The 54,580-nt window shown below is 69.5% G+C and carries 57 protein-coding genes and 1 tRNA gene (2 of these 58 cut by a window edge); 28 read left to right on the top strand and 30 right to left on the bottom strand.

Translation table 11 applies throughout. The features are described 5' to 3' along the window. Positions 1–897: the 3' portion of a hypothetical protein gene (locus AB0M93_RS30310; RefSeq protein ID WP_364279306.1), read on the top strand. It extends 558 nt beyond the left edge of the window; the window shows 897 of its 1,455 coding nt (coding positions 559–1,455); the start codon falls outside the window, past its left edge; its stop codon occupies positions 895–897. A gap of 3 nt (positions 898–900) precedes the next feature. Here AB0M93_RS30310 and AB0M93_RS30305 read toward each other — a convergent pair whose 3' ends face one another. Then, the gene (locus tag AB0M93_RS30305) at positions 901–1,833 is read right to left on the bottom strand and encodes a hypothetical protein (RefSeq protein WP_364279303.1); all 933 of its coding nucleotides are present in this window, start codon (positions 1,831–1,833) and stop codon (positions 901–903) included. A 364-nt stretch (positions 1,834–2,197) separates the two neighbouring features. On the opposite strand from AB0M93_RS30305, the gene AB0M93_RS30300 reads away from it, so the two are divergent. The 4 genes from AB0M93_RS30300 to AB0M93_RS30285 are packed head-to-tail and all read left to right on the top strand — an operon-like array spanning position 2,198 to position 4,608. Further along, positions 2,198–2,650 carry a hypothetical protein gene (locus AB0M93_RS30300; RefSeq protein ID WP_364279300.1) on the top strand — a complete coding sequence of 151 codons (453 nt, stop codon included), beginning with the start codon at positions 2,198–2,200 and terminating at the stop codon, positions 2,648–2,650. Further along, positions 2,647–2,970 (top strand): hypothetical protein, encoded by a 324-nt coding sequence (locus tag AB0M93_RS30295; RefSeq protein ID WP_364279297.1) that lies wholly within the window; start codon positions 2,647–2,649, stop codon positions 2,968–2,970. The genes AB0M93_RS30300 and AB0M93_RS30295 overlap by 4 nt, the downstream gene beginning before the upstream one ends. Next, positions 2,970–4,187: a putative T7SS-secreted protein gene (locus AB0M93_RS30290; protein WP_364279294.1), complete on the top strand. Its 1,218-nt coding sequence runs from the start codon at positions 2,970–2,972 to the stop codon at positions 4,185–4,187. The genes AB0M93_RS30295 and AB0M93_RS30290 overlap by 1 nt, the downstream gene beginning before the upstream one ends. A gap of 4 nt (positions 4,188–4,191) precedes the next feature. Continuing rightward, a complete protein-coding gene (locus AB0M93_RS30285; protein ID WP_364279291.1) occupies positions 4,192–4,608 on the top strand; it encodes a hypothetical protein in 417 nt (138 codons plus the stop codon). Between the two features lie 365 nt (positions 4,609–4,973). On the opposite strand, the gene AB0M93_RS30280 is transcribed toward AB0M93_RS30285, so the two are convergent. Genes AB0M93_RS30280 through AB0M93_RS30270 form a run of 3 tightly spaced genes read right to left on the bottom strand, consistent with a single transcriptional unit; the run spans position 4,974 to position 11,496 of the window. Continuing rightward, on the bottom strand, positions 4,974–6,512 hold the full coding sequence (locus AB0M93_RS30280) for a class I SAM-dependent DNA methyltransferase (protein WP_364279289.1): 1,539 nt from the start codon (positions 6,510–6,512) through the stop codon (positions 4,974–4,976). Further along, positions 6,509–7,990 (bottom strand): restriction endonuclease subunit S, encoded by a 1,482-nt coding sequence (locus AB0M93_RS30275; RefSeq protein WP_364279286.1) that lies wholly within the window; start codon positions 7,988–7,990, stop codon positions 6,509–6,511. The genes AB0M93_RS30280 and AB0M93_RS30275 overlap by 4 nt, the downstream gene beginning before the upstream one ends. Continuing rightward, complete coding sequence (locus AB0M93_RS30270) at positions 7,987–11,496, bottom strand: DEAD/DEAH box helicase family protein (RefSeq protein WP_364279283.1); 3,510 nt, start codon at positions 11,494–11,496, stop codon at positions 7,987–7,989. Before AB0M93_RS30270 ends, AB0M93_RS30275 begins: the two co-directional genes overlap by 4 nt. Positions 11,497–12,262: 766 nt before the next feature. On the opposite strand from AB0M93_RS30270, the gene AB0M93_RS30265 reads away from it, so the two are divergent. Further along, the gene (locus AB0M93_RS30265; RefSeq protein WP_364279280.1) at positions 12,263–13,489 is read left to right on the top strand and encodes a tyrosine-type recombinase/integrase; all 1,227 of its coding nucleotides are present in this window, start codon (positions 12,263–12,265) and stop codon (positions 13,487–13,489) included. A gap of 932 nt (positions 13,490–14,421) precedes the next feature. Here the strand turns inward: AB0M93_RS30265 and AB0M93_RS30260 are convergent. Together AB0M93_RS30260 and AB0M93_RS30255 are read right to left on the bottom strand one after the other, a co-directional pair. Then, positions 14,422–14,494: transfer RNA gene (locus tag AB0M93_RS30260), tRNA-Lys, on the bottom strand. Positions 14,495–14,724: 230 nt separating this feature from the next. Next, the gene (locus AB0M93_RS30255) at positions 14,725–15,573 is read right to left on the bottom strand and encodes a hypothetical protein (protein ID WP_364279278.1); all 849 of its coding nucleotides are present in this window, start codon (positions 15,571–15,573) and stop codon (positions 14,725–14,727) included. A gap of 213 nt (positions 15,574–15,786) precedes the next feature. Between AB0M93_RS30255 and AB0M93_RS30250 the strand changes: the two genes are divergently transcribed. Then, positions 15,787–16,329, top strand: a complete 543-nt coding sequence (locus tag AB0M93_RS30250) for a DinB family protein (RefSeq protein WP_364279276.1) — start codon at positions 15,787–15,789, stop codon at positions 16,327–16,329. Between the two features lie 4 nt (positions 16,330–16,333). Here the strand turns inward: AB0M93_RS30250 and AB0M93_RS30245 are convergent, their stop codons facing one another. After that, the gene (locus AB0M93_RS30245; protein WP_364279273.1) at positions 16,334–16,975 is read right to left on the bottom strand and encodes a TMEM175 family protein; all 642 of its coding nucleotides are present in this window, start codon (positions 16,973–16,975) and stop codon (positions 16,334–16,336) included. A 68-nt stretch (positions 16,976–17,043) separates the two neighbouring features. On the opposite strand from AB0M93_RS30245, the gene pcaB reads away from it, so the two are divergent. After that, complete coding sequence (pcaB, locus tag AB0M93_RS30240; protein ID WP_364279270.1) at positions 17,044–18,453, top strand: 3-carboxy-cis,cis-muconate cycloisomerase; 1,410 nt, start codon at positions 17,044–17,046, stop codon at positions 18,451–18,453. A 286-nt stretch (positions 18,454–18,739) separates the two neighbouring features. After that, the gene (locus AB0M93_RS30235) at positions 18,740–19,747 is read left to right on the top strand and encodes an SCO0930 family lipoprotein (protein ID WP_364279267.1); all 1,008 of its coding nucleotides are present in this window, start codon (positions 18,740–18,742) and stop codon (positions 19,745–19,747) included. Positions 19,748–19,753: 6 nt separating this feature from the next. On the opposite strand, the gene AB0M93_RS30230 is transcribed toward AB0M93_RS30235, so the two are convergent. Then, on the bottom strand, positions 19,754–20,458 hold the full coding sequence (locus AB0M93_RS30230; RefSeq protein ID WP_364279264.1) for a DUF4383 domain-containing protein: 705 nt from the start codon (positions 20,456–20,458) through the stop codon (positions 19,754–19,756). A gap of 190 nt (positions 20,459–20,648) precedes the next feature. Between AB0M93_RS30230 and AB0M93_RS30225 the strand changes: the two genes are divergently transcribed. Then, entirely contained in the window at positions 20,649–21,557 is a 909-nt protein-coding gene (locus AB0M93_RS30225) for a hypothetical protein (protein ID WP_364279261.1), read from the top strand. 4 nt (positions 21,558–21,561) lie between these two features. Here AB0M93_RS30225 and AB0M93_RS30220 read toward each other — a convergent pair whose 3' ends face one another. Then, complete coding sequence (locus AB0M93_RS30220) at positions 21,562–22,770, bottom strand: alpha/beta hydrolase-fold protein (RefSeq protein ID WP_364279258.1); 1,209 nt, start codon at positions 22,768–22,770, stop codon at positions 21,562–21,564. A 144-nt stretch (positions 22,771–22,914) separates the two neighbouring features. After that, positions 22,915–23,877, bottom strand: a complete 963-nt coding sequence (locus AB0M93_RS30215; protein WP_364279256.1) for an alpha/beta hydrolase — start codon at positions 23,875–23,877, stop codon at positions 22,915–22,917. 154 nt (positions 23,878–24,031) lie between these two features. On the opposite strand from AB0M93_RS30215, the gene AB0M93_RS30210 reads away from it, so the two are divergent. Next, complete coding sequence (locus tag AB0M93_RS30210; protein ID WP_364279253.1) at positions 24,032–24,481, top strand: MarR family transcriptional regulator; 450 nt, start codon at positions 24,032–24,034, stop codon at positions 24,479–24,481. Further along, positions 24,478–25,320 (top strand): SAM-dependent methyltransferase, encoded by an 843-nt coding sequence (locus AB0M93_RS30205; RefSeq protein WP_364279250.1) that lies wholly within the window; start codon positions 24,478–24,480, stop codon positions 25,318–25,320. The genes AB0M93_RS30210 and AB0M93_RS30205 overlap by 4 nt, the downstream gene beginning before the upstream one ends. On the opposite strand, the gene AB0M93_RS30200 is transcribed toward AB0M93_RS30205, so the two are convergent. Then, the gene (locus AB0M93_RS30200; RefSeq protein ID WP_364279247.1) at positions 25,317–26,255 is read right to left on the bottom strand and encodes a patatin family protein; all 939 of its coding nucleotides are present in this window, start codon (positions 26,253–26,255) and stop codon (positions 25,317–25,319) included. The two genes, AB0M93_RS30205 and AB0M93_RS30200, sit on opposite strands and share 4 nt — an antisense overlap. 105 nt (positions 26,256–26,360) lie before the next feature. Here AB0M93_RS30200 and AB0M93_RS30195 point away from each other — a divergent pair, with 105 nt between their 5' ends. From AB0M93_RS30195 to AB0M93_RS30185, 3 genes are all read left to right on the top strand, one after another. Next, on the top strand, positions 26,361–26,903 hold the full coding sequence (locus AB0M93_RS30195; RefSeq protein WP_364279245.1) for a PadR family transcriptional regulator: 543 nt from the start codon (positions 26,361–26,363) through the stop codon (positions 26,901–26,903). Continuing rightward, positions 26,900–28,912, top strand: coding sequence for an NADPH-dependent 2,4-dienoyl-CoA reductase (locus tag AB0M93_RS30190; RefSeq protein WP_364279242.1), 2,013 nt, complete (start codon positions 26,900–26,902; stop codon positions 28,910–28,912). Before AB0M93_RS30195 ends, AB0M93_RS30190 begins: the two co-directional genes overlap by 4 nt. 114 nt (positions 28,913–29,026) lie before the next feature. Continuing rightward, complete coding sequence (locus AB0M93_RS30185; RefSeq protein WP_364279567.1) at positions 29,027–29,980, top strand: prephenate dehydrogenase; 954 nt, start codon at positions 29,027–29,029, stop codon at positions 29,978–29,980. Here AB0M93_RS30185 and AB0M93_RS30180 read toward each other — a convergent pair whose 3' ends face one another. Further along, positions 29,981–30,184: an antitoxin gene (locus AB0M93_RS30180; protein WP_191312519.1), complete on the bottom strand. Its 204-nt coding sequence runs from the start codon at positions 30,182–30,184 to the stop codon at positions 29,981–29,983. Positions 30,185–30,207: 23 nt separating this feature from the next. Then, complete coding sequence (locus AB0M93_RS30175; protein ID WP_364279239.1) at positions 30,208–32,175, bottom strand: FUSC family protein; 1,968 nt, start codon at positions 32,173–32,175, stop codon at positions 30,208–30,210. Between the two features lie 68 nt (positions 32,176–32,243). Here AB0M93_RS30175 and AB0M93_RS30170 point away from each other — a divergent pair, with 68 nt between their 5' ends. Together AB0M93_RS30170 and AB0M93_RS30165 are read left to right on the top strand one after the other, a co-directional pair. Then, positions 32,244–32,693: an SRPBCC family protein gene (locus AB0M93_RS30170; protein ID WP_364279236.1), complete on the top strand. Its 450-nt coding sequence runs from the start codon at positions 32,244–32,246 to the stop codon at positions 32,691–32,693. A 114-nt stretch (positions 32,694–32,807) separates the two neighbouring features. After that, the gene (locus tag AB0M93_RS30165; RefSeq protein ID WP_364279564.1) at positions 32,808–33,557 is read left to right on the top strand and encodes a polysaccharide deacetylase family protein; all 750 of its coding nucleotides are present in this window, start codon (positions 32,808–32,810) and stop codon (positions 33,555–33,557) included. A 300-nt stretch (positions 33,558–33,857) separates the two neighbouring features. Here the strand turns inward: AB0M93_RS30165 and AB0M93_RS30160 are convergent, their stop codons facing one another. From AB0M93_RS30160 to AB0M93_RS30145, 4 genes are all read right to left on the bottom strand, one after another. Next, positions 33,858–34,337: a hypothetical protein gene (locus tag AB0M93_RS30160; protein WP_086843812.1), complete on the bottom strand. Its 480-nt coding sequence runs from the start codon at positions 34,335–34,337 to the stop codon at positions 33,858–33,860. Further along, complete coding sequence (locus AB0M93_RS30155; RefSeq protein ID WP_364279233.1) at positions 34,334–34,939, bottom strand: sigma-70 family RNA polymerase sigma factor; 606 nt, start codon at positions 34,937–34,939, stop codon at positions 34,334–34,336. Before AB0M93_RS30155 ends, AB0M93_RS30160 begins: the two co-directional genes overlap by 4 nt. 514 nt (positions 34,940–35,453) lie before the next feature. Then, the gene (locus tag AB0M93_RS30150) at positions 35,454–36,125 is read right to left on the bottom strand and encodes an SGNH/GDSL hydrolase family protein (protein WP_364279230.1); all 672 of its coding nucleotides are present in this window, start codon (positions 36,123–36,125) and stop codon (positions 35,454–35,456) included. 9 nt (positions 36,126–36,134) lie between these two features. Then, the gene (locus AB0M93_RS30145; RefSeq protein WP_364279227.1) at positions 36,135–36,743 is read right to left on the bottom strand and encodes an NAD(P)-binding oxidoreductase; all 609 of its coding nucleotides are present in this window, start codon (positions 36,741–36,743) and stop codon (positions 36,135–36,137) included. Positions 36,744–36,826: 83 nt separating this feature from the next. On the opposite strand from AB0M93_RS30145, the gene AB0M93_RS30140 reads away from it, so the two are divergent. Beyond that, entirely contained in the window at positions 36,827–37,390 is a 564-nt protein-coding gene (locus AB0M93_RS30140) for a TetR/AcrR family transcriptional regulator (RefSeq protein WP_364279224.1), read from the top strand. Here the strand turns inward: AB0M93_RS30140 and AB0M93_RS30135 are convergent. Then, the gene (locus tag AB0M93_RS30135) at positions 37,387–37,875 is read right to left on the bottom strand and encodes a MarR family transcriptional regulator (RefSeq protein ID WP_364279223.1); all 489 of its coding nucleotides are present in this window, start codon (positions 37,873–37,875) and stop codon (positions 37,387–37,389) included. The genes AB0M93_RS30140 and AB0M93_RS30135 overlap by 4 nt on opposite strands. A 93-nt stretch (positions 37,876–37,968) precedes the next feature. Here AB0M93_RS30135 and AB0M93_RS30130 point away from each other — a divergent pair, with 93 nt between their 5' ends. Next, positions 37,969–38,865 carry an ABC transporter ATP-binding protein gene (locus AB0M93_RS30130; RefSeq protein WP_364279220.1) on the top strand — a complete coding sequence of 299 codons (897 nt, stop codon included), beginning with the start codon at positions 37,969–37,971 and terminating at the stop codon, positions 38,863–38,865. Beyond that, positions 38,862–40,499 carry an ABC transporter permease gene (locus tag AB0M93_RS30125; RefSeq protein ID WP_364279217.1) on the top strand — a complete coding sequence of 546 codons (1,638 nt, stop codon included), beginning with the start codon at positions 38,862–38,864 and terminating at the stop codon, positions 40,497–40,499. Before AB0M93_RS30130 ends, AB0M93_RS30125 begins: the two co-directional genes overlap by 4 nt. On the opposite strand, the gene AB0M93_RS30120 is transcribed toward AB0M93_RS30125, so the two are convergent. Both AB0M93_RS30120 and AB0M93_RS30115 read right to left on the bottom strand, forming a co-directional pair. Next, complete coding sequence (locus AB0M93_RS30120) at positions 40,496–40,963, bottom strand: hypothetical protein (RefSeq protein WP_364279215.1); 468 nt, start codon at positions 40,961–40,963, stop codon at positions 40,496–40,498. The two genes, AB0M93_RS30125 and AB0M93_RS30120, sit on opposite strands and share 4 nt — an antisense overlap. 38 nt (positions 40,964–41,001) lie before the next feature. After that, on the bottom strand, positions 41,002–41,334 hold the full coding sequence (locus AB0M93_RS30115) for a hypothetical protein (protein ID WP_364279212.1): 333 nt from the start codon (positions 41,332–41,334) through the stop codon (positions 41,002–41,004). A 140-nt stretch (positions 41,335–41,474) separates the two neighbouring features. Here AB0M93_RS30115 and AB0M93_RS30110 point away from each other — a divergent pair, with 140 nt between their 5' ends. Continuing rightward, positions 41,475–42,746, top strand: a complete 1,272-nt coding sequence (locus AB0M93_RS30110; protein ID WP_364279210.1) for an MFS transporter — start codon at positions 41,475–41,477, stop codon at positions 42,744–42,746. Here the strand turns inward: AB0M93_RS30110 and AB0M93_RS30105 are convergent. The 4 genes from AB0M93_RS30105 to AB0M93_RS30090 form a co-directional block, all read right to left on the bottom strand. Next, a complete protein-coding gene (locus AB0M93_RS30105) occupies positions 42,643–43,197 on the bottom strand; it encodes a TetR/AcrR family transcriptional regulator (protein WP_364279207.1) in 555 nt (184 codons plus the stop codon). The two genes, AB0M93_RS30110 and AB0M93_RS30105, sit on opposite strands and share 104 nt — an antisense overlap. A 107-nt stretch (positions 43,198–43,304) precedes the next feature. Continuing rightward, a complete protein-coding gene (locus AB0M93_RS30100; RefSeq protein ID WP_364279561.1) occupies positions 43,305–44,093 on the bottom strand; it encodes a metal-dependent hydrolase in 789 nt (262 codons plus the stop codon). Positions 44,094–44,152: 59 nt separating this feature from the next. Then, positions 44,153–44,506 carry an STAS domain-containing protein gene (locus tag AB0M93_RS30095; protein WP_003078104.1) on the bottom strand — a complete coding sequence of 118 codons (354 nt, stop codon included), beginning with the start codon at positions 44,504–44,506 and terminating at the stop codon, positions 44,153–44,155. A 230-nt stretch (positions 44,507–44,736) separates the two neighbouring features. Next, positions 44,737–45,045: a WhiB family transcriptional regulator gene (locus AB0M93_RS30090; protein WP_364279204.1), complete on the bottom strand. Its 309-nt coding sequence runs from the start codon at positions 45,043–45,045 to the stop codon at positions 44,737–44,739. A 163-nt stretch (positions 45,046–45,208) separates the two neighbouring features. Between AB0M93_RS30090 and AB0M93_RS30085 the strand changes: the two genes are divergently transcribed. From AB0M93_RS30085 to AB0M93_RS30075, 3 genes are all read left to right on the top strand, one after another. Beyond that, on the top strand, positions 45,209–45,625 hold the full coding sequence (locus tag AB0M93_RS30085) for an anti-sigma factor (protein ID WP_364279201.1): 417 nt from the start codon (positions 45,209–45,211) through the stop codon (positions 45,623–45,625). Then, positions 45,622–46,401: a SigB/SigF/SigG family RNA polymerase sigma factor gene (locus AB0M93_RS30080; protein WP_364279198.1), complete on the top strand. Its 780-nt coding sequence runs from the start codon at positions 45,622–45,624 to the stop codon at positions 46,399–46,401. The genes AB0M93_RS30085 and AB0M93_RS30080 overlap by 4 nt, the downstream gene beginning before the upstream one ends. Positions 46,402–46,463: 62 nt before the next feature. Then, positions 46,464–46,883 carry an ATP-binding protein gene (locus AB0M93_RS30075; RefSeq protein WP_364279195.1) on the top strand — a complete coding sequence of 140 codons (420 nt, stop codon included), beginning with the start codon at positions 46,464–46,466 and terminating at the stop codon, positions 46,881–46,883. Here the strand turns inward: AB0M93_RS30075 and AB0M93_RS30070 are convergent, their stop codons facing one another. After that, positions 46,884–47,369 carry a helix-turn-helix domain-containing protein gene (locus AB0M93_RS30070; protein WP_364279193.1) on the bottom strand — a complete coding sequence of 162 codons (486 nt, stop codon included), beginning with the start codon at positions 47,367–47,369 and terminating at the stop codon, positions 46,884–46,886. Between the two features lie 41 nt (positions 47,370–47,410). Between AB0M93_RS30070 and AB0M93_RS30065 the strand changes: the two genes are divergently transcribed. Continuing rightward, positions 47,411–48,388 carry an aldo/keto reductase gene (locus tag AB0M93_RS30065; RefSeq protein WP_364279190.1) on the top strand — a complete coding sequence of 326 codons (978 nt, stop codon included), beginning with the start codon at positions 47,411–47,413 and terminating at the stop codon, positions 48,386–48,388. 18 nt (positions 48,389–48,406) lie between these two features. Then, positions 48,407–49,045 (top strand): nitroreductase family protein, encoded by a 639-nt coding sequence (locus AB0M93_RS30060; protein WP_364279187.1) that lies wholly within the window; start codon positions 48,407–48,409, stop codon positions 49,043–49,045. An 81-nt stretch (positions 49,046–49,126) separates the two neighbouring features. Here AB0M93_RS30060 and AB0M93_RS30055 read toward each other — a convergent pair whose 3' ends face one another. The 3 genes from AB0M93_RS30055 to AB0M93_RS30045 all read right to left on the bottom strand — a co-directional run bounded on the left by AB0M93_RS30055 (position 49,127) and on the right by AB0M93_RS30045 (position 51,313). Continuing rightward, positions 49,127–49,864: a 3D domain-containing protein gene (locus AB0M93_RS30055; protein ID WP_364279184.1), complete on the bottom strand. Its 738-nt coding sequence runs from the start codon at positions 49,862–49,864 to the stop codon at positions 49,127–49,129. A 128-nt stretch (positions 49,865–49,992) separates the two neighbouring features. Then, complete coding sequence (locus AB0M93_RS30050; RefSeq protein WP_364279181.1) at positions 49,993–50,631, bottom strand: alpha/beta hydrolase; 639 nt, start codon at positions 50,629–50,631, stop codon at positions 49,993–49,995. A 10-nt stretch (positions 50,632–50,641) separates the two neighbouring features. Beyond that, complete coding sequence (locus AB0M93_RS30045; RefSeq protein ID WP_364279179.1) at positions 50,642–51,313, bottom strand: HNH endonuclease family protein; 672 nt, start codon at positions 51,311–51,313, stop codon at positions 50,642–50,644. A 178-nt stretch (positions 51,314–51,491) separates the two neighbouring features. Between AB0M93_RS30045 and AB0M93_RS30040 the strand changes: the two genes are divergently transcribed. Next, the gene (locus AB0M93_RS30040) at positions 51,492–52,535 is read left to right on the top strand and encodes a tetratricopeptide repeat protein (protein WP_364279176.1); all 1,044 of its coding nucleotides are present in this window, start codon (positions 51,492–51,494) and stop codon (positions 52,533–52,535) included. 58 nt (positions 52,536–52,593) lie between these two features. Then, positions 52,594–53,061, top strand: coding sequence for a hydrogenase maturation protease (locus tag AB0M93_RS30035; protein ID WP_364279173.1), 468 nt, complete (start codon positions 52,594–52,596; stop codon positions 53,059–53,061). A gap of 12 nt (positions 53,062–53,073) precedes the next feature. On the opposite strand, the gene AB0M93_RS30030 is transcribed toward AB0M93_RS30035, so the two are convergent. Both AB0M93_RS30030 and AB0M93_RS30025 read right to left on the bottom strand, forming a co-directional pair. Next, positions 53,074–54,291, bottom strand: a complete 1,218-nt coding sequence (locus AB0M93_RS30030) for a hypothetical protein (RefSeq protein ID WP_364279170.1) — start codon at positions 54,289–54,291, stop codon at positions 53,074–53,076. Further along, positions 54,288–54,580 carry the final stretch of an AAA family ATPase gene (locus AB0M93_RS30025; RefSeq protein WP_364279167.1) on the bottom strand. Its footprint extends 1,174 nt past the window's final position, so only the last 293 of its 1,467 coding nucleotides appear in the window; the start codon falls outside the window, past its right edge; its stop codon occupies positions 54,288–54,290. The genes AB0M93_RS30030 and AB0M93_RS30025 overlap by 4 nt, the downstream gene beginning before the upstream one ends.

Below are 54,580 nucleotides of genomic sequence, written 5' to 3'. Positions count from 1 at the left end.
ACACTGGAATCGCCGCCCGAGTGGCAGACCAGGCTGTTGGCTCAAGCCGTGTCTACGACAGCGCCGGACCCGACTGATGTCGTGCAGGCGTGCATGGAGCTGGACGCATTCCCCGTCCAGGGATCACAGCGCGATCGGGCCTTTCGCCTGCTCGAGGCCCTGGTAAGGGGCGCACGCGAGATCGGGATGACCGTGTCGCTCCAGCCGGAGCGACAGACACGTGGATACGCGACGCGGGGTGACCATCAGAACGAGATCCGGTTCGCCCTCGACCGGGATGAGGTCTGGCTCCGGTTCACCCAGGCCACGCTGCAGCGTCCCCACGAGCCCACGGAACGGGAGCTCAAGCGAGCGCGACAGGGCTACATGTTCCCGGACTTCGATGAGGTCCCGGATGAGCACCTGGGGATCGTCGTGGCCGGTGCCGGACGTTTCTGGGCCGACAGCTGGAAGGACACGGACGAGCATCGCCTGGAAGATGATCTCGTTGAGGTTCTGGAGGAGGTCCGGCTCCGGCTCGGACACCTGGCGGTGCAGCGCGCAGCGGCCGAGGAGCGGCAGCGCCAAGCGGAGCTGGAGAGAGCCGAACGGGCGAAGCATCAGGCCGCGGCTGCAGAACGCGCCGCGATCGCACAGCGGGAGCACCTGATCGATGAGGAGGCACGAGACCAGGCGAGACGGTGGTCCGAAGCAGGCCAGCTCCGTGCCTATGCGGCGGAGGTGCACCGGCACGCGTCATCGCTGACTGACGAGCAATGCGCGGATGCACTGTCCTGGGCGGACCGGATCACGAAGGTCGCTGACGCCTTGGATCCGTTCCCCGACCGCGCGGTCCGCCCTCACCTTCTCCCCGGCATGCCGACCGCGAGCGAGTTGCAGGCCTTCAGGAATCGGTGACGCTCACCAGTGACGGTATCCCCAGCGTCGTGGTGCGCGCTCGTACCGGACAGGGATCTCCGAGGGCTTCAACGGACGGTCGACGACCGGGCGGTAGTTGGCGGCAGTGATCCGCTCCTCCTCATGTACTCGTTCCATCACCTCGGCGAAATGGCCGTGCTCGTGCTCCTTCATCTGGTCGATGAGCCTGGTGATGAGCACATCCAGGCGCTGCACCTCCGCCTCGGCCGCGGCCAGCCGCTCCTGCATGGTGACTGCCCGATGACCGCACCAGCCACGCAGGAGCTCGTGCCGGGGCCGGTAGTGCTCGAGGTACGACCGGTATTCCCAGTCTGGATCCGTCGTCCACTTACGTCCGCCGCTGCTCGTGTGGGTCACGCCGCGCTTGGTCTTCTCCCGGCACTGTCGTTCCTCGTCGATCACGCCGTCCAGGATCGGCATCGGGTTCACCCGGCAGGCGTACTCGGCGATCATGAGGGTGCCTTCGGGGGAAACCACTGTGCTCTCACCGATCGCGAACGAATCGACCTGGTCGGTAAGTTCACTGATCGAGATCCCAATGAGCGGCTCGAGCGCTACCGGATCGTGGATCGTGGTGACCCATCGCACCAGGGCCGACCACTCCCAGGTCGCGACCTCGTCCGGGATCAACTCCAAGAACACGGTCTCGACGGCTGCTTCCTCCGGATCCGTCAGCTCGAACGCAGCAAGCCGTTCCCAGTTCGCCATCAGCTCGTCGTACTCACGTACTCCCGACCACGCTCCGCGGAGCCGCTTCCCGGGAACTTTCTCCCGCTTGCCGGCGCTGTCTCCCTCCAGGAACTCGATCTCGTACTTCGCGCTCTTCTTTCCCATCTCGGTGGCGACGACACGAACACGTTGCGAGGAGTCGAAGTCCCGCACGCGATAGATCTGCTCGTCACCGACCTGGATCATCCGTATTCCTCCCCGAGGACATCGGCAGCATCACCACATTAGCCGGTCAATCGAGCCCCGCCAGCGGATCGTTGCGGCAGCACATTGGGTCGGCCCAGTACCCCGCGGATGGACCAGTGGAGTACTCCCGGGGTGCCGAAGTATTGCCCGCATTGGATGATTCTGAACAGTAAGTACTCGAAGACGAACCTCTCGTTTCCGCCTGCACAATCGGCATTAGGCGACGCCACGCATGTTCTCGGGAAGCGCGTGCCCCGAGGGGGCAGACGGCACAGGACAGGCTCGTGCAGATCGCGGTCGCGGCGGCGCCGACTCACCGCTCACCACGATGTCACTGTTTGCAGCAGGCAGTACACTCATAGCCATGAAAGGGGGAGGTGCGGAAGCAGAAAGTGAACCTGTTGTGGCCCGATGCGCACAGGACGTGGTGGCTGGTCGGCGCGGTCTTCACGAGTTCGATCCGGTGTTCGCCCGGGCGACGGTCTACGGGCGACGACCTGCTCGCCCCGGGGTCGAGACAGTCGACGTCGCCGGCCGTGGCCGGTGGACGTTCGTGTTCTCCACACCGCAGCGGCTCGCCACGCACTTCGGAGATTGCGACGTCTATGCGACCACTGGCGCCGATCTTCTCGGACAACTGCCGATCGGTATCGGCGTGATGCTCGATCCGGACGACGAGCATCGGCTCCCGATCCTGAACCGGCTGGTGCCACCGCAGGCACTCACCGCGATACGCCGACGAGCCGAGCAGAAACGCACCGGGCAGGCCATGCCCACCACCGAGGTCAACGTCAAGCGCGAGGAGGGCGTCGAGTGAGTGTGGACGGGCCAGGGTTCCACGTCGACGTCGACGTACTGGACAACGCGGGCAAGGGAATCACCCAGAGCATCCATGACCAGGAGACATTCGAGCTGCGCGGCCTCTGCGGCGACGCCAAACTCTACGGCCATGCCGGGGTCCACAACGCGCTGGCGGACTACTGCGCGCGGTGGAGCGCGGGACTGGACACACTGACCGAGGATGCCGGCGTGATCGGCGACTGCCTCGCCCACGCCGCTGACGCCTACCGCGGAATCGACGAGGCCGCTGCCCGGCAGCTGCCCGCGGATCCCGGCACTGCGGCGATCGGCGACTGATGGCCGAACTCGGTGAGACCGCCGACCCACGCGCCCTCGTTCCCGGTGACCCGGCCGCGATCGAGGAGAACGCCCGGGTACTGCACGCCCGGTCCCGGGGAACCGGGCAGGCCGGGGACAGCCTCCGCCGGATCGACACCGGTTCATGGGCAGGTCCGGCCGCGGCCAAGTTCCACGACAAGTTCAGCTACGAACCCGCCAAGTGGCTGGCTGCCTCCGACTCGTTCGACGCGGTCGCTGAAGCACTCGACGGATACGCGCAAACGCTCCGCTGGGCACAAGGCCAGGCCGGCGACGCCATCCAGCTGTGGAACCGCGGCCAGGCCGCAAAAGCGGACGCGAAGGCCCGCTATGACCGCGACGTCACCAACGCCGACACCCAGAACCAGCAGCACGCCGCCAACGGTGACCCCACCAGGGTGACAGTCGCGCCGTTTACCGATCCCGGCGAGGCCGACCGGCAAGCGGCGCGGGACACACTCAACCGCGCCCGCCAGCAACTCACCGAGGCCGGGGACCGGACCACCGAAACCATCTCCGACGAGGCCGGCGGCGCACCCACAGCCTCAGACTGGCTCGACGACGTCGGCGGATTCTTCGCCGACGTCGGTGAAGGCGCGTGGAACGCGTTCAAGGGGTTCGGCGAAGGCGTGTGGAACCTCGTCTACGCCATCGGCGACCCAGGCAACCCCGACCACGAGGGACTGACCGACATCGCCTCCGCGGCGTGGAACAACGTCACCCACCCCGTGGACTTCGGCAAACAGCTCATCGCCTGGGACGACTGGGCAGATCACCCGGGCCGAGCCACCGGCCAAATCGTGGGCGGCCTGCTCATCGCCGGCGCAGCGGGCAAGCTGCTCAAAGGCACCCGCGCAGGAGAGAAACCCGACCCGGCCGCGCCGAAACTACCGCCCGTGAAGACCGCCCTGCACGAGTACTTCGACCAGGGCACACCACCAAAGGCATCCGATCTGGCCCGCTACGCCGAGTCCAAGGGATGGACGAAACAGCAGACACCGAACGGCCCGCCGAAGTACGTCGACGACAACGGCATCATCCGCATGACCCTCAAGGAAGGCAGCGGCCGCGCCCCGGGCAGCGAAAACCCGCATGTCGAACTACGCAACGAAGACGGGGTCCGCATCGACCCGCAAGGCAACCCGGTCACCAGGAAGAGCCTGGGAAACCACACACCAATCACCTGGGACCACTGAGCACATGACGAACTACACCGACTTCCCCGACCTCGCCCAGATCTACCTCGAAGACAGCTTCGTCCTCGCCATCGACGAGACACCCACCTCGCTGACCTTCCGGCTCGAGGTCGTACTGACCTCGTCACACCCGCGCTATCACCAGCCGCGGCCGGACGAAGCACACTGCTACGCCGACGCCGTGCTCACCATCACCGACGCCACCAAGATCGAATGGGTCACCCGGTTATCCCAAACCTACCGCGACGCCACCGGCGAAGAAGACCTCGGCAACATCGACAGCCTCCAGCGTCACGACAACCACTACGAAATCGCCGGCGACTGGGGCCACGTCCGGATCTACTCGAGCGCAGCGCCGCGCCTCACCCTTACCTCCGAAGCCACGAACCCATCGAACCCGCACGGCAACACGACCGCTTGATCGAGCCACCAGCTCTTCAGCTGGGGGTCTTCCACACCGCATACGGTTGGCAATTAAGTTTGATCGCTATTCCCCATAACTGTGCACTCCCGCATCGAAGCCGATGACAGAGTCATCCAGGCCAGCTATTTCAGGCTGGCTTGCGATCCGGGCGCAAGCCGCGTCGTCCCGTCGCCACGCCACCTACCCGGTCGCCGTTCACGCGGGCCCGGCGGGACAGATGATCGACTCACGTCGTGGCCATAGCAATCTTGGCACGCATAGCAAAGAAGATGCACAGATATCACAATTCAGGGCAAACGAAAAACCATCATAACCTACCAGGTACTGATTACCGACAACGGAATCAATCTACTCCCGCCGACCTATTCGTCGGTGATACGGCCTTCCCGTTCGGCTTTGGCCAGTTGCAGTGCTTCCGCGACAGCTGCGAACTCGTCGAGGGCGGCTTGGAGGTCTTCGACGATCTCCTGCGCTATGACTTCCGGCGCCTGTAGCTCGTCCCCGTCCTCGAGATCCGGGTCACGCATCCAGGTGATGTCGAGATTCACCTTGTCCCGAGCGAGCAATTCTTCGTAGGTGAAGCACTTGAACCGTTCCGACTCGGTGCGCGCGTGCCGATCTTCCGGGTTATAGGCGTCGATGAACTCATCGAGGTGCTGCGCCTCCAATTTATTCTGGCGCAGCGTGAAGTGCTGGCCAGTACGGAAGTCATACACCCAGAGCTTCGAGGTCCACGCCTGCTCGGGACGAGCCCGCTTGCGATCGAAGAACAGGACGTTCGCCTTCACGCCGCCTGCGTAGAAGATCCCGGTTGGCAGCCGAAGCAGCGTGTGGACGTCGCAGTCCTTGAGCAGCCGGCGCCGCAGCGTTTCACCTGCGCCGCCTTCGAACAGCACGTTGTCCGGGACGACAACGGCCGCCCTGCCGTCGATCTTCAGCAGGTTGGCGATGTGCTGGACGAAGTTGAGCTGCTTGTTGCTGGTAGTCACCCAGAAGTCGGAGCGGTCGTAGCTGACGTCCTCGCGGCTCACCTTGCCGAACTCGTCGACTGTGGTGAATCCGGACTTCCGGCCGAAGGGCGGATTCGCTAGGATTAGGGTTGCGCGCTCGTCAGCAGCGGGCGGCTTGGCCAGCGCGTCGCGGACGTCGACCAGGGCCTTGCCACCGGGCTCGCCGATGCCGTGCAGGAGCAGGTTCATCTGGGCCAGCCGAGCGGTATCGTGAACTAGCTCGATACCGGAGATCCCACCGTTACGGAGATGCTGGGCATCCTCTTTGGACAGCTGGTCTCCATGGTGGTGCTGAATATAGTCGTGTGCGGCAAGCAAAAACCCGCCTGTGCCGCAAGCCGGGTCGATGATCGTGTCGTCCGGCCTCGGACGCATGCAGCGAACCATCGCATCGATGAGCGCGCGGGGAGTGAAGTACTGACCGGCGCCGGACTTGATGTCCTCGGCGCCCTTTTCCAGCAGCGCCTCGTAAGCATCGCCCTTGATGTCCACGCCGGTTCCGGACCAGTTAACCTTGTCGATGAGATCGACGATCAGTCTCTTCAGAGTGGCGGCGTTGCGGATCTTATTCTCAGCGCCGTGGTAGATCAGCCCGAGCGCGGTGTCCGGCTTCTTGCCGAGCTGACCAAGGATATTCTCATAGCGCAGCTTGAGATCGTCGGCATCCGCGTCCAACAACGTCTGCCAGCCGAGATGGCTCGGCACGACCTCCTTCTTGCCGCCGAATGATTTCCGCTCCGCGCGCTCCTGAGCCATCTTGAGGAACAGCAGCAGGGTCAGCTGGTCAACATAGTCGATGGTCGAGACACCGTCGTGCCGGAGCACGTGGCAGTAGCTCCACAGCTTGTCAACGAGCTGCTTCGCCTCGGCTGCGGTTTTGGGCACCGTCACAGCAGGGTCTCCTGGTTGGTGTTCTTAGCGCGGCGGGTGCGCCCGCGCTTGGGTTGCGCGGCCCGCAATGCTCGGATGCGTTCTAGCAGGACGGAGGCGGGCTCATCGTTGGGGTCCTGCGGCACGAGGCGCCCGGAGAAGGCATCGACTAGAAGAGAGCGGCGGAGTCGGTTGCCTCGAGTCACGACAGCGTCAGCCACCGAAGCTCCTCTTTCCAAGCTTTCGAGCAACTCGCCAACGGCGGCCACAATCCGCTCTTGTTCGCCTGGTGGAGGTAACGGGATCGGCATGGCAGCAAGCTTTGTGCCATTGACGTTCGCCTGACCCACTTGCTGGCTGGCAACTGACTTCACGTATTTTCTGCCGATCGGACTATTGATAACAAGCGCAATCCAGTCAGGGTTTACCTGAGGCAGTAATCGACAACGGATTAGATAGGATGCGAAGGTGGCAGGGCCGAACGAGCGGCGATAGGCCGCCGTTTTTCCCACGAGCTCCAAACTGTTTGTTCGATTGAAAAGAACATCACCGTCAACGAGGCGAAGCCCAGCCACATCAGGATGGTCAACCGAAAGGTACTTTAGAGAATTCTTGACGAGTCCCCCATCCTGAATGTTACCCATGCGTATTACGGGGATAACGTCGCCGCTCTCATCCGCGGTCGCCTTAGCGGATGTACCATATTGAATGTCCCAACAGAGTGAGTCAAGCGACGTCACCGCCCACCTGTTCGGCATACCCAAATCGGGAGACTGGGACATCGGTATTGGGATACGCCTGCGGCGGCTCACCTTCTCTTGCCGGACGGCGGATAGTAAAGCCATGAAATCGCGGATTGACATCTCACCCGTGGACGCCTCGACAAGTTCTCCGCGCAGTGCGGCCATAGTCGCCGCATCGCGAGACCGCGCGTACCTTTCTCGCGCCATGAGGACATAGTCATTCCCGGCGTTGAGACGAGATAGTTGAGCTTCAAGGACGGCGACGACGCGCTTCTGCTCCTGCCGAGGCGCCATTGGCACTCGCAGCCTCATCAGACTTGGAACGTCAATCGAGGCCACGGTTGTACCCCGCTTTGAGCACTCTTTCAAAATCTGCGCCTCAGCGCTTCGCAGGAAGTAAGCAAGCCACGAATGATCGACTCCGTCATACGGGACGACGGCACGCATATCTTGATTGAGTGTCGTTTCGAATGGCACCACAGCTATAGGTAGTCGACGTTCGAGAATTCCCGAACGGACAACAATCGCCACCGAGTTCTCCGGCACGAGACGGGCAGAGGAACCAGTCAACGCGGCCTCGGAGATCTTGTCCCGGGTTCGAGCGAGCTTGTCCCACCCCATGTCCTTGGGTGAGAGCCAAGGAATGATGCCGTCGGTCCAGTATTCTGGATTCCGCTTCGATGGTGTCCCACCACCGTACCACTCACCGAGCTCACCCAAAGTTGCCCATTCCCAGCCTGGTGGTAGATCGCTCATGCAGGCAACGTCCTGTTCAGCTCGTCCAGCAATTCCTCCGCGCGATCGTCGCCGAACTCCCGGATGAAGCCGTCGGCGCCGCCACGCTCGGTGAACGGTACGCCATCCAGGTCATCGTGCGTCACGCACAGGCGGTTCGCGAGGGTCACCGCGATCTTGTCGATCCACCAGACCTGGTCGCCGATGAACCGCGTACCTTGCTGCTCTTGTCGCGCCAGCCAGTTCCGCAGGTTCTCCTCCACGGCGATCCGGTACGGCCGCAACTCGGAGTCCAGTCCGAGCTCGTAGCGCAGAATGGCCATCAGCTCCGGCACGCCCTTCCGGCCACCGTTGCCCTTGGCGACGCCCAGCCGCTGGTACGCCCGCCAGAGGAGCTCTGGCGTCCACCGATACGGCGGTGACTCGATCTTAGCGGCCAACCGCGTCAACGACTTGTACACGGCGGCGGGATCACGCGCGGGGTCGCTGAAGGCTACCCGCAGCGCGGCGATATCGTCGGCGTTGTCGGCCATGTACTGACGCCAATCCTCAACAGTCTGCTGTGGCGCATACTCGCCGACCAGCCGCGCCTCCACCGAAATCACCCGATCGGGCGAGTACTCGTCGTACGGCATGTCGTACTTGCGCCGGATGGCGAGGATGCGTTCCCGCAGCTCAGGACGCTCAGCCAAGGTACGAACGGCATCAAGCACCAGCTGTCGCTGCGCGTACTCGCCCCCGGATTGGAACGCTCGCTCCTGCGCTTCCTCGTCGGTCGCCCGCTCCAGGCCCTGCGTGATCTCCGTGACCGTCTCGCCTCTCGCCAGCTCGGCAAGTTCGGTCCGCTCCTCGGGCGTGATCTGCCGGTTCAGCTTCGCCAGCCGCGATCCGAGCGCGGCAGCCTCCTCCACGGTGATGCCCTGGCTTGCCACCTTGTTCAGCAGTTTCTCCAGGCTGACCTGCCGCTGACTCGCCGGCTGCAAGGGCCGGGAGTCAACCAGTGGGTGGTCGGTAACACCGACCGGGTCGACCAGCAGAAACTTCTCCTTCGCCCGCGCGTCCGGTGTCACCCGCTGGAATTCGTCGATGTCGATCGTGCGCGCGCCACGGCCCTTCATCTGCTCGAAGTAGGTCGCGCTCGAGACCCCGCGCAGGAACAGCACGCACTCGAGGGGCTTGACATCGGTTCCGGTGGCGATCATGTCTACAGTCACCGCGATCCTGAACGCCGCGTCGTTGCGAAAGTCCGAAATCAGCTGCTCAGGATTCTCGGCGCGGTAGGTGATCTTCGCGCAGAACGTGTTGTCGCCGCCGAAAATCTCCCGCACGATGTCGACGATGTCGTCGGCGTGCTGATCGGTCTTGGCGAAGATCAGCGTCTTGGGCACATGGTGGCGGTACGGGAAGTACTGACGCCAGTCGTCGTGGAACCGCTGGATCACCGTCCGGATCTGACTCGGGTTCATGACCGTACGCCCGATCGCGTCCGCGCTGTAGTCCAAGTTCGTGTCGAGCTGTTCGTATCGTTCACGGCGGGTGTGCAGGTCGACGATCCGAACGGGCACGTTCGCCGGGATGCTGCCGCCTTGCTCGCCGACCACGGTCTTGATCCGCATGATGTCGAAGTCGACGTTCACGCTGTCCGCGACCGCCTGCCGGTAGGTGTACTGGCTGACCAGGTTCTCGTGGAAGAACCCGAATGTCTGCGCCACCGGCGTGGCGGTGAGGCCGACCATGTGCGCGTCGAAGTACTCCAGCACGGCACGCCACCTGCCGTAGATCGACCGGTGGCACTCGTCGACGATCACCAAGTCGAAGAATTCCGGTGGGACCGCCGCGTTGTAGTTCACCTCGACGGCGTCGTCCACCTCGTAATCGTCGGCCGCGTCGTTGTCCGGCACGTCCTCGCCGCGCAGCATCGAGTAGAGCCGTTGCACTGTGCTGATCACCACGTGCGTCGAGTCCAGCACGACGTCACTGCGCAGTCGCTGCACGTTGTACATGTCTCCGAACGGAGTCCCGTCTTCCGGGGTTCGGAAGTTGTCGAACTCGCTCTGCGCCTGGCGGCCGAGGTTGTTGCGGTCGACCAGGAAAAGTACGCGCTTCGCGCCGGCATGGCGAAGCAACCGGTAAGTCTCGGTGACCATGGTGAACGTCTTGCCGGCGCCGGTCGCCATCTGGATCAACGCTCGCGGACGATCGTCAGCGAGAGACTGCTCAAGCCCGGTGATCGCCTCGATCTGGGCGTCCCGAAGACCCTCGGTGATCAGGTCGGGCATGCGCCGCAGCCGGTGCCGGAACGTGGGCACCTCCACATCGGACTCGGCTTCGCGCATCCAACGAGAGACGGTGCCCGGCTGGTGGAACGAGAAAACCCTGCGCGCCCGCCCGATCGGGTCGAGATCGTTCGTAAACCGCGTCTCCACCGCGGTGGACTCGTAGACAAACGGCAACGGACTTCGCCAGGCGGCGAGCCGCTGGCCTGCGTCCAGTCCGGACGCGTAGCGCCGGGACTGCCTGTCAACCCCGCCCAGACTCTCGCCTTCCCGCTTTGCCTCGATGACGCCGACCAGCTTGCTGTCGACGTAGAGCAGATAGTCCGCACGCCCAGTCGCCGTCGGCACTTCGCGGACCGCGACACCCTGCGCGGCGAACACGTTGGTGGCGGCCCGGTCCTGCACGACCCAGCCCGCGTCGGCAAGCATCCGATCGATGATGCGCCGGACCTGCGCCTCGGTAAGTCGAGGGCGGCTCGCAATGGTCGCCCGCTCGACGTACTCCTCGCGCAGCGCCGACTCGATGGGTGCGGCCGCGGCGGCCTCCGCACCGAGCTGCCGTTGCAGATCATCCACCTTCGTGGACAGCTGCTTGATCAGCTCCGGCACCCCGGCCTGAGCCTGAACCGCACGCAGGATCTCCTGGTTCGCCGCAGCCTGTGCCGCGGCTTCGGCCGTCGCCTTGGAAGTCTGCTCGTCGATCGTCGTCTTCATCTCGACGAGCTCGGCGTGGTACTTGCTCAGCAGCTGGCGTAATTCCTGCAACGCCTGCGGCTCTTCCGGACTCGCTGGCTCGGCCGGCCCTCCTGGTTGAGGTGGCACGAAAGCCGGAGCGGCGTCGCGGTCACCACTGACGGTACGGCTGAACCAGGCGCCGAGTTCATAGCAGGCACGGACAAGCTGCAGCGCGTCACGCTGGGCCGCGTATCCTTCGTGTACGGCCTGGTTTCCGATCTTGCGGACGTCATCGAACCAGCGGCGGACGCGCGTGGTGACAAAACCCTGGTCGCTTAGCACCTTCAGGCGCTGAAACTGCTTGTCCGGCATGTTCGGAATGCCGAACTCGATGAACGCCCGCGCTGTCAGCGCCTCACCGAACAAACGGCACTTGAACATGGCCGTATTCGGGTCGGTGAACAGCGCGGCCTCCGCTGCAGCACCATGAACAACCAGTACCGGCTCGTACGTCAGCAGGTAGCCGAAGTTCGCAGTGCGTTCGGCCAGCTCCCGAACCTGCTGGTCCGCCCCCAAATCATCGCTCCTCGCTGTCTGACCGCATGCTGCTCCGCTGTATCTGGCGTAGCTCAGTGAGATCGCGCAGTGCGAGAGTCATGTTACAACCTAACCAGTCAGACAGCTTGACTTCGCCACACGCACAGCAACCGCGGCGAAACGATGGCCGTCGGAGTCCTCACCCGGCACGCCATGACCGAGCACTGCGCCGAACTTCGCCAGGCTCGACTCACGTCTCGCACCCGAAGACCGCACCGCGGCCGAGCCGCCCCAGCCGACCAATCAATTGCGCACGTTAGTCGACATACGGAACGGGCCCGCCTGGCTCTTCTCGTGCCCAGGTGCTCGATCATTTCCTCGTTGAGCGCGGTCTCCAGAACGTTGTCCTGAACAGGACAGCAACCCGTCCGGACCAGGTCAAAGCAAACCCACGCGCCTTTGCCTCCGCCACCATCATCGCAGCGGCGGCGACAGCTGCCGTGCCGCTTGGACCCGCTCTGGTGTGACTACGAGGTCCAACGTCATCACTCAAAGTGCCCATGCCACCGATTCCAGCCCGGCGCCTCAGGCCGACAACATCGATCCTGGAAGTGCCCTGTCTTGCTTATGAATGAGGTGCGTGACCATGACATCGGATGGTGGAGTGTTCAAGCGGTGTGGGTGCCGGTGCCCGGTGACGGGAAGGCAGCTGGGTGCGCGCTGTCGCCGGTTGAGCGAACCAGGGCATGGCTCGTGGTGGTTCGCGGTCGAAGGGTTACGCGCTCCGGACCGGTCTCGCTCGCGGGTGCGCCGCGGTGGCTACGCCTCGGAAGAGGCCGCCAGGGCCGCCCGGAACCAGGTCGCGGCGACGGCCAAGGGCATCGGGCTGACGACCGGTCACTGGCTGGAGTACTGGATCACCAACTGCAAGCTTCGTCCCAGGACGCGCCGATCCTACCGGCAGCATGTCCTCACGTACCTGATCCCGCAGCTCGGTGATCTGCCGTTGGTGACACTCGACGTGACCGACGTGCAGAAGGCGTTCACCGCGATCGCGGCCGGCAGCGGATCCCGGCATGGGCGCCTGGCCCCATCGACAGTGACGCGGGTCCGCGCGACGCTGAGCTCCGCCCTGACCACCGCGGTCGGTCACGGACTGCTGGCACACAACCCGGCACGAGGCCGCGAGATCGACCTCCCGGAAGCGGTGAAGCCGCGGCCGTACGTGTGGACCGAAGAGCGGGTAGCACGCTGGCGGGCAACCGGATGGCGCCCCGGACCGGTATGCGTGTGGACACGAGAACAGACGATCGAGTTCCTCAACGCCATCACCGACCACAAGCGCTACCTGTACTACCACCTCGTCGCCGTCACCGGCCTACGCCGTGGCGAAGCCGCCGCCCTGCGCGAGGTCGACGTGGACCTGCGACACAACGAGCTATTCGTCATCACCAGACCCGCCCCCAAAGAGCAGGAAGACGACGACGGGAAGCTGAAGAGCTCCCACAGCACACGGACCATCGCTCTCGACCACGTCACCGCCGGCCTGCTAGGACGCCACCTCACGGCTCAAGCCGGGCTGCCTGCCGGACCAGACGGAGAGCGGTACCTATTCACCACCCCTACGGGGATGCCATGTCGACGTGACCGGTTCACCCACGAGTTCGAGGACCTGCTGGTCGAGCGCACGAACCTGCCGCCGATCCGGCTGCATGATCTCCGCCATGGCGCGGCCTCTCTGTCGCTGGCCGCCGGCAACGACCTCAAAAGCGTCCAGGAGATGCTCGGACACGCCTCGATGTCCTTCACTGCCGACTACTACGTCTCGCTCTACCCCGGCACCCGCCACCAGGCCGCCGAGAAGATCAGCGCGTCCCTGTTCGCCGCACCGTCCGGCTGTACGCACCGGGCCCGGCTTCCGCTCCACTGCCGACGCGTGGCGGGCCTGCCCGCCCAGTGCCCGCACAGGTCGGCAACCGTCTTGAAACTTGACCCGCGGACGATAAATCCGCAGGTTCGCCGCCTTCGCTAGCATCAAATGTTGGCCTTGAGCTGGGGAAACACAGTCCACGCGGGCTACGGCCCAGCACCACGGGACTCCGATGCGTCTCCGTTCGTCATGCCGTGCCGAACCGCGCCGGCACCGTCAGCAGCCTCCGGGCCACTCCCGCGGACACCACGCCCGGCAAACACAGGCGCGACACAGCGCCGACCGTCCATCACCGCAACGGCGATTCCCCACCAGCAAAACGACCGCTACACCGGCTCGAACGCCCACTGCCAGCGTGCGCTCGCAGGCCGACCCAAGCACCATGACCGGCGACCTCGGCTGACGACTACTACGTCTCGCTCTGCCCCTGCAACCGCCACCAGGCCGCCAAGAAGATCGGTACGTCCCTCTGTTCACGGCGCCTTCCGGCAGTATGCACCGGACCCGGCTCCCACTCCACTGCCGACGCGTAGCGGGCAGTGCCACCCAGTGCCGACTCATGCCAGCAACTGCCGCAGAACCGGACCCTCGGTCGGAAAATCTGCAGGTTTGACGCCTTCACCAAAGCGCCAAGCATCAGGCTTGAGCTGGGGAAACACGGGGCTACGCGGGCTACCCGCCGAGTACTACGGGGCTCCGATGCGTCTCCCTTCGTCATGCCGTGCCGAACCGCTCCGGCACCGCCAGCAGCCTCCAGGCCACACCCACGGACACACCATGCCGAGCGAACACAGGATCAGAAACTACGACAAGAAGGCACCGACGGCGCACCGCCGCAACGACGATTTCCCCGCAACAGCAACAAAATCGACCGCTACCGCCAGATCGAACATCCGCCGCCAGCACGAACGCGGCAGACCTACCCGACCACCGAAGCCTGTTGCCTCGGACACACATCAGGCCTCACAGATCGACCTGACCTGCGGAAAGATCGCCAAACCGAACGTTTCCGCAGGTCAGACGCATGATCGTAGTGGGCCGCCTGGGGCTCGAACCCAGAACCTACGGATTAAAAGTCCGCAGCTCTACCAATTGAGCTAACGGCCCGCGCCTTCAGTTTAGCCAGGCCCTCGTCAGCCGGTTGCACTCCGGGTCCGGCTCAGGCTTCGCCGGAGGTCAAGACCTCAAGGCGGGACGGTCTGGACTTCTTCTACGTCGTGCTCCGGCCGAGCCTCGAAGTCACCTTGCGCGCGGGACCGCTCGCGGCGGGGCGCGCGCTTTGGTGCTCCTGTGTGGACGAACGCGCGGGGCCCGGCCGGGCCCCGCGCGTCAGGCCGTCAGCACTGCACGAAGAGACCCGTGTAGGCGCTGCACTTCTTCGACGCGCTGTCGTTGGCGACGTTCGGGTCGGCCGGTGCGCTTGACGCACGCTGCGCCGTGGCCGTGAACGCGCCCCACGCGAAGACGCCGCCTTCCGATGTGAACTTCGCCGTCGCCGAAGCGCCCGGGGCCAGGGTGCCGATTGCGCAGGTCAGGGTTGTGCCCGAGGTGGTGCAGCCCGTCGCCGAGGCGATTGTGCGGGCGGCGCCCGGGTTGGCCGTCACGCGGACGCCGGTCGCGGAGGCGGGGCCGGTGTTCGACACCGTGATCACGTAGTCGACCCGGGCGACCAGGCCGATTCGCGGCGTCGCGGTCAGCGCGACCTTCACGTCGGCCTTGGCCGGCGTGGCGATCGTGATGGCCGGGCCGTCTTCGACGGCGAACGCGTAGTTGTCGCCGGCGAACTGGTGCTGGAGCGTGAACTGGCCCGGCTCGACGTCGTCCTTGATGCGCAGGGTGAACGTCACCGTCCGGCTCTCGCCCGCGTTCAGGTCGCCGACGCCGCCGCGGAAGCTGCTGAGGTAGGGCGCGCACGGCGCGATCGCGCCGGTGCAGGACACCAGGTCCACCACGTCGGCGATCGGGGCTTCCTTGACGTAGAGCGCGGCCTTCGCGCCGGTGACCGTGAAGTCCGTCGGGTTGGTCAGCTGCTCGGTGACCGTGAGCGTGTCGCCCGCGCGCACGGTGGTCGCGCTGACGTCGATCGTGCTCGGGGCCGGCGCCGCGGCTGCGACCGCCGGTGCTGCGCACAGGACCGCCGTGGTCAGCGCGGCCAGCACGGCGGTTCTTCGTCCGGTTCGCTGCATGTGGTGATCTCCTGGTTCCGAACCGAGGGGGTGCCGCTCCGACCGGTGAGAACGGGCGTGCGCAGCAGGGTGACGAAGATCAGATCGGCGCTCCCGAAGATTCGTTACCGAGTTCGTGAAACCGTGCTTGAACTGGGGTTTTGCCCACGTTGCCCAGTCACCGATCAGCCCGGCGATCCGAAAATTGTCAGACCCCCGTGGCACGCTCCGCACATGACCGAACACACCACCCCGGTGGTCGCTCCGCCTCGCTTGAGCGGCCCCAGACACGACCCGGCACCGGTCGCGGACGAACGCCAGGCGCTCACCGAGAGCCTGGAGTACTACCGGCGCACCTTCGAGCTGAAATGCGCCGGTCTGGACCCCGCACAGCTGTCCGAACGCTCGGTGCCACCGTCCACGCTGACCCTGCACGGCCTGCTGCGGCACCTCACGGGCTGCGAGCGCTGGTGGTTCCGGATCCAGTTCACGGGCGAGGACATCCCGAACCTCTACTACTCCGACGACGACCCGGAGCAGGACTTCACCTCACTGGACGGCGACGTCGACGAGGCGTTTTCCCTGTGGCACGCCGAATGTGCGCGCTCGCGGGAGATCGTCGCGGCCGGCTCGCTGGAGCAGACCGGCACCCGCCGCAGCACCGGCGAACCGTTCACCCTGCGCTGGCTGATGCTGCGCATGATCGGCGAGTACGCGCGCCACATCGGCCAGGCCGACCTGATCCGCGAACGGATCGACGGCGCGACCGGCGAATGACGGCTCAGGCGGCGGCCGTCCGGCGGCGGACGCGGAAGAGGAGGTTGGCGGCGAGCGGAACGACGATCCAGCACGCGTAGGCCCAGTGCGTGAAGAAGGCGAACGGTATCGAGACAGCGAAGGCAGTGATCATCGCGCCGATCCCGCGGTACACCTTGCCGAAGAGCTCCGGCGGGGTGTCCGCGCGGTAGAGGTGGTTGCGCTGGATCTGCCAGGCCATGAGGAGGAACAGCGACAGCGCGACGACCTGGACGACGGCGTAGAAGACGAAGCGGAACTCGAACCCGCCGTCTTCGGCGAGCACCTTCGTGGCGAACGGCATGATCACCTGCGTCAGGAGCCAGCCGAAGGTGAGCCGGGCCAGCCCGCCGCCGAGCGTGGTGACGTAGTTGAACAGGCGGTGGTGGGCACGCCAGTGGCCGCCGATGACGACGAAACTGATCAGGAAGGAGACGTATTCGGACTGGTGATGACCGAGTGACCGCAGCAGTTCGGCGCTGGTGGCGCCCTCCGGCAGCGGCAGCTCGAGCGCGAGCAGCGTGATCGCGATGGCGACTACGGCGTCCGAGAAGAAGGTCAGCCGCTCGGCGGCGATTCCCCGGGGTTCGTTGCCGACGGTGTCCTCCGCGGACGGGGCGCTGGTCATGGCCGATGAGCGTGCCAGACGCGGCTGCGCGGCCGTCGCCGAGGTCGCGCGCGTGCGATGCTGACGCCATGACCGTCGACCCCGATTCCGGGCTCCTGTCCCCCGTGCGGGCCGGTACGCCGGCCGAAGCGTCGACCGGAGACGAGGCGTGGTTGCGCGCGATGCTCGACGCCGAGGCGGCGCTCGCGCGAGCGCAGGCGCGGCTCGGGACGGTGCCGCCGGAGGCCGCGGACGCGATCACGAAGGCCGCGGGCAGTGCGCGGATCGACGTCGTCGAGCTGGCGCGCGGGTCGCGGGCGACCGCGAACCCGGTCGTCGGCCTGGTCAAGGCGCTGACGTCGGCGGTCGGCGAGCTCGCGCCCGGTGCAGCCGAATACGTGCACCGCGGCTCGACCAGCCAGGACATCTTCGACACGGCGATGATGCTGGTCGCCGACCGGACGCTGCGGCCGCTCGCCGCCGACCTCGACACGACGGCCGAGGCGCTGGCCGGGCTGGCCCGCGAGCACCGGGACACGACGATGGCCGGCCGGACGCTGACGGCGCACGCCGTGCCGACGACGTTCGGGCTCAAGGCCGCGGGCTGGCGTCAGCTCGTGCTGGACGCGGCCGTCCGCATCCGGCGCGTGCTCGACGGCGGGCTGCCGGTCTCGCTGGGCGGCGCGGCCGGAACGCTGGCGGCGTACGTCGAGTACGCACGCCTCGCCAACGGCGACGTGGACGCCGGCGACTATGCCCAACGGCTGACGGCCGCGTTCGCCGAGGAGACCGGGCTGGCCGCGCCCGTGCTGCCGTGGCATGCGCTGCGGACGCCGGTCGCGGACCTGGCGAGCGCGCTCGCCTTCACCGCGGGGGCGCTCGGGAAGCTGGCGGTCGACGTCGAGACGCTGACCCGGACCGAGCTGGGCGAGGTCGCCGAACCGGCCGCCGATGGGCGGGGCGGTTCCTCGGCGATGCCGCACAAGCGGAACCCGGTGCTCGCGACGCTGATCCGGTCGGCCGCGCTGCAGGTGCCTGTGCTGGCCGCGGGTGTCACGCAGTCGATGCCGGCCGAAGACGAGCGGTCGGCCGGCGTCTGGCACGCCGAGTGGCAGCTGGTCCGCGAATGCCTGCGGCTGACCGGCGGCGCCGCGCACACGGCCGCCGAGCTGGCGCGCGGGCTCTCCGCGGCGCCCGGGCGGATGCGGGAGAACCTGGCGTCGACGCACGGGCTGATCGTCTCCGAGCGGCTTTCCGCCGTGCTCGCGCCGCTGCTCGGCAAGGCGAGGGCCAAGGAACTGCTGGGCGAGGCGTCCCGGCGGGCGGTGCACGAGGACCGGCCGCTGCGGGAGGTGCTCGACGAGCTGCCCGCCATCACCGACGTGCTGACGCCGGCGGCGCTCGACGAGCTCCTCGAGCCGGCCGGTTACACGGGCGCGGCGGCGGCGCTGGTCGACCGTGCCCTCGGCGACGCGCAGACGGCGGCCGCACCGGAGTAGCGGCGGTTCACGCCCCGGGGAAGCGGGAAAGGGAAGGGACGGTCGCGGGCAGATTGCGCGGCCAGCGACCGATGGCTGCGGGCCGATCCCCCAAGAGACACCGAGCCGTCACCCCGGCCCCCACCACTGCCGTCCCACAGCTCGACCGGGCCCCGACCACTCCACTCCCAGCCCCGGCTCACCTCGTCGAAAATTCTTTGAACCGCCTCCGCCGGGGGTCCGTGTAGTGGGTATCAAGCAGCCGCACCGAGCGGCGGGAATCCCAACGGACACAAGGAGAACTTCCATGCTTCGCACGCGCATCGCCGTCTCCGTCGCCGCGGCGGCAGCCGGGCTGGCAGTGCTCACCGCTTGCTCGGGTGCCGAGACCGCTCAGCCGGTTGTCGCTCCGGCCGCCGCTGGTGGCAACGGGGGCGGCCAGGCCGCCAACGGGCAGGTCGGGAACGCTGCTCCGGCGTCGAACGAAAGCAAACTGGTCGTCGCGGACGTCGCCGACGTCGGGCAGGTGCTCACCGACCAGAACGGCATGACCCTCTACCGCTTCGACAAGGACACCGCGAAGCCGCCGAAGTCCAACTGCAACGACGACTGCGCCAAGGCTTGGCCGCCGATGCCGGCCACCGGGGACGTGCAGGTCCAAGGGGTCGACAAGAGCCTCGTCGGGAAGGTGACGCGGGCCGACGGGACCGAGCAGATCACCGTCGGCGGGTGGGCGCTCTACCGCTACGCCAAGGACACCAAGCCCGGCGACGCGACCGGTCAGGGCGTCGGTGGCGCCTGGTACGCCGCGAACGCCAAGGGCGGTAAGGCCGGGCAGGCCGCGGCCTCCGGCTCCCAGTCCGGGGCCGTCAAGCTCAGCGCCAGCAAGATCGACGGGCTCGGCGACGCCATCGTCGACCAGAACGGGATGACCCTCTACCTGTTCACGAAGGACACCAAGAAGGCCAAGACCTCCGCCTGCAACGGTGACTGCGCCAAGACCTGGCCGCCCGTCCTGGCCGGCAACGGCAAGGTCGAGCTGCAGGGCATCGACTCGAAGCTGCTCGGCAGCATCAAGCGCCAGGACGGCACCGAGCAGGTCACCATCGGCGGCTGGCCCGTCTACAACTTCTCGAAGGACCTGAAGCCGGGCGACGCGAACGGCATGGGCGTCAACGGCACCTGGTTCGTCATCGAGCCCAACGGCTGCAAGGTCGGCACCACCCCCAGCTCCACCGCCAACCAGGCCCCGGCGGCCAACAGCGGAACTGGGAGCAGCAACGACACCTCCGGTGGTACCGGCACCACCTACTGATCGAACCTAGTGGGCGAGGCCCGGCGGACGCTCTTCGCGAGCGACCTCCGGGCCTCGCCCCTTGTGGTCACGACGCAGGAACGACCGGCGGCGCGGCTCCTCGGCCACCCCGTCGGTGCGGTCGACGACGTCCGTGCGGCGCCCGCGGTCGACGACGTCCGTGTCACGGCCGCGGTCGACGACGTCCGTGTCACGGCCGCGGTCGATCACCTCGGTGCGCTGCTCGGCCACGACCGGCTCGTCGGCCGTCTCGTCTTCGGGCAGCAGGATGGTGCGGCGGGCCGGCAGGACCGCGATCAGCAGACCGAGCGCGGCGACGCCGAGGTGCAGCCACGTGTCGGCGCGGCCGAGGTCCATCGGGTTGCCGGCGTTGGCGAAGGGGTTGGTGGAAATGAGGCCGTCGATCATGAGGCCCCACACGAACAGCAGGCCGTAGCCGATGAACAGCAGCCAGCCGAAGACTCGCGCGCGGCCCGAGCCGAACGCCAGCAGCAGGCCGACGACGCCGGTCACGACGCGGACCAGGCTCATGAGCGGGTTGCCGGAGAACCGCCAGAACCCCGCGTCGTGGTGCCCGGCGAAGTCGCCGAAGCCGGTCCTTGAAAATCCGATGATGCCGACGACGAGGAACGCGATGCCGGCCAGTCCGGCCAGCACCTGCGCCGGCTGCAGGCCTCGGACCCGGATGCGTGCGCCTTTCGCGTGAACCATGACTCCAGTCCTTCCCAGCGGGTGGTGACGACCGTCACCGCGCTGGGGTACCCCGCGACCACGGTGAGCGAAACGATCCTGCTTGCCCGCAGGCCACCTGCGCGTTCCCGGATCGGGGCCGGTTCGAGAGCAATCCCACAGATACCCCCGTTCGAGCGAACAGCGCGGGTCCTTCCCGGCAATCCGGGTCATGCGCAAGCTGAGCGGCATCTTCCTGGTGGGGCTGTGTCTGGGGGCGGTCGGCGCGGTGGCGGTGACGGCAAGCCACGGCTCCTCCGCGACGCCGAAGCCGATCGCGGTCGCCGAGGCGGCGACCACACCGAGCCGGACACCGTCGGCCAAGGCGGAACCCCAGCCCGAGCCCAAGCCCGAGCCCGAACCGAAGGCCGCACCGAAGACGCAGCCGGCGGCCGAGCAGGAGCCCGAGCCAGGCGCCGACGTGGACGCCGCCACCCTGGACAAGCTGGTCCGCGGCGGCAACGTCAGCGCCGTCGTCTTCGACCGGCAGACCGGCAAAACGAGCGTCTCCGTGCACGCCGACCGCGGATACACCTCCGCGTCGCTGGTCAAGCTCCTGATAGCGCTTTCAGTGCTCGAGCGCGGCGGGCCGGTGGCGGACGTGCAACGCATGCTGTCCCGCAGCGACGACGACCTCGCCAGCCGGTTCTGGGTGGCCTACGGCGGCACGTCGATCGTGACGCGCTGGGTCGCGAAGCTGGGCCTCACCGGCACCCGGCCGCCCGCGGAACCCGGCCGCTGGGGCGACACGCGCATCACCGCGGCGGACGTCGTCAAGATCTACCAGTACCTGCTCGACCACGGGCCCAGCGCGATCCTGGCCGCGTTGCACGCCGCGACCGAACGCGGGTCCGACGGCTTCCGGCAGTACTTCGGGATCCCGGACGCCGCCGCGGGGCGGACGTGGGCGGTCAAGCAGGGCTGGTCGTGCTGCGGTCCGACGCGGATGCTGCACACCACGGGCGTGCTCGGCGACGACAGCCGCTACATCGTGGCGGTGCTGACCGAACACCCCGCCGGCGTCGACTACCCGACCGCGTCGAAGCGCGTGACGGACGTCGTGACGAAGCTGCTCGGCTGACGGCCTACTGGTCGGTGTCGGCCAGTGCGCCGTGCGCGCCGGAGCGCGGCAGCGGCCACGGCAGCACGCCGCCGGTGGTCTCCAGCTGCCGGCCGGCCGGGGACGGGCCCGTCGTGTGGGCCCCGATCCACGCCAGGACGTCGGGGATCTGCGACTTGAACGTGTTCATGTTGTGCCCGGCGTCCCGGATCCGCCACGACGAGAACTGGATCGGCGGCCGGGCCGCCGCGCGGATCTGGTCGATCGAGAAGCTCTCGTAGTTCTCCTTGTCGCCCGAGATCGCCAGGATGTCCACCGGCGACGGGTGCCGGGCCACGTTGAGCCGGACGTTGTTGGCGTCGTTGATGTCCTGGCGGCCGTGGAACAGGTCCTCGGTCTCGGCGTCGACCTGGGCCTTGTCGTAGCCGCTGACGCTGACCGCCTGGCCGTACCACTGCGGGTGGCGCGTCACCAGGTTCATCGCGCAGTACCCGCCGGACGACCAGCCCGCCATCGTCCACGCCCGCCGGCCCGGCGCGACGCCGAGCTTCTGCAGCGCCCAGTCGCGCAGGTCCGCGCTGAGGTAGGTGTCGTTAGCGGTGCCGTTGACCTCGTCGATGCATTCCGTGTCGTGGCCGACCTTCGGGACGCCCGTCGGGTCCGGGACGATCACGACCGTCGGCGGCAGGACGCGCTTGGCGATCGCCGCGTCGAGCTGTTCCGGCAGGTGGTAGCCGCCGGTCACGACCTCGGGGCCGGACGGGTAGTTCGGGATCCACTCGATCGCCGGGAAGCGCAGTTCCTTGAACGCCGCGTCGAAGTACTGCGGCGGCAGGTAGACCGTGACGTCGCGGGTGATCTTGGTGCGCCGCCCGGTCACCTTCATGTGGACGACGGTGCCCTTGCCTTCGCGGGCGTGAGCGACGCCGGTGTCCCGCAGTTTTTCGAGGTCTTCGCCGTTCTGCGCCGCTTCCGCGTCGGTCCCCTGCGCCGCGTAGACGCCGGTGCCGAGCAGCGAGCCGACCGTCGGGAAGAACCCGCCGATCATGTTGCCGCCCATACCCGCGCTGAGCACCACGAGGACGACGGCGAGCAGGATCGTCGCGCTGCGCCAGAGCCGTTTGCGCTTCCAGCGGTCCCAGAACCACGGGACGGCGATGATCGCGAGCAGCGTCAGCACGACCACCACGATCATGTTGACCGGCGAATCGAGCCGGATGCTGCTCAAGTGCATGGGAACGGTCCTTCCAGGCGGGCAGGAATTGCGCGCCCGGATCGCGGGACTCGCGTATATATCACGTTTGACCACCCACGCACGTTGCGGCCTTGTGAGCTCTGTCATAGACCGCAACGTGCGGCGCACTCAGCGATTTCTCAGTTACTGCGCGAGCGCGCGGGACAGCACCGTGACGGCCTGGGTGATCGCGGCCTCGGCGGCGTGGGTCTCGCGAAGGGCGTTGACCATCACGAAGTCGTGGATGATCCCCTGGTAGCGGACGGCAGTGACCGGCACACCGGCCTGACGCAGCTTCGCCGCGTACGCCTCACCTTCGTCGCGGAGCACGTCGGCTTCGCCGGTGATCACCAGGGCCGGCGGCAGCCCGGCGAGCTCGTCGAGCGACGCGCGCAGCGGCGACGCCGTGATCTCCGCACGCTGGGCGGGATCCGTCGTGTACTGGTCCCAGAACCACTTCATGCCTTCGCGGCCGAGGAAGTAGCCCTCGGCGAACTGGTGGTACGACTCGGTGTCGAAGGAAGCGTCGGTGACCGGGTAGAAGAGCACCTGCTGCTTGAAGGTGACGTCGCCGCGCTGCTTGGCCAGCAGCGTCAGCGCCGCGGTCATGTTGCCGCCGACGGAGTCACCGGCGATCGCGATGCGCGAGGTGTCCAGCCCCTTCGAAGCGCCGTTCGCGGCGACCCACTTCGCCACGGCGTAGTTCTCCTCGATGGCGACCGGGTAGCGCGCCTCGGGAGAGCGGCTGTACTCGGGGAACACGACGGCCGCGCCGACGCCGGCGGCCAGTTCGCGGACCAGGCGCTCGTGGGTGTGGAAGTCGCCGAACACCCAGCCGGCGCCGTGGATGTAGACGATCACCGGCAGCGGACCGGCAACCCCCGCGGGGCGGACGATCCGGGTCTCGACGTCGCCGTTCGGGCCGCCGGGGACGGTCAGCACCTCGATCTCGGCGGGAGCCATGGCGACCTCGCCGTCCTGAACGCCGTCGACGGCCTTGCGGCCTTCCTCCGGGGCCAGCTGGAACAGGTACGGCGGCTGGTCGGTGGCCTCCGCGAACGCCTGCGCGGCCGGTTCGAGGGCCAGGTTGTGCGGGTTGGCGGTCATGTCGTCCTCCTCGGGTGGAGCAAGCTGATGCCACGAACGTAGCTCGCAACTCAGTTGTGCACAACTAATTTGAGCCCAATGAGATGCAGGGCACTTAAGTTGCCGTCCGAAGCGATGTCGGGAAGCATGGAGTGTTACGAGAGAGGAGGACGCCATGGCATCGCTGCGGCTGGACGACCAGCTCTGCTTCGGGCTGTACGCGGCGTCTCGCGCGGTGACGTCGCTGTACCGGGTCGTCCTGGAGGACCTCGATCTGACCTATCCCCAGTACCTGGTCATGCTGGCGCTCTGGGAGCGGGACCACCGCTTGGTGAAGGAGCTCGGCGCCGAGCTGAACCTCGACTCGGGCACGCTGTCGCCGCTGCTCAAGCGGCTGCAGACCGCGGGCCTGGTGTTCCGGAACCGGCAGGCCGACGACGAGCGCTCGGTCCGGGTCAGCCTGAGCGACGCCGGGAAAGCGTTGCGCACGAAGGCCGAGGGCATCCCCGACGTGATCGGCACGGCGATGAACCTGGACGACGCCGGGGTGGCCCGGATGCGGGCCGAGCTGGACCGCCTGACAGAGTCGGTGAACGCCTATCGGGAGGCTCTGGCACCGGCATGATCAACCACGACGACGCGCTCAAGGCCGTCGAGAGCAGTCTCGACCGGCCGTCGGCGGCGCGGATCTACGACTACTTCATCGGCGGGAACACGCACTACGCGATCGACCGCGCGTTCGCCGAAAAGGTCCGCGCGCGGCTGCCGCTGATGGGCGACTACTGCCTGACGAGCCGCCAGTTCCTCGGCCGCGCGGTCCGGCAGTGCGTCCGCGAAGGCATCCGGCAGTTCGTCGACGTCGGCTCCGGCCTGCCGACCGCGGGCAACGTGCACGAAGTCGCCGACGAGGCACGCCCCGAGCTGGACACGCGCGTGCTCTACATCGACAACGAGCCCATCGCGCTGGCCCACTCGACGCTGCTGCTCGCGGACACCGCCGACCCGGAGCGCCACCACGCCATCGCCGCGGACTTCCTGCAGCCGGACGACCTCTGGGAGCGCGTGAAGGCCTCGGACATCATCGACGTGCGCGAGCCGGTCGCGCTGGTGATCAATGCGGTCATGCACTTCATCAAGGACGAGCAGAAGCCGGACGAGCTGCTGGCGTTCTACCGCCGACGGCTGGCACCCGGCTCGCTGCTGGTGCTGTCGCAGATGACGAACGAAAACCCGGTCAACGAAGACGAGCGGCAGGCGCTGCTCGACCTCCTCGAGTACTACGAGACCACGACGAACCCCGGTTTCCTGCGGACGATGGCCGAGTTCGAACGCTTCTTCGGCGGCTGGCCGCTGCTGGAGCCCGGGCTCGTCTACGCGCCGGCGTGGCACCCGGACGAGCACACCGTGTTCGCCGGCTCGCCGTCCGAGTCGCGGGTGATCGGCGGGGTCGCGCGCAAGCCCTAAGACGCTTCGCACAGGCTTTCCAGCACGTCCAGGACCGCACTCTTCCCCAGGTCGACGGCCTTGCGCAGCACCTCGGGGTCGCGCTCCAGCACCGCCACGTCCGGCGCGCCGACCGGCGGCCGCACGCACAGGATGCGTGGGTCGGTCGTCAGGACGTCCTCGTCCTCGACGTCCCGCCGGTAGGTGTCCTGCCAGGCCGGGATCGCGCCGGGCGCCTGGCGGCGCAGGAACCGCGGCACGACGACGTCGTGCATCCGCGGCGGCCGCACCGGCAGCTCGTCGGCGCGGCGGGTGCGCAGCACCAGGACGTCGGTCGCGCCCTGGGCGAGCGCAGTGCGGTACGGGATCGGCTCGGCCACGCCGGCGTCGACGAACCGGCGGCCTGCCATCGGGATCGGCGGCCCGGCCAGCACCGGCATGCAGGACGACGCGGCGAGCGCGACCTTGATCGCGTCGACGTCGTCGAGGAACGGGTGCAGGTCGGTCGACTCGCCCGTGTCGGCGTCGGTGGCCAGCGGGTGGAAGGTGACCGGGTTGGCCAGGATCGCCGGGAAGTCCATCGGCTCCAGCACCGAATAGACCTGGTGGACGAGGTATTCGAGGTCGATCACCGCCCGGCCGCGCAGCGTGTGCAGCGGGTTGATGATCCGCCGCATGACGACCGGGTTCCACCACGTCCGGACGCCGGTCGAGGACCGGCCGCAGAGCAGCCAGGCACCGTTCAGCGCACCGGCTGACGAGCCGTAGACGGCGTCGAACGCCGGTGTGACGCCGAGTTCGTCCAGCGCCAGGACCATTCCGCTCGAGTACGTGCCGCGGCTGCTGCCGCCTTCGATGGCGAGCGCGAGGCGCCGGCCGTCGGTGCGCTCTCCCGGGGCACTGCCCGCCGCCATCCGTTCGGAGATCAGTTCGAGTACCGGGTGCACCCCTCCCATCCTGGTCGCTTCGATCGATTAGTCGACCCGATTTATCCCCCTCAGAGGGTGAAGTGATGCGCGCCTCGTTGCACTGCACCTAGTTGCATATGCATGCTGTGGCACATGGCACTGGAGCACGCGATCCTCGTCTCGCTGTCCGAGCGCGCCGGCTCGGGCTACGAGCTGACCCGCCGGTTCGAGAAGTCGATCGGGCTCTTCTGGAGCGCCACCCACCAGCAGATCTACCGCGTGCTGAAGCGGATGGAAGAGGCCGGCTGGGTCGCCGTCGACGTCGTCGCGCAGGCAGGGCGGCCGGACAAGAAGGTCTACACCGTCAGCGACGGCGGCCGCGCCGAACTCGTCCGCTGGCTCGCCGAGCCCGATCCGTCCGCCGGGCCGGTCGAACTGGCCGTGAAGATCCGCGGCGCGACCTTCGGCGACCCCGCGAAGGTCGCCGAGGAGATCGTCCGGCACCGCGCGAGACACGCCGAACGCCTCGACGTCTACCGCCAGATCGAGAAGCGCGACTTTCCCGCGCCGGCGGCCCTGCACGGCCGCCACCTGCACCAGTACCTGGTCCTGCGCGGCGGCATCCGCGTCGAAGAGGGCCAGGTCGACTGGTTCGACGAAGTGCTCGCCGCCCTCAACCCGAAGGACGCCCGATGAGCCCGTACCCGAACCTGCTGAGCCCGCTCGACCTCGGCTTCACGACGCTGCGCAACCGCGTCCTGATGGGATCGATGCACACCGGCCTCGAGGACAAGGCCGCGCACTTCCCCGAACTGGCCGAGTACTACGCCGAACGCGCCCGCGGCGGCGTCGGGCTCATCGTCACCGGCGGGTTCGCGCCGAACCGCACCGGCTGGCTGCTGCCGCTCGCCTCGAAGCTGACGACGTCAGCCGAAGCAAACCAACACCGGCAACTGACCGCTCCGGTGCACGAAGCCGGCGGCAAGATCGCGCTGCAGATCCTGCACGCCGGCCGGTACGCCTACCATCCGCTGAGCGTGTCCGCGTCGAGCATCAAGGCGCCGATCAACCCGTTCCGGCCGCGCGCCCTCACCGGCTACGGCGTGCGCCAGCAGATCCGCGCCTTCGCCGACTGCGCCGCTCTCGCGCGCGAAGCGGGCTACGACGGCGTCGAGATCATGGGTTCCGAGGGCTACCTGATCAACCAGTTCCTGGCCGAGCGCACCAACAAGCGCACCGACGCCTGGGGCGGCACGCCGGCGAAGCGCCGCCGGTTCGCCGTCGAGATCGTCAAGCGCACCAGGGAAAAGGTCGGCGACGACTTCATCATCATCTACCGCCTGTCCATGCTCGACCTCGTGCCGGGCGGCCAGCGCTGGGAAGACGTCGTCGCGCTCGCTCGAGAAGTCGAGGCGGCCGGCGCCACGATCATCAACACCGGCATCGGCTGGCACGAGGCCCGCGTGCCGACCATCGTGACGTCGGTGCCGCGCGCCGCGTTCACCTGGGTGACCGGGAAACTCAAGCCGCACGTGGGCATCCCGGTCGTCACGTCGAACCGGATCAACATGCCGCAGGTCGCCGAGGAGGCGCTGAGCAGCGGCGACGCCGATCTCGTGTCGATGGCCCGGCCGTTCCTCGCCGATCCCGAGTGGATCCGCAAGGCCGAGAGCGGCCGCGAGGACGAGATCAACACCTGCATCGCCTGCAACCAGGCCTGTCTCGACCACGCCTTCAAGCGCAAGCTCGTGTCCTGCATGGTCAACCCGCGCGCCGGCCACGAAACCGAGCTGGTCCTCTCCCCGGCGCGGCGGTCGAAGCACGTCGCCGTCGTCGGCGCGGGCCCCGCCGGGTTGTCCGCCGCGACCGCGCTGGCCGAACGCGGGCACAGCGTCGAGCTGTTCGAAGCCGACGACGAGATCGGCGGCCAGTTCGGCATCGCGCGGAAGATCCCCGGCAAGGAGGAGTTCGCCGAGACCATCCGCTACTACCAGCGGCGGCTCGAAGTGACCGGGGTGAAGCTGCACCTCGGGACGCGCGTCGCCGCGAAGGATCTCACCGGCTTCGACGAGGTCGTGCTGGCCACCGGCGTCGCGCCGCGGGTGCCGTCGCTGCCCGGCATCGATCACCCGAAGGTGCTGTCCTACGTCGACGTCGTGAAGCACGGCAAGCCGGTCGGCGAGCGGGTCGCGGTGATCGGGGCCGGCGGCATCGGCGTCGACGTCAGCGAATTCCTGACGCACACGGCGTCCCCGGCGCTGGACCGCGCCGCGTGGATGGCCGAATGGGGTGTCACCGACCCGGAACAGGCGCCCGGCGGGCTCGGCACGCCGAAGCCCGAGCCGTCGCCGCGGCAGGTGTACCTGCTGCAGCGCAAGAAGTCCGGGATCGGTTCCGGGCTGGGCAAGACGTCGGGCTGGGTGCACCGGGCCGCGCTCAAGGCCAAGCGCGTCGAACAGCTGCCCGGCGTCACCTACGAACGGATCGACGACGACGGCCTGCACATCACCGTCGACGGCCGCGCGCGGCTCCTGGAGGTCGACACGATCGTCGTCTGCGCCGGTCAGGAACCCGTGCGGGACCTCGCCGACGAACTGCGGGCCGCGGGGCTGCCGGTGCACCTGATCGGCGGGGCCGACGTCGCCGCCGAACTCGACGCGAAACGCGCCATCGACCAGGGAACGAGGCTCGCCGCCGCGCTGTAGCCCCGAATGCGTCCGGCACACACCTTCTTTCCGGGGGTCCGGGTGGCGGAGCCCCCGGCTCGGGGCGCAGACCCGCTTGTTACTGGCAGGATGGGCCCCGTGCGAGACGTATGCGTGATCGGGCTCGGGCTGATCGGCGGGTCGCTGCTGCGCGCGGCGGCCGCCAGCGGCCGCACGGCGTTCGGCGCCGCGGTTTCCGAAGTGGACGCCGACGCGGCGAGCAGAGCGGGCTTCGACGTCACGACCGACGTCGAAGCGGCCCTGCACCGGGCCGCGGCCGACGACGCGATGGTCGTGCTCGCCGTGCCGCTGCCGGCCGTCGAGGACCTGCTGCGCCTGGTTTCCCAGCACGCGTCGCACTGCCTGCTGACCGACGTGACCAGCGTGAAAGCGCCGGTACTGGACGCGGTCCGCCGCCGCGTGCCGTACACGCGGTACGTCGGCGGGCACCCGATGGCCGGGACGTCGAACTCCGGCTGGCTGGCCGGTGACGCCGCGCTGTTCCAGGGCGCCGCGTGGGTGGTCACCGTCGAGGAGGACACCGACCTCGAAGCGTGGGCCGAGGTGGCGAAGTTCGTGCTGGACGTCGGCGCGCACGTGGTACCGCTGCCCGCGGAGTCGCACGACGAGGCCGTCGCCCGGATTTCGCACCTGCCGCACCTGCTGGCGGCGATCCTGGCCACGATCGGCGCCGAGGGCGGCCCGCTGGCGATGTCGCTGGCGGCCGGGTCCTACCGCGACGGCACGCGCGTCGCGGGCTCGAACCCGCAGCTCGTCCGCGCGATGACCGAAGGCAACCGGGACGCGCTGCTGCCGATCGTCGACGAGGCGCTCGGCCGGCTCGGCGCCGCCCGCGGCTCGCTGGCCTCGACCGGCGGGCTCGCGGCCACGATCAACGCCGGGTACGAAGGCGCGCAAGCGCTTGCCGCCAGCCTGGACGTCGAGCGGGCGGGCGTCCGGATCAGCCTGTCCGCGCCGGACGCCCGGCAGGGCCTGATCGCGCTCGGCGAGCGCGGCGGCCGGATCACCGGGCTGTCCGACGGGATTGCGACCGGCGAGGTCCAGTAGTTACCGCGGAGTGTCGGGTGTGTCGTCGAACTTGTTGAGGAAGTCCTTCGCCTTCTCGACACCGGTGTCGATCTGGCTGTCGTGGCCGGCGAACTTCGACTTCGCGAAGTCGGCGGCCTTGTCGAGGCCTTCCTCGATCTTGTCGTTGTGCTCGCGCAGGGCCTCTTCGGCCTTGCCCTTCAACGCTTCGAAGTCGATTCCCATGGGTGCATTGAACCGCACCCCCGTCACGTGCGCCGGTGGTACGGCAGGAACCGCCGGACGAGCCGCAGCGGCGTGCGTTCGGCCAGGTCGGGGCCGCGGACGGCGTCGAACGCCGACTCCAGCTGATCGACCACCCCGGACAGCTGCGGGGCGTCCGGCAGCGGCACCGACCGCGGCTCCCGCTGCTCCCGCACGGCCGACGCGAGCTCGCCGAGCGCGGCCGTCAGCAGCTCGACGTCGGCCGGGGCCGGCGGCGGCACGCCCCGCCCGATCGTCACGCCGACCTCGGTGACGGCGTCGGCGACGCGTTCCTGCGCGGCGATCACCGGCCACCACGCCACCGCCTGGCGGCCGTTCGCGGACGGTTCGACAACGACCTGCTGGAACGCCGTCCGCAGGTCGGCCAGGGCCCGGTAGGCGCCACGCCGGGCCCGGGACCGCGCCAGCCGCGCCTCTCCGGACGACGCCTCGGCCAACGCATGCGAGACGTACTTGGCGACCGCGTCCAGCCCGTCGGCGAGCCGGCCGCCGACCTGGGGACGCCGGCTGCCCGGCCACAGCAGGTAGCCGAAGACGAGCACGATCACGCAGCCCAGCGCGGTGTCGACCAGCCGCGCCACGACGACGTTCCAGCTCCCGGTGTTCGCCAGGTCCATCTGCAGGATGATCAGCGGTGTCACGAACGCGCTGAGGATGCCGTAGTTGCGCACCTTCCCGATCGCCACGCCGCCGGCGAAGAGCGCGATCAGCGCGACCAGGATCCAGCCGCGGCCGCCCGCGACGAGCACCAGCGCGCCGATCCCGACGCCGGCGAGGGTGCCGATCCCGCGCAGCACCGCGCGGCCGAAGACCGAGCCGAAATCGGGCTTGAGCACGATCCCGACGGTCAGGGTGATCCAGTAGGACCGCTCGAACGGCACCAGCAGCCCGACGACCTCGGCGATCGCGACGCACAGGGTCAGCCGCAGCGCGGCGATCCAGGTCAGCGGACCGGACGCCAGCGAGCCGGCCCACGTCCGCAGGCGCCGGTACCACGGCGTCGGCTCCCGGCGCTTGCGGTCGTCGCCCTTGCCGATCCGGACCAGCCCCGCGTAGAGGGCGGCGAGCAGCGGGTCGCCGTCGTCGGCCGGAGCCGGCGGCGGTTCCGGCAGCGGCTGGCTGGCCAGCACCGACGCGGACAGGGCGACGAAGTGGTCGATGACCAGCTGGGGCGGGCGGCGGCCGGCGTTGACCAGCGCCACCGACGCCTCGACCGCGGGCGTCGTCGCCGAAAGCAGGTTGAGCAGGTGCCGGTAGGCGGCGTCGCGGCCGGACAGCCACGAGCGCGCGGTGAGCAGCTGGTCGTAGGCGGTGTTCATGGCCGTGGTCAGCCGGTGGCGGGCGACCCGCGAGACGGCTTCGTCGGTCGCCGACAGCATCGCGGCCAGCTCGACGTAGACGTGGGCGACGGCGGTGCGTTCGGGGCTGGTCGCCCGGACCGTCCACGTCACGAGCGCGACCAGGAAGCTCCAGGCGGCGCCGAGGCAGAAGAAGCCGAAGAGGACTTCGACGCGCACACCGGTCGCGTGCTGCCCGGTGCCGAGCACGCAGAACACGAACATCTGCAGCCCGGCGACGGAGGCGTTGCTGCCCGCCGCGCTGATCAGCGCCGACACCGCGGCCACCAGGATCACCGCGGGCACGGACAGCGCCGGGGTGCCGCCGGTGAGCAGCCCGACCAGGTAGCCGGCGGTTGCCGCCAGGGTCGCACCGCCCAGCCGCCGGGCGCGGTAGCGGTAGGGACCGGCCGATTCGGACAGCACGGCGGGGAGCGCGCCGGTGGAGACGAGCGCGCCGACGGCGATGTCACCAGCCGCGTACGCCACGGCGAGCGGGACGGCCAGCGCGAAGACCGCGCGGGCGACCATGTTCCACGGCACCGGGACCGGCTTGCTGCGCAGCAGCTGGACGAGCCAGTGCGGCGCGGCGAGGTCGGGGCGCGGCGTGCTCACCCCCTCATCTTGACCTACGCTCCCGGAGACGATTAATTATCAATCTGTCAACAACGCGGGAGGTTCCGGTGGGCCGCAAGTACTCCTACGAGGTCAACCGCACGAGCAGCGCGTCCCCGGAGACGCTGTTCGCGCTCGAGGCGGACGGCCCGCGCTGGGCGGAGTGGGGAAAACCACTCATCGTCCAGGCCCGCTGGGCACGGCAGGGCACCGACGAGCCGGCCGGCGTCGGCGCGGTCCGCGAGGTCGGGCTCTGGCCGGTGCTGATCCGCGAGGAGACCGTCGAGTACGACCCCGGGCGCAAGCACGTCTACACGTTCTTCGGCGCGAACCCGATCAAGGACTACCGCGCCGAGGTGCTCTTCACGCCGACCGCGGCCGGCGGAACGCACCTGCGGTGGACCGGGTCGTTCACCGAACCGGTCCGCGGCAGCGGCCCGGTGCTGGCCGCGACGCTGCGCGCGGTGATCCGGCTGTTCTCCGCCAAGCTCGTCAAGGCGGCCGAAACCGGGCGGTGACCTCGGTGGCTCCGGCCACACAAGATCGCCCGGCGCAACGTTCGGCCCCTCCCCCGCGTCACTCTTTCGGGTAGTACACGAAAGGGGGGCAAAGTGCGGAAGCGCTTGACAGCCGTGGTCGCCGCGGCGGCATTGGCACTGACCGCGTGCTCGGGCCACGACACGGACCAGCGGGAGTTCGGCACCAGCCAGCCGAACCCGGCGCCACAGGGCGTGGGCCCCGGCGCGAAGACGGCCGGCCCGTACCCCTTCGGCACGGTGCAGCAGAAGGCGCCGGCGGTCCAGAACAGCCAGGTCGCCGCGGTCAAGCGGATCACGACCGACAAGCCGTACGTCTTCCTCACGATGGACGACGGCGCGGTGAAGGACCCCGACGCGCTGAAGCTGATGCAGCAGAGCCCGACCCACCCGGTGCTGTTCCTGAACCAGAAGTACGTGCAGGGCCACGAGGCGTACTTCAAGCAGATCCTCGACGCCACCGGCGCCACGCTCGGCGACCACACGGTCGACCACCCGAACCTCAAGGGCAAGCCGCTGGAGTTCCAGCGCAAGGAGATCTGCGACGACGCCGACGACTTCCAGCGCGGCCTCGGCACCCGCCCGACGCTGTTCCGCCCGCCGTTCGGCAACTACGACCAGAACACGCTGAAGGCGGCGGCGGCCTGCGGAATGCGCGTCGCGGTGCTGTGGACGGCCGCGGTCAACGACGGCCACGTCCAGTTCCAGGCCGGCGACAAGCTCAAGCCGGGCGACATCGTGCTGATGCACTTCCGCAAGACCTTCAAAGAGGACTACACGGCGTTCGTCGAGCAGGCCAAGAAGGACGGGCTGACTCCCGTCCCCCTGGCCGATTTCCTGGGCTAGCGGTTCTGTCCCGGTCGACATCGAAAGCCGGGCAACACCCCCGACGGCGGCGGCCACAAAGTGCACGGCCGCCCCTCGGCGGGCACCGCCCACCGTGACCCGGCCAGGCCCCGCAAGGTCGAGGGTCGCGCGAACCTCGGCTACAGCTACCTGCACACCGCCGGGATGTGACCCCTCCCGGCCGGCCTGCACCGAGATCCTGGCCGATGAGACCAAGGAAGCCGCGGCCGCGGCCGGACACACCTCACCCGCCGGTCAACTACCCTCCAGCCGCGTCCCCAAGCTCACGGGGCAATACAGCTAGAGCACGACCGTCGGCGTCACGACGGTCCGGCGGCACGACACGTCGCCGAGGTGCACCAGGATCTGCGTCGTCCCGCGCGGCACGTTGTCGAGCACGAAGCGGCCGCCTTCGTCGGCCGTCGTCGATGACGTGCCGTGCTCGGCCACGCGTACCTCGACGCCGTACTGGCCCGCCGGGACGAGCCAGCCGTCGATGCGGTGCAGCTTGCCCATCTTGGTCAGGTTGATCATCACCGTCAGGTCGCTGACGGTGAACGTGATCGTGCCGGTGCCGCCGCCGCGGACGCCGGCGAGGTTGTCCAGGCGCTCCCAGCGGGCGACCTCGACGTCGAGGTCCTCGAGGGCGAGCGCGAACTGGACCCGCTGCACCAGGTCGCCCGGTGGCGGGTCCAGTTCGTCGAGGAAGCGGCCGATGTCGGCCAGCAGCACGTCGTCGCCGAAGGAGGCTTGGCCCCCCGGCGCACCGAGGTCGTTCATCGGCTTCCCCCTTCACTGGTGAGGAGATCGCGCATCTGGTCGAGGCAGCGACCCCTGGTCGGGCCGACACTGCCGCGCGGCATGCGCAGCGCCTCGGCCACGAGCTGGTACTCCGCGCGGCCCGCGAGGACGGTCAGCCGGAGCAGTTCCTGACAGCGGTGGGGCAGCCGGACGAAGGCGCGCCAGACCCGGCGGTCGCGGTCGGCGCGGACGGCTTCGTCTTCGGGTGCCGGTTGGGTGCTCGGCATGGCTTCGGCGACCTCGTCGCTCAACGGCACCGGCTGCATGCGGCGGCCGAACGGGTGCGTGGCCTCGCGACGGGTGGTGGTGATCAGCCACGCGGCGAGGGCCTTCGGGTCGCGGAGCTTGTCGAGCTGGCTGAACAGCGCCAGCCAGACGGTCTGGACCACGTCCTCGGCGACCGAGCGGTCGAGCCCGTTGGCCCGGGCGACGTGCCAGAGGAGCGGGGTCAGCTCGTCGACGAGGCGGGCCATCGCCCGGCGGTCGCCTTCCTTGGCGGCCTGCATGCACGCGGCGTGCAGCTCGGCGCCGGTCAGGCCTTCCCAGGGCGGATCTACCTCTGTGGTTTGCACGTCGGTCACCGTAGCTGCCCCTCTTCGGAAGAGTCTTCGAGTCGGCAATGGCAGTATCGCGGGTCCTTCGGGGGGAAGGAGCGTGCAGGTGGATCTCGAATACATCAAGTCACTTACTTCGTCAGTGAGGCTTATTCAGCCGTCGCCCGCCGCATGACTCTGCGCCGATCAAGCGGCTCGCGCGCGGGGCGCGGCGGGCTAACCAGAATAAGCCTCAGTCGTGCACTACCGGTCAAATGGCGTTGGGGGAGGTACCGGCCGACGCAGGCGGGCAGGCCCGCGCCGACCGATACTCCCCTCCCTCAAGGGCCCGTTCCCCAACGGGCCCCGCCGGATGTCCCCTCCCCCGAAAGGCCATCCGGCCGACGGTGCCCGGCAGCCCCCTCGGCTCCCGGTCACCGCGTTTTCCCCGAACTCGACACCCCCTGTCGCGTTCTCCGTGCTCGGCTGCTCCACAGGACGCAGTGGGGGCACCCCCAGATACACGAACCGGCAGATTTTTTTGAAGATCGACGCAGGGCGGCTAACTGATCACGGGGAGTGCACCGGCGAGGGTGTTCGCCCACCGTGCGTATCCGGCCGGACCCGGGTGGAAGCGGTCGGACGCGAACGCGGCGGGGTCGAGCAGCGCGGGGTCCATCGGCAGGTGCGTGACGCCGGGGAGCCGCGCGAGGGTGGCGGCCGCGGCGTCGAGCGCTGCCGACCGCGCCGAGAGGACGTCCCGCAGCGGCCTCGGCAGCGCGGGGAAGCGGGCCATCGGCGGCACCCCGGCCAGCAGGACGCCGACCGGGCCCAGCCGCCGACGCAGATCGATCACCAGCCGCAGGAGGTCACGCCGGTAGCCCGCGGCCGTCCGGAGCTCGATGGTGTCGTTGACGCCGAGGGCGATCACGACCACGTCGGCCGGCCGGAGGAGCGGGACCAGCTCGGCGCGGACGGTCCGGGCGTTGGCGCCGGTGCGGCCGACCGCCTGCCAGCGCACCGCCCGGCCGCCGCGGGCCAGCTCGCGGGCGAGGCAGCCGGTGAGCGCTTCCTCGTGGTCCGCCGCGCCGACGCCGTCCACTGTGGACTCGCCGAGCACGGCCAGCCGGAGGGGCTCGCCGTCGCCGGGGACGAGCCCTTCCGTGGGGCCGGCCGCACCCGGTAGGCGGGGGGTCTTTCGCTTGACGTACAGCGCCTGCGCCAGGATCACCATTCTTCGAAGCTAGCCGTGTGCGATCGAAACCTTCGCCCTGATCAGCGTGGGGTCCGCCACGGCGTCCAGCAGGTAGGCGGCGACGTCGGCCCGCCGGATGGTGAAGGTGCGGACGTTCCCGTCGAGCCGACTCGCGACCTTGCCCGTGCGCGGGCCGTTGAGCAGCATCGGCGGCCGGACGACCGTCCAGTCCAGGTCGGTCGCCGTGACCAGGGCCTCCATCGCGAGCATGTCCGCCCAGCCGTGCTTCAGGAAGGTGTTGAGCAGCGGCTTCACCAGCGTGCGCGTGAAGAAGCCGTCCCCTTCGGTGTGCATGCCGCTGGCGCTGACGACCAGCAGGCGCTTGGCCCCGGCTTCGATCGCCGCGCGGGCACCGTCGGCGCAGACCGTGGTCGGCCCGCGGTCGCGGGAGCCGACCGCCGAGATCACGGCGTCGCGGCCTTCGACGGCGGCCGCCAGCTTCTCGTGCTCGTGCAGGCCCGCCACGACGACCTCGGCCGGCAGTTGCAGGCGGGCGGGGTCGCGCACGACGGCCGTCACGTGCCAGCCGCGGTCCAGTGCCTGCTTGACGACCTCGCCGCCGACGCCGCCGGTAGCCCCCAGAACGGTGATCCGCATCGGTTTCCTCCTCGGTTAGTGAACACTCACCAGGTAGGGTGAGTGTTCACTAACCACGCTGAGAACGCACTCAGGGAGCCGCCATGGGAAGCCGCGAAGAGATCGTCGCCGCGGCCGCGAAGGTAATGCGCGAGCAGGGCTACGCGCACGCCACGACCAAGGTCATCGCGCAGACCGCCGGCTACTCGGAGGCGATGCTCTACAAGCACTTCCGCGACAAGACGGACCTGTTCCTCAGCGTCATGGGCGAAGAGCTGCCGTCGCTCGGCGCCACCCTGGGCGAGCTCACCGCCGACCCCGGCCGGGCGCCGCTGCGGGACAACCTGGCCCGCGTCGCCCGGCTCGGCCTCGCCTTCTACGCCGAAGGGTTCCCGATCGCGGTCTCGGTGTTCTCCTCGCGGGAGCTGCTGCGGTCGCACCGCGAACGGCTGGGCGAGCACGGCCCGCACGTCCTGCTGCAGGGCGTCGCGGGCTACCTGCGGGCCGAGCAGGCGCTGGGCCGGATCAAGCCGGACACCGACGTCGAAGCGGCCGCGTCCCTGCTGCTCGGCGCGTGTTTCCAGCAGGCGTTCCTGGCCGCGTTCCACGAACGCGAGCCCGCCGACCTAGCCGGCCGGCTGGCGGACACGCTGCTCGCCGCACTCTAGGCGTTCTTCTGCTCACGGAGCTTGTGCCAGCGCTCGTACATGCCGTTGAGCTCCTCGAGCATGAACGACAGGAAGTCGCGCATCTCGGCGAGCCGCTTGCCCGAGGGGGTGTCCGCGCCGAGCGCATCTACGCCGTTCTCGGCCGCGTCGCGCCACATGGTGATCATGCGGTCGCGCTTCATGAACGTGGCGTACCAGAGGTCGTCGTAGAGGCGGTAGTGGTCGCGGCGCTCGCCGGGCTCGCGCTCCTTGGCGACCAGGCCGATCTGCTCGAGGTAGCGCACGGCGCCGGACACGGCGGCCGGGCTGACCTGCAGCTGCGAGGCGAGGTCGGCGGCGGTCAGGCGGCCTTCGTCGGTGGTCATCAACGCGGCGAACACCCGCGCGGGCATGCGTTGCATCCCGATCTGCGACAGCACGAGCCCGAGGCTCTCGACGTACCGGCGGACGGCGTCTTCATCTCGCTTCGTGTCAGGCGTCGTCATCGGACCATCCTCCCGTACCCGCCCCCCATGATCACTTGATCTAGACATTTTCTTAACTTCACAACTTCTTGAAGCAAGTGTAGCTTCCGAACCATGGAAAACGCCATTTCGGTCATCGACCTGCACAAGTCGTTCGGCCGGACCAAGGCCCTCGACGGCCTGGACCTGCAGGTACCCGCCGGGGAGGTGCACGGCTTCCTCGGCCCCAACGGCGCGGGGAAGTCGACCACCGTCCGGGTGCTGCTCGGCCTGCTCCACGCGGACTCGGGGGACGTCCGGCTGCTCGGCGGCGACCCCTGGAAGGACGCCGCGAGCCTGCACCACCGCCTGGCCTACGTGCCCGGCGACGTCAACCTCTGGCCCAACCTCTCCGGCGGCGAGGTCATCGACCTGCTCGGGCGCCTGCGCGGCGGACTGGACGAGAAGCGCCGGGCCGAGCTCATCGAGCGGTTCGACCTCGATCCGAAGAAGAAGGGGCGCACGTATTCGAAGGGCAACCGGCAGAAGGTCGCCATCATCGCCGCCCTCGCCTCGCGGGTCGACCTGCTGATCCTCGACGAGCCGACGTCCGGCCTCGACCCCCTGATGGAGGCGACGTTCCAGTACGCCATCCAGGAGGAACGCGAGCAGGGCCGGACCGTGCTGCTCTCCAGCCACATCCTCGCCGAGGTCGAGGCGCTGTGCGACAAGGTCAGCATCATCCGGAACGGCCGTACGGTGGAGTCCGGCACGCTCGCCGAGCTGCGTCACCTGACCCGGACGTCGATCACCGCCGAGCTCGCCGGCCCGCCGAACGGGCTCGCGAAGCTGGCGAACGTCCACGACCTCAAGATCGACGGCAACCGCGTCCGCTTCGACGTCGAGACGCGCTCGCTCGACGAAGCCCTGCGGCAGCTCACCGAGGTCGGCGTCCGCAGCCTGGTCAGCCAGCCGCCGACGCTGGAGGAGCTGTTCCTGCGCCACTACACGACCGAAGCGAGCGCGAAATGACCGCGACGCTCTCGCGTGCCGAAGCCGAAGCCGCGCCTGCGCACGAACTGGCCGGCACCTGGCACCTGACCCGGCTCGCGCTGCGGCGCGACCGCGTCATTCTGCCGATCTGGATCGTGCTGCTCAGCGTCGTCCCGGCGAGCACGGTCAACACGTTCACGCAGTTCTACCCGACCGTCGCCGACCGGCTCGCGCTGCAGGCGGGCGCGAACGCCAACCCGTCGTACGCGCTGCTCTACGGCCCGCCGTTCGACCTGACCACGGCCGGCGGGTTCATCGCCTGGCGCATGTCCGGATTCCTCGCCCTGCTCACCGGCCTGATGGTCGTCTTCACGGTCACCCGGCACACCCGCGCCGAGGAGGACACCGGGCGCGCGGAGCTGCTCGCGTCCGCGGTGGTCGGCCGGTACGCGGCGCTGACGGCGTCGCTGCTGGTCGCCGGCGGCGCGAGCGTGCTGACCGGGCTGATCCAGGCCGGCACCATGATCGGCGCCGGCCTGCCCGCGGCCGGTTCGCTCGCCTTCGGCGCGTCGGAAGCGCTGGCCGGGCTGGTGTTCACCGCCGTGGCGGCGGTCGCCGTCCAGCTGGCCGGGTACTCCCGCACCGCCAACGGCATCGGGACCGCCGTGGTCGGCGCCGCCTTCCTGCTGCGCGGCGCCGGGGACTCCACTGTGGACGCCCGCTGGCTGTCCTGGCTGTCGCCGATCGGCTGGGTCCAGCAGGTCAGGGCGTTCGCCGGGGAACGCTGGTGGGTGCTGCTGCTGCCGGTCGCGCTCGCGCTGGTGGCCGGCGCACTGGGGTACTGGCTGCTGCCCCGCCGCGACGTCAGCGTCGGCATCCTGCCGCCGCGACCCGGCCCGGCCAGGGCGGCGGCGAGCCTGCGGTCGCCGCTCGCGCTGGCCTGGCGGCTGCACCGGGGTCCGCTGCTCGGCTGGCTCATCGGCGTGGCCGTGGTCGGCGCGGTGTTCGGCTCGATCGCCAGCGGCATCGGCGACCTCGTCGGCTCGAGCCCGCAGGCGCAGCAGATCTTCGAGCGGCTCGGCGGCAGCCACGCGCTGACGCAGGCGTTCCTCGCCGCGATGGCCGGGATGTTCGCCATGGTCGCGTCGCTCTACGGCGTCCAGGCGGTGCTGCGGATGCGCGGCGAGGAGACCGCGATCCGGCTCGAACCGGTGCTGGCCACCAGCGTCGGCCGGCTGCGCTGGGCGGGCAGCCACCTCGTCTTCGCCTTCTTCGGCACGGCGGCCCTGCTGCTGGTGGGCGGGCTGTTCATGGGGCTGGCCAACGGGTTGCGCACCGGCGACACCGGCGGCTCGATCGCGGACACGCTCGCCGGGATGCTCGTCCAGCTGCCCGCGGCCTGGGTGGTGGTCGCGCTGGCGGTGGCGATCTTCGGGCTGCTGCCGGGCTTTTCCGCGGCAGCCTGGGCGGCCGGCGCGCTGGCGCTGCTGCTCAGCCTGTTCGGGCCGGTCGTCAACCTGCCGCAGGCGGTGCTGGACGTCTCGCCGTTCCAGCACCCGCCGAAGATCCCCGGCCAGGCGTTCACCGCGACGCCGCTCGCCTGGCTCCTGGCGGTCACGGCCGTCGCACTGGCCGCCGGGCTGCTCGGCTGGAAGCGCCGCGACGTCGGTTAGCTCGGGCTCAGTTCCCGGTCCGGCCCGACCAGGAGCTGCACCTGCGGTCCCGCCTTCCCGCAGGCGGGGCCGTTCGGCTCGCTGTAGGTGGGGGTGACGTCGACGGTGTGCGGCTTGCCGTCGTCGAACCGGACGGTGACCCGGACCGGTTCGGCGGGCAGGCCCGGGACGTCGGCGAAGCCGTGGAGACCGCCGGTCGGCACCATCGACGCGCCGCAGGCGCTGTCCGGGCCGGTGCCGGCGCAGGTCGACGCGCCCGCGGTCGTCTCGGGCGTGAGGTCGACCGTCCGGTCGACGCACTGGCCGCGCCAGCACGCCTGCAGCGTCGCGCGGGTGATGCCGGCGGGCGCCGGGATCGTCAGGCTGATCCCGGTGACGTAGCCGATCGCGGGACAGGCGGTCACGGGCCCGGCGCAGCCGGCCGTGCCGGCCACGGCGAGGGCGATCCAAGGGAAAGCGCGCATACCGGCCAGACGGGCCCCGCGGCCGCCCGGTTGCATCATCAGTCGCGCCAGCCGGAGGTCAGCGGGAAGGCGGGCGACGCCGACGTCGGCGTGCCGGAGGTCGCCGTCGTCGCCGGCGGCACGGTGACCTCGACGACGCTGGTGGTGGTCGTGGGCGGCGACGTCTCGACCGCCGTGACGGTGGACGGCGGCCCGGACTCGGTCACCGTGACGGGCACGGCGGAAACGGTCCGGGTCGGCGGCGGATCGGGGGTCTCGGTGGTGCGCGGCGCCGGCCGCCCGGCGACGAGCAGCGCAGCGACCAGCAACCCGGTGGCGAATCCCGCCAGCCCGGTCACCGCGGCGGAACCCCAGGTAGGACGGCCGTTCATCCGGGCACCCCCTCGCCACGCGCAGCGCAGGTACGAGGACTGACTCGCGTTGATCTTACGTCTTGTTACCGGAACCGCATCTTGAGTCTGGTCGACGCAACTTTGTTGCGCCGAGCCGACGCACATGCCAGCTTGGAGAAATGGGGGTGCTCGGACACCGCGACTTCCGCCGCCTGTGGCTGGCCGATCTCGCGAGTCAGCTCGGCAGCCGGATCGACGTGCTGGCGGTGCCGCTGCTCGCGGCCACCGCGGTCGGCGCGTCGGTGTTCGAGGTGTCCCTCCTGCGGACCGCCGAGACCCTGCCGTACCTGGTGCTCGGCCTGCAGGTCGGTGCGTGGTGCGACCGGATGCGCCACCGGCCGGTGCTGATCGCCGCGGACGCCGGGCGCGCGCTGCTCATCGCGTCGGTCCCGGCCGCCGCCCTGTTCGGCGCGCTCGGCCTGGTCCAGCTGCTGGTCGTCGTCCTCGGAGCCGGGCTGCTCGGCGTGTTCTTCGACATCGCCCACCAGACCTACGTGCCGCGGCTGGTGCCGCGCGAGGAGCTGCCGGAGGCGAACGCGCGGCTGCAGACGAACCGCTCGATGGCCGCGGTCGCGGGTCCCGGCCTGGCCGGGCTGATCGTCCAGGCCCTCGGCAACGCGACGGCGCTCGCCGTCGACGCCGCGAGCTACCTGTGGTCGGCTTGCTGGCTGCGCCGCATCGCGACGCCCGACGCGCGCCCCGCTCGGCGGGAGCGGCGGCTGCTGCGCGAAATCGGCGACGGCCTGCGGGTGGTCCGGAGCGACCGCATCCTGCTGGCCATCAGCGCGCACGCCGCGGTGTCGAGCTTCTTCCAGTCGGCCCACCTGGCGATCGTGGTCGTCTTCCTGTCCCGCGACGTCGGCCTTTCGCCGTGGGCGATCGGGCTGCTCGGCACGGCTTCCCTGACCGGCGCCCTCGCCGCCGGCCTCACCGCGGGACGCCTCGGGGCGCGGATCGGCCCGGAGCGCGCCCTGCCGGCCGCGGCGGTGCTGTTCGGCCTGGCGTACCAGCTCTACCCGTTCACCGGGCCCGGCTGGGCGCTCGCCTGCTACGTCACCGCCGGATTCTTCAGCAGCTACAGCGTGATCGTGCTGAGCGTGTTCGGTGCCGCCTACCAGCAGACGGCCGCGCCACCGGAGCTGCTGGGCCGGGTCAACTCGGTCACGCACACCTTCACCCTGGGCGTCGTCCCGCTCGGCAGCCTCCTGGGCGGCGCGCTGGCGAGTTCGCTGGGCATGCGCGTCACGCTGCACATCGCGGCGGCGGGCGTCCTCGCGGCCGCGGCGGTCATGCTGTGGTTGCCGCGGCGGCACGCAGGCCGTCGAGGACCACGCGGAGCAGGTGCTCGGTCCCGGGCGCGTACCGCTCGACGGCGAGGCAGCCGACGATGAGCGCACGCAGGTCGTCGCCGTCGATGTCCGCCCGGACGGCCCCGGCGGCCTGGGCACGGGCGAGCAACTCGGCGAAGGCGGCGCGGAACTCGTCGCCCGCCCCGGCCTTGAACGCGTGCCCGGAGGACTCGGCGAGCGCGTCGCAGATGGCCCGGTTGAGGGACGCCTGCCGGATGACGCGGACGAAGTAGTCGAAGAAGACGGCACCGGGCTCGTCCGCGGTCGCGAGTGCGCGGGCTTCCTCGGCGAACTGCTGGATGCGGTCGAGGACGACGGCCTGGAACAGCGCTTCCTTGCTGGGGAAGTGCCGGTAGACGGTCCCCGCCCCGACGCCGGCCAGCCGCGCGATGTCGTCGAGCGGCACGGCCAGGCCGTCAAGCGCGAACGCCTCCTCGGCGGCGGCCAGCACCTTGGCCCGGTTGCGCCGCGCGTCGGCGCGCATCTTCTCCATCACCGTCTCCTCGTTGCCACCGGCAGGGCGTCCTCCGCCGCAGCAAGCGGGTCCGCCGTTCCGATTCCAACGTCCGGTCTCGCCGGAGAATTCCGCGGCCGCACAGCTCAGGGCGTGGTCGCCTGCTGGCTCGCCGGCGGGATGAACAACCGCTCGAACGTGCTCACCGTGTGCGCCCACACCCCCGGCACCAGCAGCACGCCGAGCAGCGCGAACACCGGGAAGATCAGCCGCTTCTCGACCTTCTTGCCGGTCCGGAACCGCAGCACCTTCGGCGGCCGGATCTCGTACCACGTCTCGCCCGCGATCGGGACCGGGAAGAGGAACGGGCAACCGGCCTCGGTCAGGGCGTCGCCCAGGCAGTGGGTCAGGCAGCCCGCCGCCACCGCGATGCCCAGCCAGCCCGAGATCGACGCCAGTTCGCCCGTCCGGTCGGGCGGGGCCGTGAAGAACCACCAGGCCACCGCCGCTCCGCTCACCGGGAGGAGCCAGTCGCCCAGCGCGCCTTCGGCGAGCATCAGCCCGAAGATCACCACGCCGACGACGGCCCACGGACCGCCTTCGGTCGTGCCCCACGACGTCAGCAGGCCCAGGCCGGCCGCGAAGAGGACCGTGTGGGAAAGGTGGCGGTGCTTGCCGGTGACCTTCTCGTCGCGCGGGCCCTTGGTCAGCGCGTAGATCCCCGCCGAGACGCGGCGCAGGAGCCAGGACAGGGCGCCCGTCAGCCAGCCCAGGAGGCGGGACGCGCTCGCACCCGGGTGGTCGAGGTCGGGCAGCAGAGCGAACCCCGCCGTCGTCGCCGCGAAGACCACCGCCTGGTGCACCGAACCCGCCCCGACCGCGGGCGCCAGCGCCAGGCCCGCGCACCAGCCGGTCAGGGCATGCGTGCGCCCCATCATCGTGCCGTCCCCCAGGTCCGCGAACGAAAATCAGTTCGCGGAACCGTAGCGGGCGGTCAGGCTTGGGGGTCTTCCGACACGCTCAGGTGTTCGGCCACGCCGGTGAGCTCGATCACGCGGCTCACCGCGGGGCTGGGGACGACCGCGAGTTCGACGTCCTGCTCGCCGGCCTGGCGTTGTGCGCGGAGCACCACGTTCAGCGCGGAGGAATCGAAGAAGGTCACCCCGGTCAGATCGGCCACGACCCGCTGCGCGCGCTTGTCCGCGATCAGCCCCGCCAGGGCCTCCTGCAGCTGCGGGCTGGTCAGCAGATCGAGCTCGCCGGTGACCACCACCCGGGGCTCCGTCGCGTCGGTGTCCAGCGTGATGCCGAACCCGGGCGGGGTGGCGTTCTGGTCGGCTGCGGGCATGCAGTTTCTCCTCGTCAGGCGCTGCTCCTGCGCCGGGTACGCGCCTGTCGTCTCAAGCGGCATCCGTGTCACCGTGCCTTCCGCGGCCCGGGGCAGGACCCCGCACCGGACACGGTCAAGGCAACTCCGGGGCCAACCCTAACCCAGGAAGCGACCGCGCCCGCCACGGCCGCCGCCCTTTCGCCTGCAGTGCTCACCAACGATCAAATCCTGCCTGCTCAGCGCGCTGCTCAGTGCGCACTCATCGTGTTGCGCGCCGCGCGGCGCTGGCGCAGGAACAGCTGCCGCCGTTCGATCTCGCCGAGGCCGCCCCAGATGCCGTACGGCTCCTGTACGGTCATCGCGTGCGTGCGGCACTGCGCCAGGACGGGGCACGTCTGGCAGATGGCTTTGGCCCGCGACTCGCGGCGCTCCCGCGCCGAACCCCGCTCGTTGTCGGTGTGGAAGAACAGGCTGCTGTCCGCACCCCGGCACGAGCCGCGCAGCTGCCATTCCCACTCTTCAGCAACCACGTTGGGCAGCCGGCTCACGTCAGCCATGTCGTCCCCGCCTTTCCCAGGATCTCCCGTGTCGACCGCTACATGCCCGCCGGTGGAGGGGATCAAACCCGGGTTTGGTTTGCTCACACCACGGGCATCTCGCTGCCGGGCGTGGAGGACACCGCCGATCACCTGGAGCGCGAGTGCGGAGAAAGGAACAAACGTGGAGGACAACGCCCCGCTCGTCCCGGAAGGCGCGCAGGTCATCGAGGTGCGGACGGCAGCGATCCCGCACGTCGTGCCCACCCTGCGGACCATCGTGGCCGACATCGCGATGCGCCAGGACTTCGACCTCGACGCCGTCGAGGACCTCCGGATGGCGGTGGACGAAGCCTGCTCGCTGTTGCTGCCCGCCAGCGCGGACGGCCGGCTGACCTGCGTCTTCTCGTGGAACGGCCCGCGCATCGAGGTCTCCGTGTCGGTGCTGGCCGACAGCGCCGACCACGAGGACGACGCCGGCCTGTCGTGGCAGCTGCTCACCGCCCTCGCGACCACGGCCGAGCGCACGATCACCCCGGAGAACGGGCGTTACCTGTCCCGGGTCGACCTCGTCCGGGAGAGCCAGGCGGCGGACTCGTGAGCGATCCCGCCGGGAGCAGCGGGAACGACCTCGACGTCGGCGCGCTGTTCACCCAACTCGCCGCCCTGCCGGCGAACTCGCCGGAGCGGGAGCGCATCCGCGACACCCTGGTGCGGGCGCACCTGGAGCTGGCGCGCAACCTCGCCCGGAAGTTCCGCAACCGGGACGAGGCGATGGAGGACCTGATCCAGATCGCCACGGTCGGGCTGATCCACGCCGTCGACCGGTTCGACCCCGGGCAGGGGACGGACTTCCTGGCCTTCGCCGTGCCGACCATCTCCGGGGAGCTGCGGCACCACTTCCGGGACAACAGCTGGTCGGTGCGGGTGCCGCGGCGGCTCAAGGAGCTGAACGCGAACATCTCCGCCGCGCGCGAAGAGCTCACCGTGCAGCTGTCGCGTGCCCCGAAGCCGAGTGAGATCGCGGCCCGGTTGGGGGTGCCCGTCGAGGACGTCTTCGAGGGACTCCGCGCCGGTCAGGGCCGCTACGGCGCGTCGCTGGACCACCTGCTGGAGAACGCGGCGCACACGCGCTTCGGAGCGCCGGACGCCGAGCTCGGCCAAGCCGAGCTGCGCGAGGCGCTGCGCCCGATGCTGGAGAGCCTGCCGGAGCGGGAACGCAAGATCGTCGCGCTGCGGTTCGGCTCGGGGATGAGCCAGTCGGACATCGCGCGCCGCGTCGGGGTGTCCCAGATGCAGGTGTCACGGCTACTCGCTGCGACGCTCAAGAAGCTGCGCACCGGGCTGGACGAATCCGAGCTGGCCGACGGCACCTGATTAGCCGAACGACCGCCTGGGTATTTGGCGGGCGGTACCGAACTCACTGGGAGGGGGACCGGATGACGACGTCGAGAATGCCGCAGCGGACAGCTGCGCCGGCCGCCCCGCTGAGAGTGCTCCTTCCCGCCGACGTCACCGCTCCGGCGCTGGCGCGGCACGAGGTGCGGAACAAGCTGCTCGGCCTCGGCCTGCGGGAGTGCCAGTTCGACGACGTCCTGCTGGCGACCTCGGAGCTGGTCACGAACGCCTTCGAGCACGGCGACCGGCCGCAGCGGCTCGAGCTGGAGTACGACGGCGGACGCCTGACGCTGCGGGTGCACGACACCGGGCGGCAGCTGCCCGAGCTGCGGGCGCCGTCGCCGGCCGAGGCCCGCAGCCGCGGGCTCGTCCTGGTGCAGGCGCTGTCGCTGGACTGGGGCTTCGAACGCTGCCCCGGCGGCAAGTACGTCTGGGCGGTCTTCCAGCTGCCGCCCGCCTGATCAGCGCAGCTTCCGCGCGGTGTCGGTCTCGCCGATCCGCTCCCGGAACGGCTTCCGGTCGAGGGCGTCGACGATCGCGTCCAGCAGCGCCCGCAGCGAGTACGGCAGCTCGGCCTCCAGCGTCTCCGCCGCCTCGGTCGTCGCCGCCCACTCCGCCTCGATCAGCGGCAGCAGGTCGCGGGTCTTCGCGGTGAGCGACACGATCCGCTGCCGGGCGTCGGCGCCCGGCTCGAGGGTGACCAGGCCGGCCCGGCTCATCTGCGCGACGGTCTGGCTGGCCGCCGAGTGCGTCACGCGCATCTCCGCGGCGAGGTCGCGGATGGCCAGCGGGCCGCGGGCCAGCAGCGCCCGCACCACCGGCGAGTACCGCGGCCGGTAGCCCTCGAGGCCGATGTCGGCGAGGAACCGGGCGACGTCGCCGTCGAGGATCTCCAGGACGTGCCGCATCCGGGTCCCCAGCCCGTCCGGACCCGAAGTCATGGCCATGACGGCCGATCATAGGCGGGCGCGTGTGCTTGGATCGCGGCATGGAGAACCGGAAGATCACCCGTCTGGGCCGTGAAGTGTCGGTCGTCGGGCTGGGCTGCTGGCAGCTCGGCGCGGACTGGGGCGAGGTCGACGAGAACGACGCACTGGCCGTGCTGCACGCGGCGGCCGACAACGGTGTCACCTTCTTCGACACCGCGGACGTCTACGGCGACGGCCGCAGCGAAAAGCTCGTCGGCCGGTTCCTGGCCGAGCGCGGCGACGTCTTCGTGGCGACCAAGATGGGCCGCCGGGCCGAGCAGGTGCCGGAGAACTACGTCGCCGCGAACTTCCGCGAGTGGAACGACCGGTCGCGCCGCAACCTCGGCGTCGACACGCTCGACCTGGTCCAGCTGCACTGCCCGCCGACGCCGGTGTACTCCTCCGACGCGGTGTACGACGCGCTCGACGCGATGGTCGAGGAAGGCCGGATCAAGGCCTACGGCGTGAGCGTCGAGACGTGCGAGGAGGCGCTGACCGCGCTGGCGCGGCCGCACGTCGCTTCCGTCCAGATCATCCTGAACTGCCTGCGGCTCAAGCCGCTGGAGGACGTGCTGCCCGCGGCGGCGGCCGCCGGCGCCGGGATCATCGCGCGGGTGCCGCTGGCGTCGGGCCTGCTGTCCGGGCGCTACACCGCCCAGACGACGTTCGCCGAGAACGACCACCGCAACTACAACCGCAACGGCGACGCCTTCGACGTCGGCGAGACGTTCTCCGGCGTGCCATACGACGTCGGGCTGGAAGCGGTCGAGCGGCTGCGCGGGCTCGTGCCGGCCGACCAGACGCTCGCGCAGTTCGCGCTGCGCTGGATCATCGACCAGCCGGGCGTCAGCACGGTCATCCCGGGTGCCCGCAACGCCGAGCAGGCCCAGGCGAACACCGTCGCCGCCACGCTGCCGCCGCTGTCCGCGGAAGCGGCCGTCGGCGTCCGCGAAACCTACGACGAGCTGATCCGGCCGCTGGTGCACGATCGCTGGTAGGCCCGGCATGATGGGCCGATGATGACGCCCGAAGAGCTCCTGACGACCACCAGGACCGTCCGCAAGCGCCTCGACCTCGAGCGCCCGGTGCCGCTGGACCTGGTCAAGCACTGTGTGCAGGTGGCCCTGCAGGCGCCGAGCGGTTCGAACACGCAGCGGTGGCAGTGGCTGGTGGTCACCGACGCGGGCCAGCGCGCTGCGCTCGGCGGGATCTACCGCCGGGCGTGCCAGGAGTACCTGGAGTCGTCGCGGGCGGCGGGCAAGCTGTTCGCCGACGACCCCGAGCGGTCGAAGGTGCAGCAGCGCGTGGGCGACAGCGTCGCGTACCTGGCCGACCGGATGGGTGACGTGCCGGTGCTCGTGGTCCCCTGCCTGGAGACGGACTCGGCGGAGCTGCCGGCCGGCAACCAGGCGGGGCTGTGGGCGTCGCTGCTGCCGGCGGTGTGGAGCTACATGCTGGCGGCCCGTTCGGTGACGCTGGGCACGGCGTGGACGACGCTGCACCTGAAGTACGAGCAGGAGGCGGCGGAGGTGCTGGAGCTGCCGAAGAACGTCCACCAGGCGGCCCTGATCCCGACGGCGTTCTACACGGGCGACACGTTCAAGCCGGCGGCCCGGCAGCCCCTCGAGGAGGTCCTGCACCTCGACCGCTGGTGACCACCCGCGAAGGCCTCCTTGCCGGGGCAGATGGGGGACGTCGGCAAGGAGGCCGTCACGGCCTTTCGGCGGCCAGGTGGTCTAGCGCACGGTCAGGGTCGGGCTTTGGATGCCCCAGGCGTCGGCCTGGGACCCGGGCAGCCAGACGTCGACGATGTCGTCCTTGATCCAGCTGCCGATGTCGGCCGCGTAGCACTCGCCGTAGCCGGGCACCGAGAACCGCGTGCCCCACGGGATGTTCCGGGCGTCGACGGCGCAGAAGCCGGGCCCGGCGTTGTAGCCCAGGGCCGTCTGGGCGACGTCGTTGTACGAGGTGACGCGGTAGTTCAGCGTGGTGCCGGCCGGAACGCGGTAGGCCGCGAGCCGGTTCGCGCCGTCGAGGCGGTAGGCGGTCGAGATCTGGCCGAGCGAGCCCGGGGAGTTGTCCTCCGCCGTCATCGCGTAGAGCTGGTAGTTCGCGTTCTGGCACGGGCTCGCGTCGGTGACCGTGAGCGTCGGCTGGCCCCAGTCGCTGATCCACTGCAGGGCCTGGCCGTTGCGGAACGCGCGGTAGGCCTTCGCGCCGGCGACCCGGGCGAAGGTGAAGGTGACCTTGCCGTCGGCGCCCAGCCCCCCGCTGACCGAGCCGGGCGCGGGCAGCCGGTTGCTCACGTCGGCGGCGCCGACGAGCGTGCCGGGGCCGTGCCCGCCGGTGACCGGGCGGTCGGGGATCGGGCCGGTGTAGAAGTGCTGGCAGGCGGGCAGCGTCGCGGCGGAGGCCGCAGGAGCGACGAGAAGGCTCGCGAAGGCGGTCAGCGCGAGGACGTGGGCAAGACGCATGACGGGGAAACCTCCATGGTGGGGACCGGGGTGGAGGTGACGCGAGCGGGGTCACCGCTGTTCACGACGTTAAGTGGCCTGGACCACTCCGTCAATAGGTCTAGACCTTTAATCGCCGATCGGCGCAGTCAGAGGTAGCTCACCAGGCGGTCGGCCAGCTCGGCCGGGTGGCTGAGCGGCACGCAGTGCGGGCCGTCGAGCTCGTCCGGCTCGATGCCGAGCCGCTCGCGCGCCACCCGCCGCTGGAAGTCCGGGACGAAGAACCGGTCATCACGGGCGAGCAGCACCCGGGTGGGGACGTCCGGTTGGGCCGGCAGCGGCCACGGCTCGTCCCACTCCTTGCTGACCTGTTCGCGCCCGTGCGCCTGGCACGCCTCGGCGAGCGGCACCGGGACGCCGTTGAAGAACTGCTCAGTCTCGCTCAGCCCCTTCGGCGCTTCGAAGCCGGTGTTGCCCCACCACTGCCCCGGCGGTTCGCCGGGCGCCGGGATCATCCCGGCCAGGTACACCAGCAGCCGCGCCCGGACCTTCGCCGCGACGAGCGGCGCGGTGAACCCGCCGTACGAGTGGCCGACGACGGCGACGTCCGTCCGGTCGCCGAGGGCGGCCAGGACCGTCTCGGTGAACTCCGCCAGCCCGGCCGAGGGGTCGGTGATCGGCAGGTCCGGCGCCACCGCGTCGTGCCCGCGAGCTTCGAGCTCCGGGATGAGCAGGTGGAAGTCCCAGCCGCTGCCGCCGCCTCCGTGGATGAGCGCGAAAGTCGTCACGCGGGCCAGCTCAGCAGCGGTGCAGCATGTCGGTCAAGGCGGTTTTCTCGGCCTGCGTGACGGTCAGCCCGTAGTAGTGCTTCACGACGATCCAGTCGCTCGCGTAGGTGCACCAGAACGCCACCAGCGGCGGCTTCCATTGGTCGGGCGCCTTGTCGCTCTTCTGCTGGTTGAGGTTGTCGGTGACGGCGAACAGCTGCGGCCGGGTCAGGTCGTTGGCGAACTGCTCGCGCTTCTCGGTCGTCCACGCCTTCGCGCCGCTCGCCCACGCCTGCCCGAGCGGGACCATGTGGTCGATGTCGAGGTCGGTGGGCTTGGTCCAGGTCTCGTCGTCGTAGACGCTGGTCCAGGTGCCGGACGTCGGCTTGCAGTCCTTGTCGGTCTTGACGTCCTTGCCGTCGCGCTTGAGGACGACTTCGCGGGTGTCGCAGCCGGAGCCCTGGCTGTCCCAGTGCGGGAACTTCTCGCGCGAGTAGCCGTCCATGGAGGTTCGCGCGGCGATGGTGAGTTCGTCGAGCTGCTTCTGCGCGTCGGCCGCGCCGACCGGCACCGGCGCCCCGGACGTGGGCGGGGTCGCACCCGCGCCTCTCGTCGCCCAGTACCCGAAGAGCGCGATGGCGAGAACCACGACTACCAGCAGGGTTCGCTGCGTCACGCTCAGCCGAAAGGTCCGGGCCGCCACGAATTTCTCCTCTCACCTGCGCCGTCGCGCGGCGTAGTCTCACCTCTGCCGACGCGGGACAACCGCGCCGACACGACGACCTGGCGCGAATGTGACGTCGCCCACCCACGGCGGATGTGTCACACGGAGCCGATCATCTGCGACTACCGGAGCAGGACCCATCCGGAGGGAGCAGCCGATGCCCGGCCGGCTCAAGAAGTTCGACGAGTTTTTCCAGCGCAAAGCCGCCGAGGGCGGCAACGTGGTCGCCATGGCCCGCATGGGCTCGGCGATGCGTGAACGCGGCGAGCTCGCCGAGGCCGAGTCGTGGTACCGCAAGGCCGCCATGGGCGGCGACCGCGTCTCGATGACGGCGCTGGCCCACCTGCTCGCCGAACGCGGCGTGCTGGACGAGGCCGACCGCTGGTACCACGAGGCGGCGCTGGCCGGCGAGCCGCACGGGATGCACTTCCTCGCCAAGTCCTACGAGCGGCGCGGCAAGCGCGAAGACGCCCGCCACTGGTACGGCGAGGCCGCGCGCGCCGGCGACCTGCCCTCGATGGCCGCGCTGGGACGGCTGCTGCGCGAAGAGGGCGACGGCGAAGGGGCCCAGTCGTGGCTGCGCCAGGCCGCCGAAGCGGGCTTCACCGGCGCGATGATCGACCTGGGCATCGTGCTGCGCGACCGCGGCCAGGCCGCCGAGGCGTCCCGCTGGTGGCGCTCCGCCGTGCAGGCGGGCGACCTGGCGGCGACCTGCCAGCTCGGCCGGCAGGCGGAACGGCTCGGCCGGCCGGGTGACGCCGAAACGTGGTACCGCCAGGGCGCGAGCGGCGGCCACGTCGAGGCGGTCGTCCGGCTCGGGCTGCTCCTGCACCGCCGCGGCGACCTCGAGGAGGCCGAGAGCTGGTACCTCGACGCGGCCGAGCGCGGCGACCCGGCGGCGATGACGAACCTCGGCGTCCTGGCCCGCAACCGCGGCGACGAAGGCGAAGCCGCCGCCTGGTACCGCAAGGCCGCCGAGCACGGCAGCATCCCCGCCCTCACCAACCTCGGCCACCTGGCCGAGCACCGCGAGGACCTGGCGGCGGCCGAGCAGTGGTTCCGCCGGGCCGCCGAGACGGGCGACGTCCAGGGCATGCTCAGCCTGGCGCGCATGCTCCGGGCTCGGGGTGCCGCGCACGAGGCCGAACTCTGGCTGGCGCGCGCTGAGACTGTCCAAGATGACCGGGAGCACCAACACTAGCTATTGTGTGATCCAATTCACAGTTCTAGCCTGAGAGCGCACCCCAGGAGGTTGCGCAATGAGGCCACGGGTCCTGGTCGCGAGTATCGGCAACGTCTTCCTGCACGACGACGGCTTCGGGGTCGAAGTGCTCCGCGAACTGGACCGGGCGGGCCTGCCCCCGTGGGTGCAGATCGCCGACTACGACATCGCGACGGTCCACCTGGCGTACGACCTGACGGGTGGCTACGACACGACGATCCTCCTGGACGCGACCCCGCACGGCGGCCCACCGGGCACGCTGACCCTGACCTCGGCGCCGGACACGCACGACCTACCCGGCGACGCGGTGGTGCGCCTGCTCCGCCTCCTGGGCGGCGACGCGGGCCGCGTCCTGGTCCTGAGCTGCGAACCGGCGTGCGTCGACGGCGGCATCGGCCTGTCCCCCGCGATCGGGGCGGCGGTCCCGGCCGCGGTGCGCGCGGTCACCGAACTGGCCTGGGGCGCGAGCCCGGAACTGCCGGTCAGGGAGAAGACGGAGGTCTGAGTCGGTCGCCCGCTATTGGCGAAGCTCGGCGAATGCGGACCTGAACGCACCCTTGAAGAGCTCGGGTCCACAGAAGGAGACGGGACCCATGACGGTGCGGCCGGTGCTGATGGTCGTAACCACCTCACTCGGGGCCACCACGAACGCAGCGCCGACGTCGATCATCGTTGTCCGCGCTTCGGTCAGGTAAGTGAGCGCTTGACTGTAACCCCTACGAATGTACCCGTAGTCCTTGCTGTACTTGCATTCGATGATGAGCGCGCGGCGGCTTCCCTCGTTGATAAGCATGATGTCGGGGCTCTTCGTTTGACCCGGACGCTGCAGCCCACGCGTTGCCTCGACGTAGGGCTCGACCTGGCCGTACTTCGCCCACAGACCCCCGGCTTCGAACCACAGGTGCCAGGTCTGCCCCGCCGACTCCAACTCGTAGGCAGCACCGCTGGCCCCGCCGTAAAGAGGACGCAGACTGACCGGCCGATGACCTTCGGCCTTGAGCGAGGTGAGGACGAGGCCGAAGACGCCGAGGTGGAACAGCGCCGAAGCGAGTTCTTCGTCCGGCATGATCTGCGCTTTGGCCAGCGCGATCAAATCAGGACCATCTTCCTTGCGCAGGAGGTCGGCCAGGTCGGCCACCACTCGCCACTTCGGCCCGGCTCGGCGGACATCCTTGATCACGGCCGAGTCCGGTAGAACCGCGGCAACCTGCTGCAGCTCCGGCCGCTCCACGAGTTGGTCAAGCACTCTCAACTGCTCGTCGACGAGCGGCTTCTTCCGGCGCAGATCCTTGAAGGACGCATCGCGGTACACCAGGAGCATGCGTTCGACGGTCCACCGCAGGGCGCTCAGCAATGCCTCGTCGGAAGTCCGCTGCCTAGTACGTCCCACGAACTCGCGGGGTGGCCACCCCGTTCGTCGAGTCGCCGCCCAATCGATGCGCCCTTGCGGTGCCGGACTCGCTACCCGGGACACCTGCGAGTGGACCGGGATGATCGCCAACCAGTCACGTACCCGGACGGGCATGCGCTGCAGGCTCTCGCAACAGTTCTCGAAGAGCACGCGGTGTGCTCGCCGTTCGACGTCGCGCTTTGTCCAACGGCTGAATTCGTCGTTCCGCAGTACTGCGGCGAGCCCGGCGAAGAGGTCGCCCTTGCCAGACCAGCTGTGGAAGAGTTCCCGCACGCCCTCCCACGGGATCGACAGGGTCGGCTCGTCGACGCGCGACGCCGTCACTGCAGTTCACGCAGCCGACTGTGGACCCATCCCCACTCCCCGCCGAGGACGTCTTCGCGACTCAAGCTCTCTCCCAGTCGATCCAAGTCATCGCCGAGCACGGCGAGCCAGGTACCCATGCTGCTCAAGTACGCCTCCGCGACGAGTTGCGTCAACGGCACGGCCGTGTCGTCTCGTCTCCCAGCCGCAACGTACTGCGGGATGGCCAGCAGCGCAGCCGGCCCCATCGCGTCGCCCTGCACCTCGGCGTGAGAGCGGTAAATAGCGGAAAGCATCGACGCCAGCGTGG

The organism is Amycolatopsis sp. NPDC051102 (assembly GCF_040682815.1).
Lineage (GTDB): Bacteria > Actinomycetota > Actinomycetes > Mycobacteriales > Pseudonocardiaceae > Amycolatopsis.
This window is presented reverse-complemented; position numbering and strand designations above follow the sequence as displayed.

Coding starts and splice junctions, on each gene's coding strand:
- AB0M93_RS30225 (WP_364279261.1), top strand. CDS start 20,649: ATGCGCAAGCTGAGCGGCATCTTCCTGGTGGGGCTGTGTCTGGGGGCG.
- AB0M93_RS30135 (WP_364279223.1), bottom strand. CDS start 37,875: ATGACGACGCCTGACACGAAGCGAGATGAAGACGCCGTCCGCCGGTAC.
- AB0M93_RS30040 (WP_364279176.1), top strand. CDS start 51,492: ATGCCCGGCCGGCTCAAGAAGTTCGACGAGTTTTTCCAGCGCAAAGCC.
- AB0M93_RS30190 (WP_364279242.1), top strand. CDS start 26,900: ATGAGCCCGTACCCGAACCTGCTGAGCCCGCTCGACCTCGGCTTCACG.
- AB0M93_RS30285 (WP_364279291.1), top strand. CDS start 4,192: ATGACGAACTACACCGACTTCCCCGACCTCGCCCAGATCTACCTCGAA.
- AB0M93_RS30140 (WP_364279224.1), top strand. CDS start 36,827: ATGGGAAGCCGCGAAGAGATCGTCGCCGCGGCCGCGAAGGTAATGCGC.
- AB0M93_RS30215 (WP_364279256.1), bottom strand. CDS start 23,877: ATGACCGCCAACCCGCACAACCTGGCCCTCGAACCGGCCGCGCAGGCG.
- AB0M93_RS30250 (WP_364279276.1), top strand. CDS start 15,787: ATGACCGAACACACCACCCCGGTGGTCGCTCCGCCTCGCTTGAGCGGC.
- AB0M93_RS30200 (WP_364279247.1), bottom strand. CDS start 26,255: ATGGGAGGGGTGCACCCGGTACTCGAACTGATCTCCGAACGGATGGCG.
- AB0M93_RS30290 (WP_364279294.1), top strand. CDS start 2,970: ATGGCCGAACTCGGTGAGACCGCCGACCCACGCGCCCTCGTTCCCGGT.
- AB0M93_RS30130 (WP_364279220.1), top strand. CDS start 37,969: ATGGAAAACGCCATTTCGGTCATCGACCTGCACAAGTCGTTCGGCCGG.
- AB0M93_RS30235 (WP_364279267.1), top strand. CDS start 18,740: ATGCTTCGCACGCGCATCGCCGTCTCCGTCGCCGCGGCGGCAGCCGGG.
- AB0M93_RS30145 (WP_364279227.1), bottom strand. CDS start 36,743: ATGCGGATCACCGTTCTGGGGGCTACCGGCGGCGTCGGCGGCGAGGTC.
- AB0M93_RS30205 (WP_364279250.1), top strand. CDS start 24,478: ATGATCAACCACGACGACGCGCTCAAGGCCGTCGAGAGCAGTCTCGAC.
- AB0M93_RS30105 (WP_364279207.1), bottom strand. CDS start 43,197: ATGGAGAAGATGCGCGCCGACGCGCGGCGCAACCGGGCCAAGGTGCTG.
- AB0M93_RS30245 (WP_364279273.1), bottom strand. CDS start 16,975: ATGACCAGCGCCCCGTCCGCGGAGGACACCGTCGGCAACGAACCCCGG.
- AB0M93_RS30125 (WP_364279217.1), top strand. CDS start 38,862: ATGACCGCGACGCTCTCGCGTGCCGAAGCCGAAGCCGCGCCTGCGCAC.
- AB0M93_RS30095 (WP_003078104.1), bottom strand. CDS start 44,506: ATGCCCGCAGCCGACCAGAACGCCACCCCGCCCGGGTTCGGCATCACG.
- AB0M93_RS30160 (WP_086843812.1), bottom strand. CDS start 34,337: ATGAACGACCTCGGTGCGCCGGGGGGCCAAGCCTCCTTCGGCGACGAC.
- AB0M93_RS30110 (WP_364279210.1), top strand. CDS start 41,475: ATGGGGGTGCTCGGACACCGCGACTTCCGCCGCCTGTGGCTGGCCGAT.
- AB0M93_RS30150 (WP_364279230.1), bottom strand. CDS start 36,125: ATGGTGATCCTGGCGCAGGCGCTGTACGTCAAGCGAAAGACCCCCCGC.
- AB0M93_RS30195 (WP_364279245.1), top strand. CDS start 26,361: ATGGCACTGGAGCACGCGATCCTCGTCTCGCTGTCCGAGCGCGCCGGC.
- AB0M93_RS30305 (WP_364279303.1), bottom strand. CDS start 1,833: ATGATCCAGGTCGGTGACGAGCAGATCTATCGCGTGCGGGACTTCGAC.
- AB0M93_RS30065 (WP_364279190.1), top strand. CDS start 47,411: ATGGAGAACCGGAAGATCACCCGTCTGGGCCGTGAAGTGTCGGTCGTC.
- AB0M93_RS30070 (WP_364279193.1), bottom strand. CDS start 47,369: ATGGCCATGACTTCGGGTCCGGACGGGCTGGGGACCCGGATGCGGCAC.
- AB0M93_RS30075 (WP_364279195.1), top strand. CDS start 46,464: ATGACGACGTCGAGAATGCCGCAGCGGACAGCTGCGCCGGCCGCCCCG.
- AB0M93_RS30255 (WP_364279278.1), bottom strand. CDS start 15,573: ATGCAGCGAACCGGACGAAGAACCGCCGTGCTGGCCGCGCTGACCACG.
- AB0M93_RS30210 (WP_364279253.1), top strand. CDS start 24,032: ATGGCATCGCTGCGGCTGGACGACCAGCTCTGCTTCGGGCTGTACGCG.
- AB0M93_RS30060 (WP_364279187.1), top strand. CDS start 48,407: ATGATGACGCCCGAAGAGCTCCTGACGACCACCAGGACCGTCCGCAAG.
- AB0M93_RS30180 (WP_191312519.1), bottom strand. CDS start 30,184: ATGGGAATCGACTTCGAAGCGTTGAAGGGCAAGGCCGAAGAGGCCCTG.
- AB0M93_RS30055 (WP_364279184.1), bottom strand. CDS start 49,864: ATGCGTCTTGCCCACGTCCTCGCGCTGACCGCCTTCGCGAGCCTTCTC.
- pcaB (WP_364279270.1), top strand. CDS start 17,044: ATGACCGTCGACCCCGATTCCGGGCTCCTGTCCCCCGTGCGGGCCGGT.
- AB0M93_RS30275 (WP_364279286.1), bottom strand. CDS start 7,990: ATGAGCGATCTACCACCAGGCTGGGAATGGGCAACTTTGGGTGAGCTC.
- AB0M93_RS30230 (WP_364279264.1), bottom strand. CDS start 20,458: ATGGTTCACGCGAAAGGCGCACGCATCCGGGTCCGAGGCCTGCAGCCG.
- AB0M93_RS30115 (WP_364279212.1), bottom strand. CDS start 41,334: ATGAACGGCCGTCCTACCTGGGGTTCCGCCGCGGTGACCGGGCTGGCG.
- AB0M93_RS30090 (WP_364279204.1), bottom strand. CDS start 45,045: ATGGCTGACGTGAGCCGGCTGCCCAACGTGGTTGCTGAAGAGTGGGAA.
- AB0M93_RS30220 (WP_364279258.1), bottom strand. CDS start 22,770: ATGCACTTGAGCAGCATCCGGCTCGATTCGCCGGTCAACATGATCGTG.
- AB0M93_RS30035 (WP_364279173.1), top strand. CDS start 52,594: ATGAGGCCACGGGTCCTGGTCGCGAGTATCGGCAACGTCTTCCTGCAC.
- AB0M93_RS30300 (WP_364279300.1), top strand. CDS start 2,198: ATGAAAGGGGGAGGTGCGGAAGCAGAAAGTGAACCTGTTGTGGCCCGA.
- AB0M93_RS30120 (WP_364279215.1), bottom strand. CDS start 40,963: ATGCGCGCTTTCCCTTGGATCGCCCTCGCCGTGGCCGGCACGGCCGGC.
- AB0M93_RS30100 (WP_364279561.1), bottom strand. CDS start 44,093: ATGGGGCGCACGCATGCCCTGACCGGCTGGTGCGCGGGCCTGGCGCTG.